The organism is Arthrobacter sp. K5 (assembly GCF_040448525.1).
Lineage (GTDB): Bacteria > Actinomycetota > Actinomycetes > Actinomycetales > Micrococcaceae > Arthrobacter > Arthrobacter globiformis.
The window spans coordinates 2,517,145-2,574,632 of the sequence record NZ_CP159279.1 but is presented as its reverse complement, the minus strand read 5'-3'; the positions used below and the strand labels follow the sequence as shown (position 1 = coordinate 2,574,632).

Below are 57,488 nucleotides of genomic sequence, written 5' to 3'. Positions count from 1 at the left end.
GGCCAGGCGGCGCACCATGACCGCAGTGACATCGTCCTCCGCGGTGTCGGCCGGGGCCAGTTGGAGCAGGGCGGCGCAGGCTTCCCTCGCGGTGGGCTGCCCATGCGTCGACCGGCGGACGGCGTCGGTGAACTCCTCGACGGAGCCAAACACGTCAAGGACGCCGTCGCTGACGACGACGAGCGAGTCACCGGGGGCAAGCGCCAGGTCCGCTTCGGTCCAGTCGGCGTCACCCCAGGCTCCGACGGGCGGGCCGCTGGACGGAAGCCGCTGCGCACCGCCGTCGGCCTGGAGGTGAAGCGCCAGGCCGTGGCCGGCGTCGACATAGCTGACTTTGCCGGAGCCGGCGTCCAGCCGGGCGTGGAAAAGCGTGACGAAGGACCCGGAGATGTCCAGGTCCGAGGCGATCGAACGGCTGGCCAGGCTGAAGGCATTTCCAAGGTCCGGGTCGTGCCGGACCGAGCGCATGACTGCCCGGGCGGTGGCCGCGATGAGGGCGGCGCCCATGCCCTTGCCCATGGCGTCGGCGAACGTCAGGTGGAGCCCGCCGGGGGTCTGGTACCAGTCGTAGAAGTCGCCGCCCACGCTGCGTGAGGGGCGGAAGACACCAGCCACCTCATAGCCATCCAGCCGGACTTCCTCGCGGGGGAGCAGGCTTTGCTGCACCTCGGCGGCGCGGCGGAGGTCGTTTTGGGCCGCTTCGTCCGCGGCTGGGGTGCGGGAACGGCGGAACAGCGCGTTGATCCGGGACTGGAACTCACGGGGGCTGAAGGGCTTGTTGATGTAGTCGTCCGCCCCGTTGTCCAGGCCGGTGAGCTTGTCCAGCTCATCCACCCTGGCCGTGAGCATGATGATGAACGCGTCTGAGAACTCACGCAGCCGCTTGCAGACCTCCAGCCCGTCCAGATCGGGAAGGTTGAGGTCCAGGGTGACCAGGTCGGCCCTGGTGTTCCGCACCGCCTCGATGCCCGGGAAACCGGCGCCGGCCTCGGTGACTTCGAAGCCCTGTTTGGTCAGGACCCGGACCAGCAGTCCGCGGATGTCCGGGTCATCCTCGATAACGACGGCGCGGCGCGGCTCAGGGGTTGCAGGCATGCCTCTATTAAGTCCGGTCTTTACAGACTTGTCACGCCGGACGCGCAGCGTGTCCAGCGTATTCGGCCGGAGTGAACCCGCTGTCAACGCTTCCTCAGCTTTTGCCGCCTTTTGACCGATCCTTCCTCACCTTTCGTCGGGTCCTGCCTGACGCTTCCTCAGCTTTCGTCGGGTCCTGCCTGACGCTTCCTCAGCTTTCGTCGGGTCCTGCCTGACGCTTCCGCAATCGGTGCGGAAGCGTTTGGGCTTGTCCTGCAGGACCTGAGGAAGGATCGGTGCATGGGGCGCAGGATCTGAGGAAGGGTTGCGGACGGAGGGGGTGGCTGGGGGCCTCGGCGGGCCAAGAATTGTCAAAGCTGGGAGAAGTAGGCTGTGCAAGCCGTGGCTATCCGCCGCGGCACCGTTCCGGCCGGAAGATAATCGGATATGCAGATCCTGGTGGTTGAAGACGACGAATCGGTGGCCGCCGGCGTGCTGGAGGGCCTGACCAGGGCCGGCTTCCAGGCCCGGCACGTCGCGGACGGGGCAGGGGCGCTCGCCGCGGTCCGGTCCTCCAGCCCTGACTTCGTGCTCCTGGACCTGGGGCTGCCGGACATGGACGGCACGGACGTCTGCCGGTCCATCCGGTCCCTGACCATGACGCCGATCATCGTTGTCAGTGCCCGCGACGAGGAGATCGACCGGGTGCTGGCCCTGGAGCTGGGCGCGGACGACTACCTGGTGAAGCCGTTCGGAATGCGGGAACTCATCGCGCGGATCCGGGCCGTGGCCCGCCGCACGGCCGACCCCCAGTCCGGGACCGCTCCGCCGGCTGACGGCACCCGTGTGATCGGCACGCTGAGCATCGACCAGCGCTCACGCAGGGTCCTGGTGGACGGCGCTGAAATCCACCTCACTGCCAAGGAGTTCGAGCTCCTCTATTACCTGGCCGAGGACCCCGGCGCCGTGTGCCAGCGCAGCGACATTCTGCGCGCGGTGTGGGACGGCACCTGGTACGGAACCACCAAGACGCTGGATGCGCATGTGGCCGCTATCCGGAAGAAGCTCGGCGACCCCCGCTGGATCGAGGCGGTGCGCGGCGTCGGGTTCAGGCTGGACGTGCCCGGGTGAGATGGCGGCTGATTGGAGCGTTCATGGCCATCACGCTCCTGGTGGTGCTGGTGCAGGACATTCCGCTGGGCAGCTACCTCGTCCGGGTGGAACGGGACCGCCTGGCCACCTCGCTCGAACGCGACGCCTTCCTGCTCAGCGGGCGGGCACGGCAGTTGCTTGAGACGGGAGGTCCCGCGCCCGGGACGGTGGCCACGGCCGTCCGCGATTACGGCCGCGCCAGCGGGGCACGAGTGGTGGTCGTGGACCGCGCCGGGACCGCGGTGGCGACGTCCGACGACGACCAGTCGGCTACCGGGGCCTCCTACCTTTCGCGCCCCGAAATTTCCGCCGCGCTCGCCGGTCAGATCACCTCCGGCCAGCGCCACTCGGACACCCTGGGCTTCGACCTGGTGTACGTCACGGTTCCCGTCCTCAGCGGCGAGAACATCACCGGTGCGGTGCGCCTGACGTACCCGGCATCGGTGGTGGAGGACCGCGTGTCCGGCCAGCTGAGGGTGATGTGGGCGGTGGCGGGCACCACCGTGCTGTTGGCCGGCCTGCTGGCCTACCTGATGGCCGGCGCCGTGACCGGGCGGATCAAACGGCTGCAGAAGGCCACCGAACTGCTCGCGGAAGGCAACCTCGCCACCCGCACCGAGGAGGAGCAGGGCCCGCCGGAGCTGCGCACCCTGGCACGGTCCTTCAACCAGATGGCGGACCGGCTGGAGCACCTGCTGCAGCAGCAGCGCGGATTTGCCAGCGACGCGTCCCACCAGCTGCGCACCCCGCTGACTGGACTGCGGCTGCGGCTGGAGAACGCCGTGGACGCTGTTGGCAACGATCCCGACGGCGCGCGCGTCATGGTGGCCGACTCGCTGGAGGAGACGTACCGGCTGCAGCGCATCATCGACGGCCTGCTCCTCCTGAGCCGGGCGGACAGCCGGCACGTTGACCGGGAGGACGTGGACCTCAGCGAGATCGCCCGGAACCGCGTGGAGCAGTGGGAGGCGCTGGCCGAGGAAAGCGGAGTGCGGACGGTACTGGACGCGGTTCCGGAGGCGAGGGTGCTGGCCATGCCCGGCGCGGCGGAACAGATCATCGACAACCTCATCGACAACGCCCTGGCCGTGGCGCCGCCGGACTCGGAGATCCGCCTCGTGGTCCGCCCGGACGGCGCCTCCGGAGCTTTCGAGCTGCACGTGCTCGACGACGGTCCCGGGCTTTCCGAGGAGGACCGGCACCGGGCCTTCAACCGCTTCTGGCGCGGCCAGTCGACGTCCGAGGGCAGCGGCCTGGGCCTGGCCATCGTCCAGCAGCTCGCCGAGGCGAGCGGCGCGGCGGCGTCCCTCGAAGCCAGGCCCGGCGCCCCGGGCCTGGACGCCCGCGTGACATTCAGGGCCGCCCCGCGCCCCTGACCGGACTTCGGCCATCGCCCGGACAGCAGATGCACCATCACGGGTTTCGCCATATTCTGGCCAAGTGGATACAAGCACCGTGAACTCCGGCGAACAGGTTGACAGGCAGGAACGCATTCTCGAAGCCGCGCTGGGCCTGCTGTCTCGCCACGGCATCTCAGGCGTGAACATGCGCGCTGTGGCCCGCGAGGCCGGGGTCGCACTGGGGCTCGTCAATTACTACTACGAAGACAAGTCGAGCCTGATCCGTGCGGCCTTGCACCGGATCGACGAACGCGATCTCAAGCTCGTGGCGCCCGATCCGGCATCGGCCCCGGACGAACAGCTCCAGAAAGCCCTCCGGCGCGTTGCCGACCCGGAATTGCTGACCACCCAACACCTGTCCCTGCGCCTCCACCTTTGGGCGCTCGCGCAGGCCCATGAGGACTTTGCGCTGATAAACGCTGCTGCATTTGAGCGGTATCTCGATGGGCTCGCGGCGCTGATAGGGAATGCCAAACCCGAGCTTTCCGGCGATGAATGCAGGGAGCGGGCGGCTGACATCGTCGTCGTGCAAAACGGGATGTGGCTGACGGCGCTCCTTGGCGTCGATGAGGCATCCATCCGCAGGAGCATCGCCCGCACGGAGCAAATCGCCTTCGCCGCGTAGCGGATCCAACCCCGAGTTAGAACAAGCGCAACCCGGGCTCGCCAAAACCGGCACAGCCCGGCCCTTCGGCAAACTGCACCCAAAAAATCTTGAACATCGGTTCAGTTTTAACCTTGAACACTTGTTCAAGGTGGACTACTCTGCATGTGTATGACCTACACCACACAAACGGGGTCCCGCCGAAATAAAGGCGTTTCATGCGCGACTCCCGGCTCGGCGGCCAAAGGTTTCGGACCGAGGGAAAACTCGACCCGCCGCAACTCCCAGACCATCCCGTCAACCCCCACGCGGGGGTAAAGACCAGCCAAGTACGTTTCCGGGGTTTCGCGATATCGCCAGCGTCCGGATGAAGGACAACCCGCCCTCAGCGGTTGATCTGCACCAGGTAGAAGGAGAATTTGCATGACACAGACCACTTACGACTACGTCATCGTCGGCGGCGGAAGCGCGGGTTCCGTGCTCGCCAACCGCCTGAGCGACGGAGGCCAGAGCAGCGTCCTGGTTCTTGAGGCCGGCCGGAGCGACTACCCCTGGGACCTTTTCATCCAGATGCCTGCCGCGCTGACCTTCCCCAGCGGCAACCCGTTCTACGACTGGCGTTACGAGTCCGATCCCGAGCCCCACATGGGCGGCCGTCGCGTGGCGCACGCCCGCGGCAAGGTCCTGGGCGGCTCGAGCTCCATCAACGGCATGATCTTCCAGCGCGGAAACCCGCTCGACTACGAGCGCTGGGGCGCCGACGCCGGCATGGAAACGTGGGACTTCGCGCACTGCCTCCCGTACTTCAACCGGATGGAAAACGCGCTGGCCGCCGACCCCGACGATGAACTGCGCGGACACTCCGGCCCGCTGGTGCTGGAGCGCGGCCCCGCCACCAACCCGCTGTTCCAGGCGTTCTTCGCCGCCGCCCAGGAAGCGGGCTACCCCCTGACCGACGACGTCAACGGCTACCGCCAGGAGGGCTTCGCGGCGTTCGACCGCAACGTCCACAAGGGCCAGCGGCTCTCCGCTTCCCGCGCCTACCTGCGGCCTGAATTCGGCCGGAAGAACCTGACCGTCCTGACCCGTGCGCTCGTCACCAAGGTCAACTTCAAGGGCAACGTGGCCACCGGCGTCACCTACCGCCGCAACGGCAAGACCCACCAGGTGACCGCGGGCGAAGTGATCCTGGCCGGCGGCGCCATCAACACCCCGCAGCTTCTGCAGCTCTCCGGCGTGGGCAACGCAGCCCACCTGAACTCGCTGGGCATCAACTCCGTGGTGAACCTGCCCGGCGTCGGCGAAAACCTCCAGGACCACCTCGAGGTCTACATCCAGCACGCCTGCACCCAGCCGGTCTCCATGCAGCCCGCCCTGGACCTGTGGCGCTACCCGCTGATCGGGCTGCAGTGGATGCTGGGACGGAAGGGTCCGGCCGCCACCAACCACTTCGAGGGCGGCGGCTTCGTCCGCTCCAACGAGGACGTGGCGTACCCCAACCTCATGTTCCACTTCCTCCCGGTTGCCGTCCGCTACGACGGACAGAAGGCGGACGCCAAGCATGGCTACCAGGTGCACATCGGCCCCATGTACTCCGACGCCCGCGGCAGCCTGAAGATCAAGTCCACCGATCCCACGGTGCACCCGTCGATGCTGTTCAACTACCTCTCCACCGACCAGGACCGCCGCGAATGGGTCGAGGCGATCCATGTTGCCCGCGACATCCTGGGCCAGTCGGCCATGGGACCCTTCAACGGCGGCGAGCTTTCCCCCGGCCGGAGCGTGCAGACCGACGCGGAGATCCTTGACTGGGTGGCCCGCGACGCCGAGACGGCGCTGCACCCGTCCTGCACCGCGAAGATGGGCCCGGACTCCGACCCCATGGCCGTGGTGAACCCGCTGGACATGACCGTGCACGGCACACGCGGCCTCCGCGTGGTGGACGCCTCGGCCATGCCGTACGTCACCAACGGCAACATCTACGCCCCGGTGATGATGCTCGCCGAAAAGGCCGCCGACCTGATCGCCGGCAAAGCGCCGCTCGCACCCCAGCACGCCGAGTTCTACCGGCACGGAGTGAGCCCGCTGGAACGCGGCGGATCCGTGCCGGCGGCAGCCGCTGCCGTGGCGGCGAAGGGTTAAGGGGCATGAGCGTGACGATCGATACCCAACTGGACCTTGCCCGCGGCCTGTACATCGACGGTGCCTGGCAGGAGGCGTCCGACGGCGGGACCACCACCGTGCGCTGCCCGGCGGACGGGCGCGAGGTGGCAGTCGTGGCCTCGTCGACAGTGCAGGACGCGGAGCGGGCGATCGCCAGTGCCCGGGCCGCGTTCGACGACGGCCCGTGGCGCCGGCTCACAGACATCGAGCGTGGTGCGGTCATGCTGCGCGTTGCTGACCTCCTTGAACGGGACAAGGCCGCCTATGCGCGGGCCGAGGCGCTCGACACGGGCAAACGGCTCGTGGAGGCCGAGTACGACATGGACGACATCGCCGCGTGCTTCCGGTACTACGGCAAGGTGGCCGGGCTCGACGCCGGCCGTGTCATCGACACCGGCCGGGCGGACGCGATCAGCCGTGTGGTGTACGAGCCGCTCGGGGTCTGCGCGCTCATTGCGCCGTGGAACTATCCGCTCCTCCAGGCGGCGTGGAAGGTGGCGCCTGCACTCGTGGCGGGGAACTCGTTCGTGCTCAAGCCCAGCGAGCTCACGCCGTCGACCTCGATCCTGCTCATGGAGACCCTCGCAGAGGCCGGCGTTCCGGCCGGCGTGGCGAACCTGATCACGGGATCCGGGTCCAAGGTGGGCGGCCCGCTCAGCTCCGATCCGCGCGTCGACCTCGTATCCCTGACTGGGAGCCTGGCCACCGGCCAAACGATCATGGCCGCCGCCGCCGAAACCGTGAAGCGCGTCGCCTTCGAGCTCGGCGGGAAGAACCCCAACGTCGTCTTCGCGGACGCGGACTGGGACGCCGCCGTCGACAACGCCCTCACCGCGGTCTTCCTGCATTCCGGGCAGGTCTGCTCGGCAGGGGCACGGCTCGTCGTCGAGGAGACCATCGCCGAACGCTTTGTGGCCGAGGTGGTCCGGCGGGCGAAGACGATCCGGATGGGCGGGCCCTTCGATTCCGACGCCGAAACCGGGCCGCTGATCTCCGCCAAGCACCGCGATCAGGTCCATGCCTACGTCCAGGCCGGCATCGCCGAGGGAGCAGAGCTGCTGTGCGGCGGCTACATCCCCGACGACGGGCCGCTCGCGGACGGCTTCTTCTACCCGCCCACCGTGCTCGGCAACTGCCGCTCGGGCATGAGCGTGCTGCGGGAGGAATCGTTCGGCCCGGTACTGACCGTGGAGACGTTCCGGACCGAGGCCGAGGCCGTCGCGATCGCAAACGACACCGAGTACGGCCTGGCCGGCGCGGTGTGGACCTCGGACGCGTCGAAGGCGCAGCGCATCGCGGGCGCCCTCCGGCACGGAACGGTGTGGATCAACGACTACCACCCGTACGTCCCCCAGGCGGAATGGGGTGGTTTCGGGAAGTCCGGGATCGGCCGTGAGCTCGGCCAGGCCGGCCTGGCCGAATACCGCGAAGCCAAGCACATCTGGCAGAACATCGCCCCCGCCCCGAGCGGATGGTTCGGCTCGGCTCCCGGGGAAACCCCCGGCGAAACGGGGGCCGGTGCGGCCGGCTAGGCATCAGCTTTGGGGGGAGACGGCCGGGCGCTGCAGCGCAGTGCCCGGCCGTCGGTTTCACCTGCACGCAGTATCAACTGCGTGTAGTGTTACCCGCGTCCAAAGGCGGCCGCGGGTCATTACCATCGTGCTTTTCTGACTTAGGAGTTCAGATGTTGGAACCCAGCAAGAGTACTGATTCAAGCGGCATGGACGAGTTCGGCTATGCCCAGACCCTGGACCGGAGCATCGGCAAGTTCGCCAGCTTCGCCGCAGGCGTCAGCTACATCTCCATCCTCACCGGTGTTTTTCAACTGTTCTACTTTGGTTTCTCCATGGCCGGCCCGGCGTACGCGTGGTCCTGGCCCATCGTTTTCGTCGGCCAGCTGATGGTAGCGCTGTGCTTTGCCGAACTGGCAGGCCGCTACCCCGTGGCAGGCTCGGTCTACAACTGGGCCAAGCGCCTCGCCTCCGGCACCTCGGCGTGGCTTGCCGGCTGGCTGCTGCTGCTGTCCTCCATCATGGCGCTGGGATCCGTGGCTCTTGCCCTGCAGATCACCCTGCCGCAGCTCTGGTCCGGATTCCAGATCGTCGGCGACGGCACCGGCACCTACGACTTTGCCCTTAACGGAGTTCTGCTCGCCACCATCATGATCACCATCTCCACGCTCATCAACGCATTCGGCGTGAAGCTCATGACCCGGATCAACAGCATCGGCGTGTTCGTTGAGCTGATCGCGGCCGTGCTGCTCATCCTCGCGCTGGGCTGGCACGTGGTGCGCGGACCCGAGGTCTTCTTCGACACCGCCGGGTTCGGCGAAGGCCACGACCTCGGCTTCTTTGGCGTGTTCCTCATCGGCGCGATGGCGTCCGGCTACGTCATGTACGGCTTCGACACCGCCAGCTCCCTCGGCGAGGAAACGAAGGACCCGAAGCGCACCGCCCCCAAGGCCATCCTGCGCGCCGTCACCGCCTCCTTCCTGCTGGGCGGGCTGATCCTGCTCTTCGGCATCCTGGCCGCTCCGGACCTTACCGACCCCAAGATCGGCGCAGCCGACGGCGGCCTGCAGCACATCGTGCTCTCCGTCCTGGGCGGCCCCTTCGGCAAGGCCTTCCTCGTGTGCATCGTGGTGGCCGTCGTGGTCTGCACCCTGGCCGTGCACGCCGCCGCCATCCGCATGATGTTCGCCATGGCGCGGGACAACAACCTGCCGTTCAGCCGCCAGCTCAGCAAGGTGGACCCGGTCCGCAAGACCCCCACCATTGCGGCCATCGTGATCGGCATCCTGGCCGTCATCCCGTTGCTGGTCAACGTCATGCAGCCCGCGATTTTCACGATTCTGTCCAGCATCAGCATCGTCCTGATCTACCTGTCCTACCTGCTGGTCACGGTCCCCATGCTGCGCAAGCGCCTCCTGAAAAAGTGGCCGGGCGCCGGCGACCACTCCGACGCCGGCTTCAGCATGGGCAAATGGGGGCTGCCCGTGAACATCCTCGCGGTTCTGTGGGGCGGGGCCATGACCCTGAACCTGATCTGGCCGCGCCCCGAAATCTACAACTCGGTTCCGCCGTTCGAGTGGTACCTGCAGTGGGGCGGGGTCCTCTTCGTCGCCGCCGTCACCGGCGGCGGGGCGCTACTCTACCGCCTGAAGATCAGGCACCAGACGGGCATTCTCGCGGAGCACGCCACAGTGCACGCCGCCCCATCCCCGGTGCCCGTGCAGGAGCCGCCCACCCGCATCGAGAGCAGCAGCACGGCAAGCGGGCTGTCCGGTCCTCGGGACGGGGATTTCGAACCGCAGCAAGTCGGTTAGATTTGGCTGAGGTGCCGTAGCCAAAGGGCCCCCCGGCTCAGGAAAGGAACGCGATTTCATGGTTCATAAAGTGAAGGCAGTTGTTGTCAGGGCGAAGGATGCTCCGGTGTCGGTGGAGACGATTTTGGTGCCGGATCCTGGGCCGGGGGAGGCGTTGGTGGATGTGCTGACGTGCGGGGTGTGTCATACGGATTTGCATTACAAGCTGGGCGGGATTGGGGATGAGTTCCCGTATTTGCTGGGTCATGAGGCGACGGGTGTGGTCTCGGCCGTGGGTGAGGGTGTGACCGAGGTTGCTGTTGGTGACCGGGTGATCCTGAATTGGCGTGCGGTGTGCGGGCAGTGCCGGGCGTGTGCGAAGGGCCAGGCCCAGTATTGTTTCAACACGGCGAACGCGTCGCAGAAGATGACCTTGGAGGACGGGACGGTGCTGTCTCCGGCGTTGGGGATCGGGGCGTTCGCGGAGAAGACCCTGGTCGCTGCGGGGCAGTGCACGAAGGTCGATGAGGACGCGGACGCGGCCGCGGTGGGTTTGTTGGGGTGCGGGGTGATGGCCGGGATTGGTGCGGCGATTAACACCGGTGAGGTTAAGCGGGGCGAGTCGGTGGCTGTGATCGGTTGCGGCGGGGTGGGGATCGCCGCGATCGCGGGGGCGAAGCTGGCCGGGGCGACGACGATCATCGCGGTGGACATTGATGAGAACAAGATTGGGATGGCGAAGTCGCTGGGAGCGACGCACGGGGTGAACTCCCGCGCCACGGACCCGGTCGAGGCGATCCGGGCGTTGACGGGCGGGAACGGCGCCGATGTGGTGATCGAGGCGGTCGGCCGCCCGGAAACGTATAAGCAGGCGTTCTACGCCCGGGACCTGGCCGGCCGGGTGGTCCTGGTCGGGGTCCCGACCCCGGAGATGGTCCTGGAGTTGCCGTTGCTGGATGTGTTTGGCCGGGGCGGGTCGTTGAAGTCTTCCTGGTACGGGGACTGCCTGCCGTCGCGGGACTTCCCGATGCTGGTCTCGCATTACCGGCAGGGGAACCTGGACCTGGACGCGTTCGTGTCCGAACGGATCACCATCGACCAGGTCGAGGAGGCCTTCGAGAAGATGCATGACGGGAAGGTCCTGCGCTCGGTCGTTGAAATCCGGCCCGCGGGATCCTCCACGGCAACCGCCACGGCTGCCGGGGCTGCGGGGGTGTCCGCATGAGCGTCAGGATCGAGAACCTGGTCACCTCGGGCACGTTCTCGCTGGACGGCGGGACCTGGGATGTGGATAACAACGTCTGGATCGTCGGTGACGAGGAGGAGTGCGTGATCATTGATTCCCCGCACGACGCCGCCGCGATCATCAGTGCGGTGCGGGGCCGGAAGGTGAGGGCGGTCCTGCTCACGCACGCGCACAACGACCACATCGGCGCCGCCCGCGAGGTCGCCCAGGCTGTCGGGGCTCCTATCTGGCTGAACCCGGAGGACCAGGTCCTCTGGGAACAGGTCTACCCCGGCACCACCCCCGATAAGGCCATCGCGGACGGGGACGAGTTCCAGGTGGCCGGGGCGGTGCTGAAGGCGATCCACACCCCGGGCCACTCACCCGGGTCCACCTGCTTCCACCTCGAGGCCGGGAACACCGTCTTCACCGGGGACACCCTGTTCAACGGCGGACCCGGCGCGACCGGCCGGTCCTACAGTGACTACCCCACCATACTGGCCTCCATCCGCGAACGCCTCCTCCCCCTCCCCGCGGACACGGTCGTTCGGACCGGACACGGGGACAACACCACCATCGCCGCCGAACGCGAAACCCTCGCCAAAGTGGCACAGTAAGAAGAAAGACAAGATCGCCACACGCAAGGCGCGCCGGGAATGCCTGGCGCGCCTTAGTGGCGATCAGAACAGGCACGAAAACAGCGGTTAGGAAGTTGGAACAATGAAGTTCGGGAAGCAGCCCGCCCCCGTCGCGGACATTAACGAGGACGAGCTCGAAGTCCATAAGCCGAAGACCGAAGCGGCCGGCGTCAAGGCCGTGATGGTGGCGCTGGAACGTGCGGTGGCGCAGGCCGGCGTGACCCGCACGGCGCAGTCGCTGCTGCGGCTCAACCAGCGCGGCGGTTTTGACTGCCCGGGTTGTGCGTGGCCGGAGTCGGACAAGAAGCGCAAGGCCGCCGAGTTCTGTGAGAACGGCGCCAAAGCTGTTGCCGAGGAGAACACCCTGCGGACCGTGGGGGCTGAGTTCTGGGCGAAGCATTCCATCGCCGAGCTGTCCGAAAAGACCGAGTACTGGCTGGGCAACCAGGGCAGGCTCAGCGAACCGGTGGTCATCCGGGAAGGGGAGACGCACTACTCGCCGATCTCCTGGGCGGATGCGTTCGAACTGATCGGCGAGCACATCCGCGCCAGCACGCCCGACCGCTGCGTCTTCTACACATCCGGGCGCACGGCCAACGAGACAGCGTTCATGTACCAGCTGTTCGCCCGCTCGCTGGGTACCAACAACCTGCCGGACTGCTCCAACATGTGCCACGAGTCCTCCGGTTCTGCGCTGAACCCGACCATCGGCATCGGCAAGGGCACAGTATCGCTGGATGACATCCACGATGCCGAGCTGATCTTCGTGGTGGGGCAGAACCCGGGCACGAACCACCCCCGCATGCTGTCCGCGCTGAAAGAGTGCAAGGACAAAGGCGGCAAGGTGGTGGCGGTGAACCCGCTGCCCGAGGCCGGCCTGTTCAACTTCCGCGACCCGCAGACGCTCTCGGGCGTGGTGGGCGGCGGCACGCCGCTGGCCGACGAATACCTGCAGATCAAGGTGGGCGGCGACCTCGCATTGTTCCAGGCCCTCGGCCACCTGCTGCTGCAGGCCGAAGAGCGAAACCCGGGGACCGTCGTCGACCGTTCCTTCATTGACGCGCAGACCGACGGCTTCGACGCGTACGTCGAAGCCCGCCGGGAACTGGACTGGGAGGAGACGGAGAAGGCCACGGGCCTGACCCGGCAGCAGATCGAGGATGTGGCCGGGATGCTGGTGGCATCCAAGGCCAGCATCTTCTGCTGGGCGCTCGGCGTTACCCAGCAGCCGCACTCGGTGGACACCATCAAGGAGATGGTCAACGTCCTGCTGCTGCAGGGCAACTTCGGAAAGCCCGGCGCCGGTGCGTGCCCGGTGCGCGGACACTCCAACGTCCAGGGTGACAGAACCATGGGCATCTGGGAGAAGCCGAAGGAATGGCTGCTCGAAGCGCTGGACAAGGAGTTCGGTATCCAGTCGCCGCGGCACCACGGTCACGACGCCGTGGAGTCCATGGAGGCGTTTGAACGCGACGAGGTGGACGTGTTCGTGTCCATGGGCGGAAACTTCTCGCTGGCGTGTTCGGACACGGAGACGCTGGAAGCCGGGATGCAGCGGATCGGGCTCACCGTCCATATCTCCACCAAACCCAACCGGTCCCACATTGTGCACGGCCGCACCTCGCTGATCCTTCCCACGCTGGGACGGACGGACAAGGACGACAAGCACCCCAAGGGTGCCCAGTTCCTGTCCGTGGAGGACTCCATGTCCGTTGTCCACTCCACCCAGGGCAGGCTTACCCCGGTCTCCGAGCACCTGCTCGCCGAGCCGGTGATCGTGGCACGGATGGCCGAGGCCACGTTCGGGCCGGATCATTCGGTGGACTGGAAGGCCATGGCCGAGGACTACGACGTGGTCCGCGACCACATCTCCCGGGTCCTGCCGGGCTTTGAGGACTTCAACGCCAGGGTCCGGACCAGGAACGGCTTCGTGCTGCCCAACCCGCCGCGGGACACCCGTTCGTTCGCGACGGACATCGGCCGGGGCCGCTTTACGGTCAGCCCGCTGGAGTACCTGACGCCGCCGGAGGGCCACCTGGTGCTGCAGACCATCCGCAGCCACGACCAGTACAACACCACCTTCTACGGCCTCGATGACCGCTACCGGGGCATCTCCGACGGCCGCCGCGTGATCCTGGTGCACCCGGAGGACCTGGCCGAGCAGGGCTTCAAGGACCGCGACCTTGTGGACGTGGTGAGCACCTTCCAGGGCACGGACCGGCGCGCCGAGAAGTTCCGCCTGGTGGCCTACCCGACGGCCAAGGGCTGCGCCGCGGCGTACTTCCCCGAAGCGAACGCCCTGGTCCACAAGGAAAACGTGGCCCGCGTGTCCAACACCCCCGGCTTCAAGGCCATGTTCGTCCGCTTCGAGCCGCACGCAGGCGGGGTCGCGACGACGGAGGCTGGTGCAGCAGCCGACCTTGACGCTGCAGTGGCTCGCTAACAGTCCCAAACGGAACGGCCCCGCTTCCTTTCGGAAGCGGGGCCGTTCTGGGTCAGGGCCTCAAGCCCTGTATGTGTCAGATTGGGTTCTTAGACCTACTCGCTCTCGTGTCGGAAAAGATTGAACTGGACCCTATTCTTGTGGATTTGATCACTTTATGGCGGCGTTCTTTGATCGCTTGATGTCCTACGCGTGGTCGATGTCGCGCATGCGGACGGCTACCACGACGCCGGAGACTGCGGTGAGTGCGGCGACGGCGGCGATGGCGGTGGGAATGCCGTAGAGGTCAGCGAGGACGCCGGAGAGGACCGCGCCGACGGCGAATCCGCCGTCGCGCCACAATCGATAGACCCCCACGGATCGCGCCCGCCAGGCAGGGTGGGCTACGTCGCCGATGGCGGCCAGCAGGGTTGGGTAGACCATGGCCGTACCCAGGCCCAGGACGATGGCGGCTCCGAGCCAGTGCCCGAAACTGTGGGCTGAAGCGGTGACTGCCAGGGCGGCGGCCTGGACCAGCATGCCGGCTGTGATGAACCATTTGCGACCCCACCGGTCGGAGGCGCCGCCGGTAACCAGTTGGCCGGCGCCCCAGGCTGCGGGGTAGACGGCGGTCAGGATGCCGATCTGGCCTACATTCAGCCCGGCACTGGCGAACAAGACGGGAAAGAGACCCCAAGCCAAGCCGTCGTTAAGGTTGTTGACGAGGCCGGCCTGGCTGGCCGCTGAGAGGGACCGGTCCTTGAAGCTGGTGAGGGTGAACACCTGACCGGTCGTGAGTCCTGCATGGGCGCTGCTCTGGGCCTCTACATGCTGTCTGGCTTCAGTCTTGGCGTGGTGGTGGGTTTCCCTAACGGCAAGGACTGTCAGTCCGAGGCCCAGGGCGATGTAGGCGGCTCCGAGCAGGAAGGGGGCAGGGCGGAGGCCGTAGGTTGTGGCCAGGTAGCCGGTAACCAGTGCGGTCACGGCGACGCCCAGGTAGCCGGCCGCCTCGTTGAAGCCCATGGCCAGGCCGCGTTGCTTCGGGCCCACGAGATCCATTTTCATGATGACCGCGGTGGACCAGGTGAGGCCCTGACTGATTCCCAGCAGCACGTTGGCCGCCACGATCCAGGCCCAGGACGGGCCGAGGATGAGCATGAGCGGAACCGGTACAGCGGCCATCCAGCCAGCGACGAGAACAGGTTTGCGGCCATACCTGTCGGAAAGCGTTCCGGCGAAGTAGTTCATCGCGGCCTTGGACAGGCCGAACGCCAAGATGTACGTCAACGCGCCTGTGTACAGGTCGAGGTGGAACGTTTGGGAGGCGAGCAGGGGCAGGACGGTGCGTTCCTGGCCAAGGGTGCCGCCGACCAGGGCGTTGATGGCTACCAGCAGCATGAACTGTGCCATGTTCTGCCGCATACCCAGCACGGGACCGGCTGAACCGTAGGCGTTAGGAAGTGTTTTGCCCTGCATCGGTTTGTTCCGTCCTGGTGGGGTTACATAAAGGTGGCCCGGGCGCGTGGGGAACGCGCCCGGGCCGGAAGCCCGGGCAGGAGGGGGGTCCTGCCCGGGCGGCATTGGGCTTGGTGAGGGTTCTAGGCCGAGGCGTCGGCGTTGTGCCGTGTCCGCTGGAAGGCGTCCCAGGCGGCGTAGCTGCCGTCGAGTTCGACGACGTCGTATCCGGCGCGGCGCAGCGCGCTGGCCGCGACGGAGTTCCGGACCCCGGACTGGCAGTAAGTCACGATGGTGCCGTCAGCAGGGACTTCGTCCAGGTGCCACATGAGGCGGCCGCCGCTGAGCTGGTGGGAGCCGGGGATGTGCCCGGCGGTGTGCTCGGTGCGGTTGCGGACATCCAGCACCATGACGGGCTCGAACCCGTCCAGGTCCTCGGGCTGGATCAGCTTCGGGGTGAAGGTAGGAAGCCCTTCGATGCCGGTGACGTAGCCGGCAACGTTATCGATGCCGACCCGGACCAGGTGGTCCCACAAGTCCATGGCCTGATCCTGGTCCTGTGCCAGCAGCACCACCGGGTTCTTGTCCGTTTCCGGGTTCACAACCCAGGCACCGTAGCTGGCCACGGATTTGCCTCCCGGCACGTTCAAAGAACGCACCACCGTGGCTTCGTGGACTTCGCTGTTGGGGCGGGTGTCGATAAAGGTCAGCGTGTCCGCTGCCAGGCCTGCTGCGACGATTTCTTGTGCGAGTTCGGGCAGCGGGGTGCGTTCGCCCATGACGGCCGGGCCTTCACGGTTTTCCCGCTTCATCCGGCCGAAGTAGGCATGCGCGTCGGGCTGGCCGTCGAGGAGCTCCTCAATAAAGCCCTGCTCATCGTTCGCAGCGAGGTAGGGGCCCCACCAGGCGTAGAGCCGCTCGTAGCCAACCGTCGATGAGGGGATGGCGCCGAGGGCCTTGCCGCAGGCGCTGCCGGCGCCGTGCGCGGGGTGGACCTGGACATAATCGGGGAGGGTGAGGAACTTGTCCCGCAGGCTGGCGAAGAGCTGCTTGGCACCTTCAAAGCGGGTGTCCACGCCGCCGGCTGCCTCGTCCAGCAGGTCCGGACGGCCCAGGTCCCCGGAGAAGACAAAGTCACCGGAGAGCAGGTAGCCGGGCTGGTCCGAAAACGCGCCGTCAGTGACCAGGAAGGACAGGTGCTCCGGGGTGTGTCCGGGGGTGTGGACAGCCTGGATGCTGATGTTGCCGACGGTGATCTTGTCACCGTCGTAGAGGCGTTCGCCGTCGAATCCGTACTGCCAGTCCGGCCCGCCCTCACCGGAAACATAGATTTTCGCACCGGTCGCTGCGGCCAGTTCGCGGGTGCCGGAGAGGTAGTCGGCGTGGATGTGGGTCTCGGTCACGGCCACGATCTTCATGCCGTTCTTTTCGGCAAGTTCCTGGTAGACAGCGATGTCGCGGCGGCCGTCGACAACAACGGCGGTGCCGTTGGCCTGGCAGCCGATCAAATAGCTGGCCTGGGCAAGGTCTTCATCGTAAATGCGCTCGATAAGCATCTGGTGCTCTCCTTCATGAAGGGGGTCTCTGATAACAAGTGTAGATACCCGGGGGGGTATTATGCAAGGGGTCTGCCGCCAAGGTCATTTGGGGCGGCGGACGGGGCCGGTCAGGCGTGCTGGTGGCCGGCCTCGGCGCGGAGTTCGTCCATGTCCAGGTTTTTGACGGCCTGGATGACTTCCTCCAGGCCCGTAGCGTTCAGGGCGCCGGGCTGGGAGAAGACCAGGGTCTTGTCCTTGAAGGCCATCAGGGTGGGGATGGACGTGATGTTGGCTGCGGCAGCGAGGGCCTGCTCGGCTTCGGTGTCCACCTTGGCGAAGGTGATGTCCGGGTGGCGCTCTGCTGCGGTGCCGTAAGTGGGGGCGAACATGCGGCAGGGCCCGCACCAGGATGCCCAGAAGTCAACAAAGACGATGTCGTTCGCCTCCAGGGTCTGGGCGAAGGACTGGTCGGTGATGTCGATGGTTGCCATGATCTGTCGTGTCCTTTCGGGCGGGTTGTGGTTGCCCTGCGGCGGGGGCTAGGTGGTGGGGAGGCCGGCGCGGGTCCAGGCGGTCATGCCGCCGGCCATGGTGTCTGCTTTGTAGCCGGCGCCGTTGAGTGCGTCGGCGACGGCGGCGCTGCGGTTGCCGCTGCGGCATACGGCGATCACGGGGACGGCCGGGTCCAGCTCGCCCAGGCGCGCCTGCAGCTGGCCCATCGGGATGTGCAGGGCGCCGGGGATCATGCCGTCGGCGACTTCGAAGTCCTCCCGGACGTCGAGGATCCGGGCGGTGGAGCGGCGCTGTTCGGCTTCGTTGATGGTGATTTCAGCCATGATGGTTCTCCTCGAAGTGGTTTTCGGCTGGTGGGGAGCTACTTGTCCAGGCGTAAGGGCGGTTGCCTAGCGGACGGGTTCGCCGGCCTGGCGCCAGGCGGTCATGCCGCCGCGCACGGAGTAGGCGTCGTACCCCTTGGCGGCGAGGAGCCGGGCTGCAGATGCCGAACGTACGCCGGAGGCGCAGACGGCGATCACCGGGCGGGTTCTCTGGATGCCGGCGGTGCTTGTCCGCAGCCGATCCAGGGGGACATGCTTGGCCTGCGGCGCACGGCCGGTCCGCCATTCCTGGGCAGACCTGACGTCGATGAGCGTGGCCCCGGAGCCCAGGAGTTCCTTGGCCTGCGCCACGGATATGGTCTTGTAGGACTTGCTGAAGGCCTTCTTGAGGGAACCGATCAGTCCCATGGTGTTCTCCTTCGGTAACTGGGTGGGTGGGTCAGGCGGTGACGGTGCCGGCGGTGACCCACGCCGCGACGGCGAAGATCAGTACCGCGAACGAGATGCGGATGTGCTTGTCCTTGAGCCGGCGGGCCAGCCGGGCGGCAATGACCGATCCCGCGATGGCGGGGACCGCGAATGCCAGGGTGGTGGCCCAGTCGATGGCGTAGCCAGCGGCGTGGGCACTGAAGCCGGCGGCTGAATTGATCACGATGATCGCCAGGGACGTGCCGACGGCCTGTTTCATCCGCAGGCCCAGGAAGATGGTCAGCGCGGGGGTGATCAGAAAGCCGCCGCCCACACCGAGCAGCCCGGTGAGGAACCCGACGAGCAGTCCCACCCCCACGGCCTTCGGGGCGCAGGACCGGAAGGCCCGGTCCGGGCCGACGCTGCAGGAGCCTTCAGTTTCGCGGGTCTTCATCAGCATCCGGGTGCCCGCGGCCACCATGATCACCGCGAATGTCAGCATCAGGATCCTGGGATCCAGCAGCTTGCCTACGGCAGCACCGGCCCAGGCCGCCGGGATGCCGGCACCTCCCACCAGTGCTATCACTGGCCAGTTCAGTCCCTCGCGGATCCTGGGGATCAGGGCTGCCAGCGAGGAGATGCCCACCACCAGCAGTGAGGTGGGGATGGCCTGGGCAGGGCTCATCCCGACGCCGTAGACCAGGGCTGGAACGGCGATGATGGACCCGCCGCCGCCCACGACGCCCAGAACGATGCCGACGACGAGCCCCAGTCCCAGGGCCGGAATCATGCCGCAGCGCCCGCTTCAGCCGGCTGCACGGGCAGGGCCAGGATGGCGCTTTCGCGGGTGGGTTCCTTGGCGGCCTTGTTCCACGGCATCGCCGACAGGGCCTTGCCCATGGCGCAGGTGTTGGTCGCCGCGGAGAACGTCAGGCCCGTGCCGATGGCGCCGGCCAGCATGCGGACCTTGGGCGAGACGAACTTGCCCCCAATCAAGCCCAGTATCACCAGGGAGCCGGCGGCCATGCGGACCTGGCGCTCCAGGTCCCAGCGGACTTTGCCCTTGACCACGTCGCCGCCGGCAGCAGCGAAGCCAGGAACGCCGCCGGTGAGCACGTAGGCGGTGTCGAGGCCCGCGGTGGCCATGCGCTGGCGGGCCTGCTCGGCGCGCACGCCGGACTGGCAGACCAGGACCACGCGCGAGCCCAGCCGGGCGGCGAGCTCATCGATGTGCTCGGAGAGCAGCGGAAGCGGCACGCTGTAGGAGCCGCGGATGTGCAGGGATTCGAATTCGGCAGCGGAACGCACATCAATCACCATCAGGTCCTGGTGCTCTTTTAACCAAGACTGCAGGGTCTCGGGGGCGAGTGCGGTCAAGGCTGGTGCCTTGGAAGAAGGGGACGTCATGGGTGGCCTCTCGGAAGGGGTTGGGGGATACCCCACCGAGTATTACAGATACCCCCGGGGGTAGTCAAGACACCCGTGGGGGTATATTGTTGAGGGCAGCACCCGATCGATGGAGAACCGTTATGGAACTGAACCCAACCGAACTCACGCCCGTGATCAACCGCCTCAAGCGCGCCCAGGGCCAGCTCGCCGCTGTCACCCGGATGCTCGAGGAAGGCCGGGACTGCAAAGACGTCGTCACCCAGCTGGCGGCCGTGTCCAAAGCCCTTGACCGAGCCGGCTTCGCCATCATCGCTACAGGCCTTGAGCAGTGCATCGTCCAAAAGGACGCCACCATGGACAAGAAGGACCTGGAGAAGCTCTTCCTCTCCCTCGCCTGACCAGACCCGCTGTTTGAGCCACCCAAAGGAGAACCATGACGTACACACTCAGCACGACCATCGATCTTCCATGGGACGAAGCCGTGGAGCGCACCCGGGAGGCCTTGGCAGCCCAGGGCTTCGGGATCCTCACCGAAATCAACGTCCGGTCCACGTTCGAAGCCAAACTGGGTGCCGAAGCCGCTGACGCGGTCGGTGACTACGTCATCCTCGGTGCCTGCAACCCCGCCCTAGCCAGCCGCGCCCTTGCCGCCGAACCCGAGATTGGAGCACTCCTGCCCTGTAACGTCGTCGTACGCCGCGGCCAGGATGCAGGAGTCACCACCATCGAGGCCATCGACCCACGGACCATGGTCCAGCTCAGCGCTGCTCCTGCCGTCAAGGAAATCGCCGAGGACGCCGGTACCCGCCTCCGGAACACCCTCGCAGCACTAAACAGCTGACCGGGATAACTATGACCGCCAACCAGGGCTCTCCCATGTCATCACTGGGACCGAATGATCCGGGCCTGCTCCTCCACGCAGCAGGTCCACTTGATGCGGAATCACTGGCCGGCGTGCTGCGCAGTTCAGCAAACGCCCGAGCGGCACTAAAGCACGGCCCGGCGATGGAAGTGGTCGTTCAAGGCGCAGGCGTCCGGCTGCTCACCGGAGACTCGCCAATCAAAGAGGCGATCACCAATGTCCGGCAACTCGGCGTGGAAATTCTTGCCTGTGCAAACAGCCTGCGCTCAGCAGGACTGGAAGCAGCCGACCTTGCCGCTGGCATCGGCACTGTTCCAGCAGCAGTTGCGCACCTGGCGGAACGCCAGTGGCAGGGCTGGGCCTACGTCAGGCCCTGAGCACCCTCCCACCCACCTGCGCCCGGAGACACCACCTGCGCGCACCCTACAAATGCTGTCTTGAAAAGTAAAAGCTCTTCAAGACACTGTTCGGGGCGTCGGGAGGAGCCAACGGCGGACTGAGAAAACCGGGCTGGCTGATGTCCCGGAAACACGTCTCACCGTAAGTCGTCTCAGTGCAGGCCCGTTATGGACTTTTTGAGTCAGAATGGCCTGATGAGGCAATTGGGCTACACGCGGGTGAGTACCTCAAACCAGGATGCCCAGCTGCAGCTCGACGCACTGCTCTCCGTCGGCGTGCAAAGCGCGACGTTTTCGCCGACGTAACCTCGGGAAGTAAAACGGCGATCGAACGGCCCGGGATGAAGAGGCTCCTCGAGTACGCCGAAGAGGGCGACACCGTCGTTGTGTGGCGGGTCGATCGGTTGGGCCGGTCACTGATCGACGTGCTGAACACCGTGAACCTGCTGCGCGAACGCGGCGTCCAGGTCCGATCCATCTCAGACGGCATTGACCCGGCGACCTCGACGGGTCGGTTGATGCTGAACATGCTCGCCACCTTGGCCGAATATGAGCGCGAGCTGATCGTTGAGCGGGTCAATGCCGGCATCGCCGCCGCCAGGCAGAACGGAACGCGCTTTGGCCGCCCGCTGACGGATCCGGTTGTCATTGCGGACAAGCTGGCGATCGCGCAGGACGCCCGGGCGAAGGGACGCACCGCCGAAGACGCCGCCCGTCTCGTTGGATGGAGCCGTGCCACTCTCTACCGCCACCAGCAAGCCCTCGCCGCCCGCGAGAGCGCCGGAACGTAGGTAATCCTGAACGGCGGTGAGCGCAAGTCCTTCGACTCTACGTTGAGGACCAGATCCCGCGTGCCGCCCTCGCCCGCGAAACCGGAATCAGCACCCGCACTCTTCAACGCTGGCTCCGGCTCTACCGAACTGGTGGCGGGAGTGCTCTTGACCTGCATCCACGCGCCGATGCCGGCATACGTCGTACAGATCCAGGAATGGTTAGGTTTATCGAGGGACTCGCGCTGACCAGATCGCGCCCGAGTATCGCAACGTTGCACCGACTTGTGGTGGCGGAAGCGGGCAGACGAGGCGCCCAGGCGCCGAGTTACTCCGTCGTCCGCAAGATCGTCCAGGCACTGGACCCCGCCCTGGTGACCCTGGCTATTGAAGGTCCCGCGTCCTACCGGAACCGGCATGGACTTGTCCTTCGCCGCCGCGCCGACCGCCCAAACCAAATCTGGCAAGCGGACCACACCCAACTCGACATCCTCATCAACGGCGCCAACGGCAAACCCGACCGGCCCTGGCTGACGACAGTGATGGACGATTACTCCCGGGCGCTCTGCGGCTACACCGTCTTCACCGGCGCGCCCTCAGCGCTCAACACAGCTCTCGCCCTCCGGCAGGCCGTCTGGCGCAAGAGTGATCCCAGCTGGGCAATGTGCGGACTGCCCGACATCCTGCACGTGGACTACGGCTTCGACTGCACGAGCCACCACCTTGAACGCACTGCCATCGAGCTGCACGTCCGCATCATCCACTCGACCATCGCCCGGCCCCAGGGCCGAGGAAAAATCGAGCGGTTCTTCGGGACCATCAACACCGAAGTTCTTCCCACCCTCCCCGGACATCTGGGCCGGGGAACAGGAAACCCCAGCCCACACTGGACCTCCCCGGACTGGATCGTGCCATCGGAGGCTTCGTCGCCGCCTACAACGACCGGCCCCACAGCGAGCTAGGTGTCTCACCACGGGATGCTTGGGTCGCCGACGGCTGGCTTCCCCGGATGCCCGAAAGTCTGGAAAACCTCGACGGACTCCTCCTGACAGTTCCAAAGAACCGAACCGTGCAACGCGACGGCATCCACTTTCAAGGCCAGCGCTACCTCTCACCCACGTTGGCGCCCTTCGTGGGGCAAACCGTCACCATCCGCTATGACCCGCGGGACATATCCGAGATCCGCGTCTACGACCACGACACCTTCGTTTGCGTCGCCGTCGATGAAGACCACCCCAACCTTCGCCTGAGTCTGCGGGACATCGAGGCTGCACGCAGAGCGCGCCGAAGAGAACTGCGCCGCACCATCAACGACCGCATTTCAACAATCACCAGCCGTGAAGAACCGCACATCACTGAACCAGTACGGCGCCGGCGCCGACTTCGCACCACGACGAGGACGAATGATGAACACCACCTTCATCGTCACCAAGGAACACCGACGCTTCAACGAGTTCGCCAACTCAGGTCGAAAAGAACGAACAATAGGGATCGGCCACGGGGACGCCGGGGTGGGTAAAACACTCTCCGCGCGTCGCTACGCCAACTGGGATGACCTTGAGCCTTACATCACCGAGTGGGGACCACGCGGCGACCAGGATGAAAAGCACTACACCCTCGCCAACCGCTCCCGGACAGTCTTCTACACCCCAGACGTACTCGGCCGTCCTAAAAACCTCATGGACGACATACACCGATACCAGGTGAGAATCGGCTCGTGCATCGACGAACACCTGCACAAACTCGATGCCGCACCACGCTCAATGAACAGAGTCACCGAGCTAGTGGAGCTGCTCATCATCGACGAAGCCGAACGCCTCAACGCGACAGCCCTTGAACTTCTCCGTGACAACCACGATCGAACCCACCTGCCGATGATCCTCATCGGCATGCCCGGCATAGATCAACGCTTTCGGCACTATCCTCAGCTTTACAGCCGTCTTGGCTTCTCCCACCGATACCGCGCCCTCGGCAGAGACGAGCTCCTTTTTGTTCTGGACCGACATTGGAAACGCCTCGGCCGGACCCTCGACCCGGACGACTTCACCGATGCCCAGGCAATTGCCGCAGTGGAACGCATCACCCGAGGCAACTTCCGGCTCCTCGAGCGGCTATTCCCGCAGATCACCCGCGTCCTCAAGATCAACCAACTCGAAACCGTCACCGACGATGTGGTGGAAGCAGCGGCCAGCATCCTTGTCATCGGGAACTAGCGACACAGAGTGAAAACAGAACGCCGCCACCTAACGGACAAGTCCGCAAACTGGACCCTATTCTGACGGTCTTTTCAATGTTTTCCTGACGTCAGGTTGGGGTGTGCCCTAACGGGACGCGCGAGCGAGCACATGTCGCAGCCAGTCATGTGATGTGCAGCTGCGATACTCGCCGCGGCCCAGCGAATGGCTTCCGCGGAGGAGTGCAGCCCATCTTGGTGAGGAGCATCTCACATTCCCAGGTTTCGAGACGTGGCGGGTCCTATTGGTAAGTTGCGCCACGCGTCGCTACGTGAGGATTTTGTGGATGATGGTTCCGTCGCCGTGAAAGATGAGGATTCTGCTTTGGCCGTCGATCCGGACCCAAAAGTAGGAGGCGTCTACGGCAATGTCATTGACGGTGCCGTGTTCGGGTGGGAAGCCGGCCCGTTTGACGATCACTTTGTCGTCCGGGTTGAGGCGGATCCAGTTGTGATGGTCCAGCAGGCGGGTTTGGGATCCGGGGAGTGTGTCCGTCACTGGCCAAGTGGCTGCTCCATTCATGGTGTTCCTTCAGGTGGATCTGGCGTCTTCTTCTAGCAGGGCTGGGTATATAAGGACGGGCGGGGGTGCATGGTGCACGCCCCGCCCTTGACTCCTTTATTACTCCCAGATCAGTTTTGCGGTTCTACCGCGTGCCTGGGTACCAACTTTTCCTCGGCCGGGTCGTTGTTCATCTCTGCTGCGATCAGTTTCTTCTGCACCCTCTTTGCCCATGCTGAGGTGACGATGGGGCAGAGCACTGCGGAAACGACGACCGAGGCTGCGACCAGAACGGTGGCGTGTTCTGCGGCGGGGGCGTAGACGGGGTTGGCTGTGGCGATGATGGCGGGAACGAGCGCGGCGTTGCCGGCTGTGGTTGCTGCTGCGAGGCCGGCAACGCCGTCGCCGCCGGTGAGTTTGTCGGCGAGGAGCAGTACTGCGCCGCCGACGAAGACCACGAACAGGCCAAGGGCGATGCCGAGCAGTCCGGCTTGGACGACGGCGTTGAGGTTGATGGTCAGGCCGAGGGCCAGGCCGAGGAACGGCACCATCGCGGGCACCAGCGGGGCCAGGAGGTGACGCATGTTCTTGTCGAGGTTTCCCAGGAGCATGCCCAGTGCCAGTGGGAGGATGGCGCCGACGAGTGCCTGCCAGGGGAATGCGGCGAGACCGGCGATTCCTAGTGTGACCATGGTCAGGAAGGGGCCGGATTCGAGTGACAGGATGGAGTAAGCACCCGCATCGCGCTTACGCCCGAACTGTCCCATCAGGGAGATGTAGAGCCCGCCGTTGGTGTCGTTCAAGGCTGCGACGAGTGCCAGCGTCGACAGGCCGGCCAGTATCCCGGAGTCGATGGGGGCCTCGCCGAGGAAGCGGCCGGCGATGACGCCGATGAGGACGGCGAAGAGAATTTTGGAGCCGAGGAGCACGCCGCCCTTTTTGAGGATGTAGGGCGTTGATTTGACCTCGAGTGTTGCGCCGAGGCAGACAAAGAACACGGCCAGCAGCGGCGCCAGGCCGGTGAAGAAGGCCCCGGTGAAGGAACCGAAAAACTTGCCGGCGTCCGGGGCCAGGGTGTGGATGACGGCGCCGATGCCAAGTGGCACCAGCATCATCCCGCCGGGGACTCTTTCAAGGGCTTTCTTGATGGGAATCGTCATTGATTTCTCCTGTGAATAGCTGGGTGGTTGGAAGCTGCGCGGTTTGGACCGTCAGTTCTGTTGTTTTTTGGGGTTAGCCGAGGCCTGGGATGAGCAGGACTTTGCAGGCGTCTCCGGTGAGCAGCTCTACGGCTTCGTCGATCTCACTGAGCTTCTTGCGGTGGGTGATCAGCCAGTCGAGATCCAGCTTTCCGGAATCGAGGAGCAGCAGGCTTTGTTCCCAGGTTTCCCAGAGCCGGCGGCCGAAGATGCCGCGAAGGGTGATGCCTTTTTTGTTGATGTAGGCGGCGATATCGACCTCGGCCGGGCGGCTGGGGTGTCCGACGGTGATGACGGTCGCTTCCCGGCGCACGGCTTCGAAGAGTGTGGCCAGGGTACCGGGGGCGCCGGAGCATTCGAACGCGACGTCGAACCCGCCGCGCCGGCCGGTCAATTCGCGGCAGCGCTCGACGATGCCGTCGTTCGGGTGCAGGGCAGTCGCACCGAGCTTTTCGGCTTGGGCCCTCCGGTAGGGGTTGGGGTCGACGGCGATGACGTGGGAGGCACCCATGAGCAGTGCCAGGTTCACAACGACGAGGCCGACCGGGCCTGCGCCGCTGACGAGCACGGCCCGGCCCGCGACGGAATAGTTGGCGCGCTGGATCGCGTGGACGGCGACGCCGGCCGCCTCGAGCAGGGCACCGGATTCGAGTGACAGGCCGGTGGGGAGCTTGACGCAGATGTCCTGGGGGACGGCGGCGTATTCGGCGAAGACGCCGTCGATGTGCATGCCCAGGATGCCGGTTCGTTCGCAGGTGTGTGCGTCCCCGGTGCGGCAGGGGAAGCACTGGCCGCAGGTCAGGTGGCTTTCGAGGGCGACCTGGTCGCCCACGTTCAGTCCCGTGACGCCGGGGCCGACCTCGACGATGGTGCCTGCGCCTTCGTGGCCGAGGATGACCGGGAGGTTGAGGTTGAACGCCTGGGCGGAGGGGGTCCATTCGTAGAGTTCCCGGTCTGTGCCGCACAGGGAGGCAGCGCCCACTTCGATGACGACCGAGCCTTCTGTGGCCTTGGGATCGCCGGCGTCGGTGACGTAAGTGACGCCTCGTTCGGCTGCGTTTTTGACTACTGCCCGCATGGGGGCCGCCTTTCGTTGGTTCGGGTGATGCTTGGAGGAATTGTCTGGAGTGCTAGCTGGGGAGCTGCCCGGCGAAGCGGGCCAGAATGTCGGTTGGGCCAACCTGTCCGCCCTTAAGCAGCAGCCGGGATCCGCCGACGGCGGAGCCGCTGTCGGCCCGCAGAATGGGGCCTGCGGTGACGAACTGGTCGGACACCCGGAGTTGGCGCACGCCCATGGCGATGAGTGCGTGGCTTGAGGTATCGCCCCCACATACGGCGATATCTCGGGTACGCCCGGCGTCGGCCATCCGGGCAGCAATGCCGCCGATCAAGGTGCCGACGTAGCCGGCGTCCACTGGTGTGCTCGCACCGTAGCGGGGGTCCGCCGCGCCCCGGGTGGTGTGAACGACCACGTTGCGCCCTGCCCGAAGGGCGGCAGAAACGCGCTCATCGAGGGCGGCAACCAGTGCGGCGTCATCGCGCTGCAGCAACTCGGCAGGAACCGGGACGTCCTCCCAGCCATTCGAGATGGCGTCGTTGATCTGTTCCGCTGTGGTGCTCGAGGCCGAGGCGCTAACGGCCAGCACCGGTCCCGACGGCTTCTGCGGGCCGGGTGTGCGTGCGGCCTGGTCCGAGATGGACCTGGCCAGCGCGGCCATGATGCCGCCTGAGCCGACCACGATCGAGGGACCATGACCGTGCTCTTCCCGGGTGAGTGCTTCTGCGACGGCGTCCATCTGGTGTTCGTCCACAGCGTCGACCACGAAGGCCTGCGTCCCGAGGTCCCGCCTCCGGTCCGCCCAGGCGTCCTTGAACGTGCCGTCGTCGTAGGCGGGCAGATGGATGGCCCCGGGTACCTCGGCGCCGCCGAGCTGTTCGGCCAGAACCTGACGCAGGTCCGCTTCAGACATGGGCGTGGAAGGATGACGGGACATGACCGGGTGACGGTCCAGCCGGTAAGTCTGGCCGGCATAGGTTGCGTAGTGGTTGCTGAAGGCGGTATATCGGCCAAAAGCGGGTTGGGCCGGGACTACCGGGATGGGTCCGTGCAGCGGGAACTGCTCGTGGAGCAGCTGGATCCCGCGGCCGATGCTCCCGATAGTCGTGGAACTGTCGAACGTGGAGCAGACCTTATAGAGCAGCACCTCCAGGTTCAGCGCTGCGATGCCTGCGAGGTCACGGGTGACCAGGCTGTCGAAGGCCGTGCCGGCCAGGGAACGGGCGGGCCCGGCGAACCCGACGACGTCGGTGTCAGTGGGCAGTGGGGCGTCCCCGATGACCAGCGCAGCTTCCAGCCCGTAGCGGTGGGCCTGGGCGAGGACGTCGGCGGCTCCGGTGAGGTCGTCGGCGACGAAACCGAAAGCGGCCATGTCAGGCACCTTTCCCGAATGTCTGGACTGCGTGCAGGAGAGCCTCGTCCCCCGTTGAGGCGAGCTTGTCCGCTGCGCTCTGCACCGGCACTCCGTCCACGGCTGCTTCCCAGGCCTGGCGGAGGCTCCGCACTCCGGCTCCGGGCCCGTCCGGGTGGGCAGCGACGCCCCCTCCGGCCAGCATCATCAGGTCGGTGGAACCCACAGCCTCGAATGTCGGGCCCGGGGTGGTGACGTTCTGCCCGGACGACAACACAGGAAGTGGTGCAATGGTGTGTCCGAGAGGTGCAAGCAGGCTGCGGATGTTCGCGGCGACCTCTTCATCGAGTTCGTAGAACTTGCTGCCCAGCCCGCTGGCGTGCAGGTGATCGGCGCCGGCGAGGCGGGCCATCTGCTGCCAGACCCGGTAATCCATGCCCAGGGCCTTGGACCGCATCGAGGCCGCGAGACCGGCACGATGCCCGTGGATAGGAACCTCGGCGAAGCTGCGCAGCAAGGCCAGGGCCGGGAGCCCCATCACCGGGACGTTCAGCATCACACAGCGGCCACCGGCTTCAACAACCAGATCGTGGCGCTTTCGCAGACCAGCGAGGTCACCGGTGATGTTGAAGGCATACATGGTGGAGTGGCCCGTGACCTGCTCAGCGGCGCGGATCTCTTCGGTAGCGACCGCGACCCGGCGTTCCAACGGCAGATAGGCCGGATCAGTCATGAGCTCATCGTCCTTGATCAGGTCAATGGAGGCCATCGCCAGATCCCGGACCACCAGCCGGAACTCCTCTTCGGAAAGCCCGACATTGGGCTTGACGATGGTGCCGACCATCACGCCCTGAACGTCACTGATGAGCTTGCGCGTCCCCTCGATACCGAAGGCGGGCCCGGGGTGGGCGGCGACGAAGTCCTCAGGCAGCTGAATGTCCTGAAGCCGACAGGCATACAAATCGCCCAGCTCGAAAAGATTGCCTGCGATGGCAGTCTGCAGGGTCGCCAGGTCGGTGCCCACGTTCTCCATCGGGAAGTCAACGGTCACCAATGCAGCACGGACTTTTTCCGGGTTCGCCCGTGACGGCAGGGAAGGCCGGCAAAAGCCAAGCTCCTGAACATCCGAGATCCGGGCCGCGTGCCGCTCCCGGATCCGGGCGGATTCGCCCGGCACCGGCAGGAAGGTCCCGCTGGACTGTTCGCCGGCCATGATGGCTGCGGCCTTCTCCGGGTCAATTTCGGATTCTAGGTAGTAGGTGCAACGCACCGAGCGCGGGTCGCGCATGGACTCTCCAATTCGGGGGGGATTTGAACTTACGTATCCGACTGTCATGTGCAGGTACGTTCACTTCGCTCAGGCGCCGACGCGGGCTCAAGCAGGTGACTCGCGCTTCGGGTCTGCGGCATCTTCTGTGATTCCCGGATTCCCAAAGTTGTACGTACCTTTGATACGTACAATAATAGGTGGCGCGGATCACGTCAAGACGGGCGATTCCTGTCCAAGGGCCATTGCTTCGGCGTGAGGGCTAAGATTTGCACAGCGGCAGAGGAGTTATCGTGAGTTTGGAACCAGCAGAAACAGCGTCGGAGCCTGCGGGACGCAGCAGTGGATTGAACCGGGAAGCCGGCGGCCCTCTCCATGCCCAAATTCGGGACATCCTGCACAGGCAGATCGTGGACCTTGCACTGTCCCCGGGGTCCTCTCTGCCCACGGAAGAGGAACTGCAAAGGCAGTTCGGGGTCTCCCGCAGCGTTGTGCGCCAGGCCCTGTCAGGTCTCGCTGACCTCGGCCTGATCCGACGTCAGCGCGGCCGCGGCAGCGTCGTCGCCGCAACACCGGTCCTCCGCCGGCACGTGCAGCGCGCGGGTGGCCTGGATGAACAGGCGGCCGCGCACGGCCAGCGCCTGCGCACGCATGTCCTCAGCGTGGAACCTTCCGAGCCGCCCCAGGCAGGCATCGAGGCCCTTAACACCACCAACACGTGGAAAATCGAACGGGTCCGCTATCTCGATGACCTTCCCGTGGCCTTCATGCGGACTTGGGTCCCGCGCGACTTCTTCCCCCACTTCACCGCGGAGCTGCTCGAAAACGCCTCACTCCTCAGCCTGATGCGCGACCATGGCTACCACCCCGCCGGCGGACCCCGCCAGGTGCAGGCCGTCTCCGCAGATCCTGACCTGGCACGGAAACTGAACATCAACACCCGGGAACCCCTGCTCCTGCTCCAAGGCGTAACTCGGGACGCCCTCGGCCACGGCCTCGAATGGTTCAACGTCTGGCACAGCCCCAACACCGTCTTCGACGTTGATGCACAAGTCACCAGCCAGCCAGGGCGCGTCTCCCAAGAACACATCCGCCGCCTACGGAACCTGACCCAGCAACTTGAATCAGAACTGGCCGACCTCGAACGAGGCGCACACTAAAGCGGGCCCACGGACGACTCGTCCGATTGCGTGTGCCCTATACAGGGGAGCCTGGTCCAGTTCCAGCGTCGATGTGGTTTGACCGGCTTGCGGGAAGACTCTTGACGGCCCGTCACGACGTTTAGTCTCTAAAGGCTGGCCGGCTGAATGATTCGCTGAGCCGTTCAGAGTCTTCTTCCTGAGGAGTTGCGGAATATCTGTGTTGTCGTCATGCGGTAATTGAGGTCGCCGCTGAGTTCCTGCGGTGTGACCCACACCTGATGACCTTGGGCGGCTTCAAACAACTGACGAGGATGTACGGCGTCGGCTGCGAGCCAGAGGGCGGAGGAGTCGGGCATTGCGTCTTCCACGAACCCTGTTCGGATGACGTTGTCCTGGTGGCGGATTTCCACCAGCGCGTTGATCAGGAGGCTCCATTCGACATGCTTGCGTGGCGTGGCGCGGTTCAATGCCATTAGTTGGTTCTTTCTTGGCAGGCAGGAGTGGCAGCAGTCCCGCCGGGACTGCTGCCACTCCTGCGGGCGCTTTTAGGAGGCGACGGCTTCTTTAATGCGAGTCCGTATGCTGCGTTCGATGTCCTCCTGGCCGGGCAGGGCCTGGAGCGTTTCGATGAGCTCGGCCTGGGGGATGACGACGATGCCGTCGGCGTCGCCGATGACGACGTCACCGGGGTTGCAGACGACGTTGCCGCAGGCGACGGGCTTGCCGACATAACCGGGGCCGTTCTTGGACGGGCCTGCCGGTACGGTGCCGCGGGCAAACACGGCCAGGCCCATGTCGTTCATTTCTTCGATGTCGCGGACGGCACCGTCGATGATGACTCCGGTGACGCCTTTGCGGAGGCATATTTCGGCGAGGATGCCGCCGAAGACGGACCGGTTGGTGACGCCGTTGCCGGAGATGACGAGCACGTCGCCGGGTTTGGCTTCATCGAGGCCGCGGTGGATGGCGAGGTTGTCTCCTTCCCAGACCTGGATGGGCAGGACGCTGCCGGCCAAGCGGGTGCCGGGGGTGAGGCAGCGGATGTCGGCGGACATCATGTCCATGCGTTTGCGTACGTCACCGATCAGTGCTGGGGGGTAGGTGGCCAGTGATTGGAGCAGGTCGCGGGACGGGCGGGGCCATTCGGGGTAGACGGTGATGTTCTCTGCCGGGGCGTTGATGTACACGTTTGGTTCCTTGGATTCTGGAGGCCGGATTAGGCGGGGACTTTGCGCAGGTCGTTGGCGTTGACCGGGAAGGCAGGGGGTTCGCCTGCCAGCACGGCCTGCACGTCTGACCAGGAACGGACGCCGGCTTCCTGGAATGCTTCCTGGGTCTGGCCGGCGATATGGGGGGTGACAAGCAGAGTGGGCACTTCGTGCAGGGGCACCCTGTTCTTGGAAAGCGGGTCCTTCATGTCGATGGTTTCGGACTCGAGGACATCCAGGGCCGCCCCGGCCAGGGTGCCGTTTGTCAGGGCGGCAACCAGGGCGTCCTCATCGATCAGGCCACCGCGGGAGGTGTTGATGATGACTGCGCCAGGCTTCATGAGGGCCAGTTCACGGGTGGAGATCATGTGGCGGGTGCTGGGCAGCAGTGGCGCGTGCAGCGTGATGATGTCCGCCCCGTCGTACAGGGTGTCCAGCTCGACAAGGTCGGCGCCCGCAGTTGCGGCGTCCGCTGCGGTTGCGGCCGGGTCGGAGGCCAAAACCCGCATGCCGAATCCTTTGGCCATCGCCGCGACGCGCTTGCCGATGGCCCCGAAGCCCACGATGCCGAGGGTGCGGCCGGAGAGTTCGTGGCCGATCAGGTCGCCGCGGCCCTCGGCCCAGGTTCCGGCCAGGACCCGGTTCGCGGCCGGCACGACCCGGCGGGTCAGGGAGAGCAGGAGAGCGAAGACGTGCTCGGCGACGGCGTTGCTGTTCGAGCCCGGGGTGCTGGTGACCCAGACGCCTTTCTCTGATGCTGCCGGGATGTCGACGTTGTCGGTGCCGACCCCGTGCCGGGCAATGATTTTGAGGCGGGGGGAGGCTTCGATCATTTCGCGGGTGAAGGTTTCTGCCCGCAGGATGACGGCGTCAATGTTCTCGCTAATGTCGAGGTAATTGACCTTGCCGGGGCCGTAGCCGACGTGCACGAGGGCGTTCTTGAGGATGTCGGCCATGACGTCCCCGTGGATGGCGTCGGAAATGTAGATCTCGGTCACGGTGCGGGGCCTAACGGTAGAGATGGGAGGAAAGATCGGTGTTGGCCCTGACCGTTAGACCGACAACCAGGAGTCCGAGGGCGCCTGCGCCGACCAGGATGAACGCTGGCACGAAGGTGTTTCCGGTCAGGTCGATGAGGTAGGTGGCCAGGTAGGGGCCGGCGCCACCGCCGATGACGGCTCCGACGCTGTGGCCGAATGCGACACCTGTGTGCCGGACCCTGGTGGGGTAGAACTCAAGCATCGCGCCGTAGGTGCCGGCCTGGCAGAGGGCGTAAGGGATGATGCCAAGGCCAAGGCCCAGGAGCGCCAGGACAAAGGAGCCCTGGTTCATCATGGCGAAGGACGGGATGGTGATGGCGACGTAGGCGACGTAAGCCCAGAGCAGGACCTTCTTGCTGCCGATGCGGCTGCCGAGCTGGCCGGCCATGGGAATCAGGAGTGCCGCGAAGAGGACCGCCAGGAGAACGATGGTCGATGCTTCGCCCTTGGTGAAGCCGAGGACTTCACTGAAGTAGACGGCGACGAAGACGGTGCCGATGTAGGTGCCAAGGTTCTGCACGAGGGAGATGGTGGTGACCTTGGCCAGCGCCTTGGGGTACTTGGTCAGGACCTCCTTGAAGGGAGCCTTGGAGGTGCCTTCAGTGGTTTTGTTGATGGCCTGGAACTCCGGGCTGTCTTCAACCTTCAGACGCATGACCAGGCACAGGATGCCCAGGGGAAGGGCGAGGAGGAACGGGATACGCCAGCCCCACGCTGCCAGGTCGGAGGCGGGCATCATTGCCGCTGCGAGGGCGGCGAGACCGGCGGCCAGGCCCTTGCCGAGTTGGGCGACGGACGGGATCAGGGAGACGAAGAGGGAACGCCGGTTCGGTGCAGCCCATTCATGTATATAGGCGGCGGCGCCGCCGATCTCACCACCTGTGGAGAAACCCTGAAGCATGCGCAGCAGCACCAGCAGGATCGGCGCCAGAACGCCGATCTGCGCGTAGCCCGGCAGCAGGCCGGTCAGGGTGGCAGCGACGCCCATGCAGGTGATGCTCGCGATCAGGCTCGTCCGGCGGCCCTTGCGGTCACCGAGGCGGCCGAAGAACACCGCGCCGAGCGGGCGGACGATGAACGCTGAACCGAACACCAACAGGGTGTTCAGCAGGCCGATGACCGGATCATCACCGGGGAAGAACACGATCGCCAGCGTAGCGGCAACGTAGCCATAGACGCTGAAGTCGTAGTACTCGATGAAGGTACCGAAGGCTGCTACGCCGGTCGCTTTCTTGGCTTTGGTACGCCGGGCAGCGTCCGGGACCGCCAATGTGGGTATGGTCATCCGAAGACCTCTCTGTCTTTTGGTTTAGAAAAGTGGGACAGTGTCTCACTTGGGGGATTGATTCAAGAATGCCTGTGTTCCATGCCACTGTCAAGCGGCGGCGGGGAAGCCGGGTTCATGCAGGGAGGAGGGCGGAATGCCGTGGGATACTGCAAATATGGAGCAACTGGACCAGTCGGCACAGCGGGACGGCTCTAAAGAGGTCGTTGCCGTCCTCGAGGCTGTAATCGGCCGCGCCGGCTATGGATGGGGCGTTCGGGAGTTGGCCGAGGAGCTTGGCGCGAGCCGAAGCACTGTCAATCGGATCCTCAGCCGTCTCGTTGAGGAACGCCTGGTGTCCAGGGACGTCAGTGGCGCCTATATCGTCGGCCCACGGCTGAAGGTCCTGTCTGCTGCGCTTCAGGACGGCCATCCTCTCTTTGCCGAGGGGACGAAAATTTTGGCGCGCTTGAGCCGGGCGTCCGGGGCAACAGCTCTGATGGCCGTCGAAACCGGCAATCCGGAGCAGTGCTTCGTCCTGGCCTCCGTGGAACCTGACGCACCTGTCCGGTACACGCTTCCACCTGGTACCAACCTGCCAACCCATGCCGGTGCGCTCGGGCTCGCTATTCTCACCCGCCGGGGAACAGCAGGACTGCCCGAGGAACTCAAGAAGTACACGGAAGCCTCGATGGACAGCCGGACACGCATTGCGAATGCTCTGCAGAGCTATGCCACCGTGGGTGCGGTTGTCAGCATCGGCCAGCACATTCCCGACGCCGCAGGCATCGGCGTGCCGTTCACCGTCAACGACCGGCTGTTTGGGTCCCTGTCACTGTCCCGGCCGCGGAACGAATTCAAGGAATCAGACATCGAGGCCGGCGCAGAACTGCTCAATGAAGCCGCCCGGGAACTCGAATCCCTGCTCACCGACAGCAGCAGGAACAAGGGGCACGACGTCTGTGAAGCCGAATCGTCGGCACTTATTCAACGGATCGCGGCCATTATCACGGCATTCTGTTCCGAACCGTTGGCCCAACTATCGCTGCAAGGCCTTTCGAGCTTGTGGGGAACCCGGTCCGTGGCTACCCGCCGGCTCGCTGAATCCACCCGCGACGTGGGATTGATGACCACGCTGGACAACGGAGCCTGGACGGCTGGCCCGACGCTGCTGCGCTGGTCATCCTCGCTCGGCTCCGGCCATGATTTTTCGCAACTGGTGGACGAGGATCTGCGCGAACTTAGCGGAAAAACGGGGGAAACCACCACCCTTGCCCTTTACGATGCAGATAGCCACGTGGCCCACATCGGACGAACGATCGCCGGTGCCCGGAATGTCCGCTACGTTCTGGAAGAAGGTGAGGAAATTCCGCTGATTGCCGGTGCTGCGGGCAAAGCGATCCTCGCCCACTTGCCCGAACACGTTCGCACCCGAATAACAGATGAGGCGGGAGTATCCGCTGCGGAGCTTGGCATCATCCGCTCCCAGGGCTGGGCTGCCACCGACAGTGAACGAGTCCCTGACGCCCATGGCATCGCCGCACCATTCTTCGTCAACGGCATCATTCGAGGGTCGGTCGCTGTCACGGTCCCGAACCACCGTGTAGCTGGAACCCCGCCAACGGAGCTCACCAGCGCCGTAGTCGCCACGGCCCAGCGGCTCTCACACCTGCTCACCTTCAAAAGTGCGAGGGTCCCTGCCGCCCATGAAGGCAACCCCGGAGAGCTGGAATCTGAACGCGGCGTCGTCTTCGCTGCCGGGCAGTAAGCACCAGCGGCCTTCTGGTATCCGATTGAACGGCACCGCCGCTACAGCGGCGACGGCACTTGGGACCAGATCCTGGCCGGGCTGCTCAGGGAGCCCGACGCCCGGGGCGAAGTCAACGGTCAGTCTCGGTCGACTCGACGGTGAACCGCGTCCACCAGCATCGTGGCGGTCATCCCGCAACCATCCGATCAGATCGGTCACCGAAAACGACGCGGCTCCACCGGCGGCAGCCCGCCGGCCTTCGACAAAGAGGACTACAAAGGCCGCAACGTCGTCGAACGCAACTTCAACATCTTCAAGCAGTGGCGCGCGTTGGCAACGCGCTACGACAAACTCGCACTCACCTACCGCGGCGGAGCTGTTCTCCGGGCAGTTAGCATCTGGCTGACAGCTTTAGGAGACACATCCTAGGCGTCGATCACCAAGTCGGTTCGCGCGGTGGAGCAGCACGGCAGGAACTTGCCTGCATCGATCTCCCGTTTCCGGATTCCGCCCTGGTGGTTCATCTCGATCTCGCCGGAAAGCTTGACGACCTTGCAGGAGCCGCACATGCCTTCCTTGCAGTTCGCGCCGATCCTGACGCCGGCACGCTGGGCCGCCCCGAGGATGTGTTCGTCGGGGTCGATCCGCACGTTGAGGCCGGTGCGCGTGAAGGAAAGGGTGAGGCTTCCTGTTCCGACGGTGTCGAAGCTCGAGGCGTCGGAGGTCCCGGCATCCGGCCCGACGTCCGGACTGCCGTCGGGGCGGGGGGCGTCCGGGTCGACGGTTTCCAGCGGCAGTCCCGTGGCCTTCAGGGTTCCATCGGCGTCGTAGCCAGGTTCGTAGAGCCCGAACGCGGTGGGCTGGCTTTCATAGAAGTCCTCGGCGGAATCGGCGATTTCCTCGGCGATTTCCTCTGCAATGTCCGCTGCAAGCGCGAGCTCTGCCTGGTATTCAAGGAGCGTTTGGCGGTCTCCCGTGAAGAATTCCATGTAGATGGAGGTGTCGTCGACGCCGACCTTCTTGAGGAGCTCGGTGGCGGTGTTCAGGTAGCCCTCGGGACCGCAGGCATAGACCTGGCGGCCGTTGGCATCGGGGGCAACCTCATCGAGCATGGCCGCCGTCAGCCTTCCGCTGAGCCATTCCCACCCTTCAGGCTTGCTCCGGTCACCCAGGGAGTAGAAGACCTTGACGCGCGGGTCCACGGAGGCGATGTAGGCCAGCTCCTGGTGGAAGGCATATCCTCCGGCCTCGGCTCCGTGGTAGAGCACAACGACATCGGCCTGTCCGGGCAGGGAGTGGATGGTCCGCACCATCGACATGATGGGGGTGATGCCTGCGCCGGCGGCCAGCAAGAGGTACCGTGCCCGGCGGTCCGCGTCGGGGAGGTGGAATGCCCCGACCGGTCCGAGCATCTCGAGGACGGTGCCGGGTTTGACGTTTTCGTGCACCCAGGGTGAGACGAGTCCAGTGGAGTCGCGTTTGACTGTGATGTTGAAGGTCCACGGCTGGGTGGGCGAACTGGACAGCGAGTAGCTGCGGTCCACCGGATCCTGGTCCTCGCCGTTCACGGGAAAGGCGACGTTCACGTACTGGCCCGCACGGAACGCCAGCGGCGCACCGTCGGAGCGACGGAACACGAAGGTCATCATGCCGCCTGCCTCGGGAACGGTCTCGACGCATTCGGCCATGAACTCCTGCGGATGCCAGGGGCCCAATGCGTGGGCGGCGCGGGCGGGTCCCTCGGTGCCGCCCATCACCCTGTTCCACGGCATCTCAAGACCGCGAATGCGCTGTGGCTCCTGGATTGCCGTGTCGTTGCGGAGTTCAATCATGCCAAGTGCTCCTGCACTCGCTGCACGTACCAGTTGATGAATGCCTCGACCTGGTATTCGCTCTTCATGTAGGGGCCGGGCTGGTAGGCGGGGCTGCCGGCGCCCTTCTGGCACAGCTCCACGAACTCCTTGTCCTGCAGATTGGTCTGCTTCCAGGTGTAGGTGAGTTTGTCCAGATCGTAGTCCACGCCTTCCTCGGCGTCGTCAGCTACCAGCCAGGTGGTGCGTACGAGGGTCTGGTGTTCGTTGATGGGAAAGACGCCGAAGGTGATGACGTGGTCCCCCAGGAAGTGGAACCAGCTGTTGGGCTGCAGGTGCATGGAGCAGCGGCCAAGGCGGAAGTCCCGCAAGTCACCGAGCAGTTTCTTGGAAAGCCTGCGTCCGTCGGGAGAGAACGATTCGCCTTCACCGTCGAGCGATTCCCGTGAGATCCGGATTCCCGCGATGCGCGTGTCCAGCTCTTCGACGACCTCGTAGGGAAGTCCATAGCGGCGGCAACGCTCCTCGAGCGAGGACTGTGCTTCCTTGTTGCGGTTCCACACGTCCTCGAGATGGGCCGGGATCAGGCCCTCGGTCAGGCCCCAGGTGGGGAAGAGGGAGCAGGCGAGCTCAGGGTGGCCGTCGCAGTGATAGCACTCACGGTTATTCTCCATGACGAGCTTCCAGTTGCCCTCTTCGATGATGTTCTGCTGGTAGGCGATTTTCGTCTTCGCCAGATCGTGGGGCGCGAGGTAGGGCTCAAAGATCTTTGAGGTTTCGTCGAAGTCCGTCGGCGGCTCATTGGCAATGCAAACGAAGATGAGTCCGGCGACCTCGCGGCCGTGGGCACGCTTGAGGCCGAAGCAACTCTTGTCGAACTTCGTTTCTCCGGGTGCCGAGGCGTGGATCAAGTCACCGCTGGGTGAGTAAGTCCAGGAGTGGTAGCCGCATACCAGGTTTCCGGTTGACCCTGCGGATTCAGTCAGGACGCGGGCGCCGCGGTGGCGGCATACGTTGTGCAGGACGTTCACGCCGCCGTCGTCGTTGCGCAGGACGATCAGGGAGTAGGGCCCGTAGTCGACCGTGACGTAGTCACCCGGCTCCGGCAGCTCAGCGGTGCTGGCGGCAAAGATCCAGTGCTGGCCAAAAATGGCCTCCATGTCGATTTTGAAAATCGACGGGTCCGTGTAGAAGGGGGCGTCGAGGGAATATCCCGTGCGCCGGGACGCAAACAACTCAGTGATCTCTGCCAGCTGCTCTGCAGGCAATGATGAAGCGAGTTTTCCGCGCGAATTGAGGGGCACGTTCACTGAAGTAGTCATGTGTTTCCTCCCGGTAGGGCTGGGTAGTGTGCAAATCGTGGAGATCACGGTTTAGTGGGGCAACCGGCGTTGTCGAGAATGTTGTAGTCATGCGATTAGAGGATCGAGGTGCAATAAAGACGCACGATCTAGGGAAAAGCCATGGATAGCGGTAACGACTCCAATACTTCAGTCTTCCAAGTGCTTCCTACGCAACAGCAATCAGGATACGCAACAGGGTGACTCACGCCACGCCTGTTGTCAAGCTCCCAAGGATTCCGGCGCAACACGACAGAACAACGCAGGTCATCGAGGCTGCCAAGACCCATCCGGGACCTGTCGCGCCAAGGTTTTCGGATGTAGAACGTCATCCATCAGAAACATGGGCGCAACCTGTGGCCTCTAACCTGCAATTGTGGGGCGGTCAGCGCCTGCGGGAGGAATATAAAGGAGGCCGCACGGCGGAAGTGGCCACGGACATCGTGCGGCACCTGAGGGACACTCGGCGTACCTAAGACAAGAAGTTTGCAATGAACCTTCGGCCGCAGATGCGGTGGGGCAGGAAGCCGCTCAACGCGCAGCAGCTCAGCCAGGAACGCCCGAGCCCATGCGACCTGCGTGCCTGTATTGGCGGGCCAGACGGGAGCTCGATTACGTAACCGACGTTGGGCTAACGCCCGGTCGTGGCCGGAGTCCTGCCGGCCCTGATGGTCGACGGATTAGTCGAGAATGTAGATTTCGTAGGGGTCGGTCTTCATAATGAGCTGGCGGCCATGCACACCATCAAATTGAAGCCACATCATTGACGAGTCGCTGGATACCGCTTCCACCACTCCGTTTCGTAGTCGGTGGCCGTCACGACGCAGCTCGACTGTGCATCCGACGAGATTCTTCCATTCATCGCTCACTAACGTACGGCTCTCTTCCGTCTTCAATTCGCGTCTCCTTTTCTTGACGAAGGGGCCATCTGGCATTGGCCGCTTTCGGGGAGCCTCTTTGGGGGAGCGGCGGTGCTTTGGCGGATCAGGAGTTGGGTGGGGACGAGGGTGACGCCGGGTTGGGTGGTGTTGGTGCGGATCTGCTGCAGGACGTTGTCGACGCACCGGTTGCCGACGTCGGCGAAGTTCTGGTGGACGGTGGTGAGCGGGGGAGCGTAGGAGGAGGCTTCGGGGACGTCGTCGAAGCCGACCAGGCTGATGTCCCCGGGGACGGACAGGCCCTTTTCGCGGAAGGCGCGGAGCAGGCCGAGGGCCATGTGGTCGTTGGCGGCGAAGACGGCGGTGCAGCCGGGTTCGTCGGCGAGCCGGAGTCCGGCGGCGTAGCCGGAGTCGGCTGACCAGTCGCCGCGGAGCACGGGCGGGACGGGCTTGCCGGCGGCGGTGAGGGTGGTGCGCCAGGCGGCGGCGCGGCGTTCGCTGGCGAAAGACTCTTCGGGGCCGGCGACGTGCCAGACGGTGTCGTGGCCGAGGTCCAGGAGGTGTTGGACGGCTTTTTGGGTGCCGTCGGCCTGGTCGGTGTCCACCACGCTGTACTGCTCGCCGGCGTCGGAATCGACGACGACGACCTTGACTCCCGGAGGCAGCGTCACTGTCGCTGCATCGAGGAGGTGGACCTCCATGATGGCGATCACGGCGTCAACGGCGAGTTCGCCCATCCGGGAGAATGCGCCCTGGATTCCGGCCTGGGTGGGGGCCGTGACCGGGATCAGCGTGATGGCGAAGTCCTGCCGGGCTGCATGCAGTGCGATGGCCTCCAGTGTGCGCATGTTCCCCAGCGAGGACAGCGAGAACGTGATCACCCCGATGGTCCGGAAGCTGCCCCGCCTCAGTGCCCGTGCCGCACTGTTGGGCCGGTATCCCAGCTCGTTCATCGCCGCAATCACGTGCCGCCTGGTGGTGGCGCGCACGTCAGCGCTCCCGTTCGCGACCCGGGACACAGTCTGGGTCGAGACTCCCGCCAGCGCCGCTACATCCACCATCGATACACGATCCAGTCGACCTCGCTGCAGGAGTCGGTTCCCGTCAAGATCCGAGCACATCTGTCCTACCTAGTTTGCCGCGAGGCGATTGATGGCACTCGCGAGAGAAATGTTGACTGAGTTAGCGATAAATCAGCACCCTTACTATGCGGCTGGCCGTGAGCTGCCGCACTGTGTCCCCTTATTTTGCGCGGTATCTCGCGGAAATTCCAGCCCAAGATAGAAATTCAATGGATTTTGCTCCACCTCTTGATAGTGCGCTAACTCAGAGTGTAAGTTGGCTCACGTAGCCCCAAGATGGGGTGGTCACGAACACGAGGGAGTGTTGTTCATGCAGAGAACTACAACTGGAATTCGTCGGAACAAAAGACTTGGCAGGGCGGCTCTGTGCGCCTCTGTGCTGACGGTCGCCATGCTTGGGCTGGCGGGCTGTAAGGGCGGCGCTGCCGCGGACGATGCTGGGGAGAAGGCAAGCGGCAAAGGGCTGGTCATCGGCTGGAGCCAGCGCGGCATCAGCGGCAGTGACTGGTGGAAGACGCTCGTTGAGGGCGGCCAGGCCGAGGCGAGCAAGATCGGGGCGCGCCTCGAGTTGCTGGATGCCAATGGTGACACCGTGCGGCAGAACGCTGACGTGCAGACCCTCATCACGAAGGGCGTGGACGTCGTGGTCATGAACCCGAACGACCCACTTGGCGTCGGACCCTCGGTTCAGGCGCTGAAGGATGCGGGCATACCAGTCGTCACCGTCAACTCAAGCCTGGACAAGTCCCTGGTCCCGGACATGTTCTGCTACGTTGCGGAGGATCAGGTGCACACGGGCTCACTCGCGGGCGAAACCGCTGCTCAGAAGGCACTCGAGAAGTACGGCGACAAGGGCCAGATTAAGCTTGTCGGCATCGGCGGCTTCCCGGGAGACGTGCTAAGCGACCTCCGATTCAACGGTTTCATGACGGGGTGGAACCGCGTCATGGAAAAGCACCCGGGCGTCACCACCGTGAAGCTCGATACGAAGTACGGGGAGTGGAAGCCCGATAAGGCGCTCGCCCCGATCCGTGACGTCGCGACCGCCAACCCGGACCTCAAGGTCATCTACAGCATGAGCGACGTCATGCACGGCGGCATTGTCCAGGGCCTGCAGCAGGCCGGTCTTTGGGGTGATGGGATCATCATGGCCAGCTATGACGGCGGCATGGGTGCCATCAAGGAAATGGTGGACGACCCGAAGGGCCCGTTGCAGGCCGACGCATCCAACCAGCCATGGGACCAGGGAGTCGCCGCAGTGCGGATGGCACTTGCCGCCTTCAACGGCGACCAGTCCCAGTGCCCGGACAAGACGAACTACATCGACACGACGGTGATTACGCCCGCCGAAGCGCCCGAATACTACGTCCCCACGGACACCTACGTCCGCGCTAAAGACTGAGCCCCTGCCCGGCGCTGCCCCGTGGTCGGCCGTTCCACCCAGAGCCCTATATAAGGAGCATGATGCTCGCCCATAACCCGGTCTCGCCTTCCACCGCAGCGGTGGAGACGGCACGAGACACCCACGACGGCGCTGCGGAGCTGCGGCTCGACGGCGTCACCAAGTCCTATCCTGGCGTTCAGGCCCTGAAGGGCGTCAGCTTCAGCGTCAGCCGCGGATCCATTCACGCACTCGCCGGGCAGAACGGCGCGGGCAAGTCGACGCTCGTGAAGATCCTCTCCGGCGCGGAATCCCCGGACGGCGGAACCATCCGCCTCGGTGGCGAGCTTCAGCGGTTCCGTGACCCGATGGATGCCCAGCGCGCCGGGATCCACACGATTTACCAGGAGCTGTCGCTCGTGCCGTCACTCTCGGTGGCCGAGAACATCTTCCTCGGCCAGTTGCCCCGGCGGGCGGGGGCCTCTGTCGACTGGCAGCGCATGCAGGCCGAGGCCCGGACCGCGCTCGACCGCGTCGGCTTCCATCTGGATGTCCGCCGTCCCGTAGCAAGTTACTCCACAGCGGAGCAACAGGCCGTGGAGCTGGCCAAGGCCTTGCACAAGGACGCCCGGGTCCTGCTCCTGGACGAACCCACGTCCACGTTGCCCCTGCCCGATGTTGAGCGGCTGTTCACCGTCCTCCGGTCGCTGTCCGAACAGGGCGTGACGCTGCTGTACATCTCACACCGCATGGACGAGCTCTTCTCGCTTTGCGACGCCGTGACCGTGCTGCGCGATGGCGTGAACGCCGCGGATCTGAAGACGGCAGACTCCAAGGCCGCCGACGTCGTCACGGCAATGGTCGGGAAAAGCCTCGAAGGGTCCATTGCCGACGCAGCCCTCCGCGGGGAACGCTCGCCCAGCCTCGGCGCCGGCCCCCGGGAGAGCGTCATCCTCTCCGCCCGCGACCTCTCCGAGCAGGGGTGCGTGGACAAGGTGTCATTCGAACTGCATGAAGGCGAGGTCCTCGGTATCTCGGGGCTCATCGGCAGCGGCCAGTCAGAACTGGCTGGCCTCATCGCGGGTGCGCGGCGGCGGACCTCGGGCGAGATCCGCGTCGACGGGAAAGCAGTGGACTTCCGTGCCCCCCGCGACGCGATCCGGCGCGGGATCGGGCTGCTGCCGCAGGACCGCAAAGCCGCGGGCTTCATCCCGGACATGGGCGTCGCCGGCAACATCACTTTGGCCAGCCTGCCGCAATTCAGCCGGCTGAGCGTGATCCAGTCCCGGCGGGAGCGCGGCGTGGCCGGGGATATGGTGGCCCGGCTCGGCATGAAGGTCTCCGGGGTGAACCAGCCGCTCAAGACGCTGAGCGGCGGAACCCAGCAGAAGGCCATCCTGGCACGCTGGCTTGTCCGCCAGTCACGCATCCTCGTGTGCGACGAACCAACCCGCGGCGTGGACGTCGGGGCGAAGGAAGACATGTACGAGCTCATCCGCGAGTTCGCACAGGCCGGAGGAACCGTCGTAGTGGCGAGCTCGGAGATCACCGAGGCGATGATGTGCGACCGCGTCCTCGTAATGGCGCGCGGCCAAGTCGTCGCCGAACTCGACCATGACGACATCGACCCCGCCGGCAACGCCATCCTTGAGCGCTTCGCCTGAGGGCACCCTCGATCAGTTTCTATTCAGGAGAACAACCATGTCCCGGACCCTGTCGCCCCTGCCTCCAACAAGTGGCACCCCCTCCCCAACCCCATCCGCCAGCGTCGGCTCCCGCCTGCGGGGCAGCGCCCTCCGCGCCCTGCCAAAGAGCTACCTTATCTTCGTGCTCCTCGCAATCATCGCGGTGGGCTATTACGTCTCCGACGACTTCCTGACGTTCCGCAACGCTGAAAACGTGATCACGGCCGCGTCGATCGTCGTCGTGCTGGCGATCGGCCAATACTTCGTCATCCTGACGGGCGGCATCGACCTCTCCGTAGGATCGATCCTGGCCATGTCGACGGTACTTACGGCACTGACCTTGCAGGCCGGAATGCCCGCCGGCGCGTCCGTCATGTTCGTGCTGGCCTGTTGCGCTCTCGCCGGACTGATCAACGGTATCCTCGTCGTCTGGTTGAACATCCCCCCGTTCATCGCCACGCTCGCCATGATGAGCGCTGTTAAGGGCTTCAGCTACATCACCCAGTCAACAAGCCTGATCGAGATCCGCGACCAGGGGCTCATTCAGGCCTTCTCCCGCGGCAGCTTCCTCGGCATCCGCAACCCCGTCCTGATCTTCATCATCGTTGCGGTCGTCGCGGCACTCGTGGCCAAGTACACGACGTTCGGCCGCTCCCTCTACGCGATCGGCGGCAACCCCGAAGCCTCGAGGCTTTCGGGCCTGCCGGTCGCCCGGAACCTGATCATCACCTACACCATCTCCGGCGTGCTCGCGGGCCTGGCAGGCCTTGTCGCCGCGGCCCAGCTACGGCAGGGAAGCTCGCTCATCGGCGTAGGTTACGAACTCGACGCCATCGCAGCCGTCGTCGTGGGCGGTGCCTCCCTCATGGGCGGCAAGGGCGATCCCCTGAACGCGGTAATCGGAGTGTTCATCCTGACGACCATCATCAACATCATGAACCTCGTCGGGATCTCCTCCGAACCGCAGCTGGTCATCAAGGGAGCAGTAATCATCCTCGCCGTCTTCCTCTCCAGCGCAGGCGGCGTCCAGAGGATCTCTGGATTCTTCTCCAAACATTTCCGGCGAACCCAGGCTGCTTAGAACCCAGACCGCCTGACCGCCCACCCATCATCAACTCATTCAGCTTCAGAAAGCAGGAATACATGTCTATTCGTCCCTTTGGCCGCACCGATCTGACTGTCTCCGATATCTGTGTCGGCACGAGCGCGCTCGGCAGCTTTCCCGCCCAGTACGGTTATGAAGTCGATGAAGACACAGCCGTCGCCACCATCCACCGCGTCTTCGACGGGCCCTTCACCTTCATCGACACCTCCAACGAGTACGGCGGAGGGGCCAGTGAAGAGCGGATTGGCCGGGCGATCGCCGAGCGCGGAGGCATCCCCGAGGGATACGTCGTCGCGACGAAGGTCGACCCGGTTCCCGGCAGCACCGACTTCTCCGGAGACCGCGTCCGCCGGTCCGTCGAGGAAAGCCTCGAGCGCCTCGGCCTCGACAAGCTCCAGCTCGTTTACCTGCACGACCCGGAGAAGATCTCGTTCGAGGAGGGAGTAGCCAAGGGAGGCCCCCTCGAAGCCCTCATCGATCTCCGGGACCAGGGTGTTATCCAGTACCTGGGCGTCGCCGGAGGCCCGATCGACTTGGAGCTGCAGTACCTCGCCACAGACGCGTTCGACGCCGTCATCAGCCACAACCGCTACACCCTCGTCGAACAGACCGCCGAGCCGCTCCTGGAAGACGCAGCCCGCCGCGGAGTCGCATTCGTCAACGCCGCCCCCTTCGGCGGCGGGATGCTCGTCAAGGGACCGCGGGCCGTCCCGCGATACTGCTACGCACCTGTCGACCAGGCGACGATCGACCGGGTCCTGCGCATGGAAGCGCTGTGCGGGCAGCACGGCGTCCCACTCGCCGCAGCTGCCCTGCAATTCTCCGTGCGCGACGAGCGCGTGGCATCCACCATCGTTGGAATGTCCCGCCCGACCCGCGTCGAGGAGACCCTCGGCCTGCTCAACCACGACATCCCCCAGGAACTCTGGGACCAGCTCCTGCCCCTTGCAAGCGCCGGCCGGAACGGCATTGAAACCGTGACGGTCTGACCGCCGGGGCGCGAAGCAGGATTTTACGAAAGGAAACCAAAATTATGACCAGGAAGAAGCAGCCTGAGCCGGTGGATGTCGTCATCGTCGGCGCAGGCGCCGGCGGGGCCACCGCGGCAAAGGTGCTGTCCGAGGCTGGCCTGAAGGTGGTGGGCCTGGAGCGGGGGCCATGGCTGAAGCCCGAGCACGCCTCGGGAGACGAGCTGAAGTTCCTCAACCGGAATTTCATCTGGCAGGACCCGAAGGTCAAGCCGCGGACCTACCGCCCCAACGACAAGGTCGAGGCGGAAATCACCAACTTCTCCGCCACGCCGCAGGTGGTGGGCGGAGGCACCACCCACTGGGGTGGCATGGTTCCGCGCATGGCCGAGAGCGATTTCAAGCTGCGCAGCCTGCACGGCGATGTTCCGGGCGCGAGCCTGGTCGACTGGCCTATCTCCTATGACGAGCTGGAGCCGTACTACACGCGCGTCGAGTGGGAGTTCGGCACGTCGGGCCTGGCGGGGGCGAACAAGTGGGAAGCGTGGCGCAGCCGCGGCTACCCGACCAAGCCGTCACCGCTGAGCCAGATCGGGCGAACCTTCGCCACCGCGATGTCCAAGCTCGGCCACGGCACGTTCCCCATGCCGCAGGGCATGGTGACCGAACCCTACCGGGGGCGGCAGCCCTTCAGTGAAAACGGCTTCTGGCAGCAGTACCCCGATCCGGGCAGCGGCAAGTCATCGACGCTGATCAGCTTCATCCCGGACGCGGTTGCGACTGGGCGCTACGACCTCCGCCCCGACTCCTACGTCAGCGAGATACTCGTCGGCAAGGACGGCCGCGCCACCGGTGTCCGCTACCAGGACGAGGACGGCGACGAATTCGTCCAGCATGCGAAGGCCGTGATCGTCTGTGGCGGCGGCATCGAGACCCCGCGCCTGCTGCTCATGTCGAAGTCAGGGCTCTTCCCGGACGGCCTCGGCAACGGCAACGGCATGGTCGGAAAGAACGCGACCTTCCACCAGTACTCCTTCTCGGTCGGCTTGTTCGACCGTGAGGTCAGCGATCCCCTGTACGGGTGGGCGGGCCACTACATGAGCCTGTGTTCCTTCGACTTCTACGAAACAGACGAGAGCCGGGGCCACATTCTGGGGTCGCTGATCTTCCCGTCAATGATCGGCCACCCGGTGAACTGGAGCTTCCCCGGCAGGCCGACCTGGGGCCAGGCGGCGAAGGACGCTGACCGCGACTTCTTCAACCACAGCATGAAGATCGGTGTCCTGCTGCATGATTTGCCGGTTGAGGACAACCGCGTCGACCTTGACCCGAACGTCAAGGACGCGTGGGGTCTGCCGGTGGCCCGCATTACCCATACGCCCCACTCCAACGACTTTGCCCAGGAGCGCTGGCAGGTCGCCAAGAACGGGGAAATCCTCGAGGCCGCCGGGGCTAAGAAGGTCATTCCGGTCAACATGGAGCGGATCACGGGCAACACCTCGCACGAACTGGGCACCGCCCGCATGGGCAACGACCCGGCAACGTCCGTCGTCGACCGCTGGTGCCGCTCGCACGAGGTACCAAACCTCTACGTTTTCGACGCGAGCTTCTTCCCGACCGCGACCGGTATCAACCCGGCCCTGACGATCATGGCGAACGCCTGGCGGTGCTCTGACCGCATCCTCCAGGTCGACCGCCACGGCTGGTCCGAAAACTGATTCGCACCTCACACACGAAAGGACAGATCTCACATGGGACAGGCGGAATGGGCTACGGTACCCATCTCAACCCGGGACGTCGACGGGCCGGTGTTCTTCACCGAGCACGAGTGGAATACGATCGAGGCCGCAACGGCCCGGGTCATCCCCACCGACCACCACCCGGGCGCGCGTGAGGCCAAGGTCGTGCGCTTCATTGACCGGATGCTAGCGGGAACGCAGTTCATCTTCCCGGCCGCGGACGGCAACGGGTTCCTCCGGATGGAGGGCCGCGACGAGGCCGCGTGGCAGGAGCGCATCAAGCAGCGCCGGGAGTTTTACCGCGAGGGCGTTGTGGAGTTGGACCGGCTGGCGAAAGAGCGTGCCGACGTCGAGTTCCTCGAACTTCCGGCAGAGGACCAGGACGCGGTGCTCGAGGCACTTTCGGGCGCAGCGAAGCCACATGCTTTTTCATTGGAGCACTCCGAGGTTGGTCTTGGGGGCGCACCGGCTGGAAACCAGCCGGTCAACGAGGACTTCCTGGAGTTCTTCCCGCTGCTGGTGCTAAATACCCGTCAGGGGTTTTACGGCGACCCGGTGTACGGAGGCAACGAGAACCGCGTCGGCTGGGGTGTTATCGGCTTCGACGGACCTCCGTCGCTCGCCTCAACCATGGACGGCAGCTACACCACCCGCAAGTACATGGTGGAGGGGGCCGAGTGGCCGTACGACCAGCATCCCGAAGTCCTGCGGTACCGGCGTCCGTGACAGCTGGCGCGCCGACCACCGGCGCGTTCCGGGGCTCCTCAAGGGTAGCCGGGGATAATGGAGTGGTGTCCACGAGTCCCGCGCCTTCAGATGCCCGAAACACCAATGGGCGCGGGGAGCGGCTGGCCTCCAGGTCAAAGGCTCCCCGGATGTCCGACGTTGCCCGGCTCGCCGGGGTGTCCCAGCAGACGGTGTCACGGGTTGTCAGGGGAGCGACCAATGTGGATCCGGACATCCGCCAACGCGTGGAGCACGCAATAGCGCAACTCCGGTACCGCCGAAATCCCGCAGCCGCGGCGCTCGCCAGCAACCGGACCATGACAATCGGTGTTGTCAGCTTCGAACTGTCGGTCCTGGGCCCAACGGTGGCCCTGTACGGTATTTCGGAAGAAGCCCGGCAGCATGGCTACGCTACGCGTTTAGTCACGTTGGCCAGTCTCGAACGGCGGGACATCCGGGCAGCCTTCGAATCCATCAATTCGGATACGGTTGACGGCGTCATCGTGCTCGCGCCCTTGTTGGATGCGATCACGGTGCTCGAGGACCTCGACATCGGTGTCCCCGTGGTGACCTTCCAGCAGGGATCGCAGCCGAGCCCCACAAGCGTTTCCGTTGACGAAGTGCGGGGGGCCCGGATGGTGGTGCGCCACTTGCTGGACCTCGGGCACGAAACGGTGTGGCATGTTCAAGGCCCTCCGGGTTGGATGGCAACATCCGCCCGGGTCCAGGGATGGGCGGCGGAACTGGGCGCGGCCGGACGCGTCGTTCCGACGCCGCTCGCAACGACCGATTGGTCGGCCGCTGAGGGATACCGCGTGGGACGTGAACTCGCCGCAAGGAAGGATGTCACGGCGGTCTTTGCCGCCAACGACCCCTTCGCGCTCGGCGTGATTAAGGCCATGGACGACGCCGGGCGCAACGTGCCGGGCGACGTCAGCGTTGTGGGATTCGACGACGTCAAGGAAGCACCGTTCTTCCGGCCGGCACTGACCACGGTGAAGTTGGACTTCGAGGCCATTGGTCACATCGCCGTAGGCCGCATCCTCGCCATGATCAAAGAGGAGACGGAGGGGGACATCCCCCTGCTGGAACCGCTCCTCATGCTCCGCGACACCACAGCGCCGCCGCGAAGCCGGAGCTGACACCAGCCGCGCCTGCCTGCACCCATACCCAGGGCTGAACTCCCGGCTCTGGGACCACTAGGGCTCCTGCCCTATTTCTGAAAAGCAGTGACCCCAAGTCTTGCAATTCCCTACCTAACCGGAATACCGTGAGTTAGCGCTAACTCAGGTACTCGAAGAAGAGAAAAGAGAGAAAAACAATGGTCGATCCATTTGTCGTCGTGGCAGTCTCGCCGCGGACAATCAATGTGAAGAATCCCGGCGACGGCGTTGCCAACGTCAAGCGCATCAATGAATTCATCGACACGGCAGTCATGGTCGGGGCCTGGGAGGGCTCTCCGGTCAAGCTGGTGGTCCTGCCCGAAATGGCAATCCAGGGCATGATCGCCAACACGCCAGGCAACCGCGAAAAGGAGCGTCACTTTGCCGTGACAATTCCCGGGCCGGAGACGGACGAGCTGGCAAAGAAGGCCGTGGAACTCAACACCTACATCTCTGCCGAACTGTACATGGTGAAGGATGAGGACTTCCCGGACCGCCACTTCAATGTCGCCTTTATCATCGATCCGCAGGGCGAAATTATCTACAAGCGCTACAAGGCCACCAGTGATGCCTACGAGGGCGGCATGCTTGGCAACATGAACCCGCACGACGTGTGGGACGAGTGGATTGAAAAGAAGGGCAATGGCAATGCAATGGACGCCATTTTCCCTGTGGCTAAGACCGAGATCGGCAACATCGGGTACGCCATCTGCCACGAGGGTGTCTATCCTGAGGTGGCGCGTGGGCTCGCGATGAACGGCGCCGAGATCATTATCCGGGGCACCCTGATCGAGCCGGCCGTGCAGAACGGCATGTGGGAACTGCAGAACCGGGCACACGCCATGTTCAACTCGGCGTACGTCGTCGCTCCGAACCTGGGGCCCGAGGTCCGTGACGACGGGAGCATGCAGGACCTGTTCGGCGGCCAGTCCATGATCGTCGGACCGCGGGGCCAGATCCTCACCAAGCAGCAGGGCTGGACGTCGGGTGACTCGTTCGTCTGCACCACGATCGACATCGAAGCGCTCCGCCGGGCTCGGGTGTCGAACGGCCTGTACAACCAGTTCAAGGACCTGCGCACCGAGCAGTACCGGGTTATTTACGACAACCCGATCTACCCGAAGAACCAGTACCTCGACGCACCTCCCGGTGAGGACTGGCTGGCCCGGGAAGACTCAACCCGAGCCGCCAATATCGAGAAACTCATCGAGCGCGGTGTTCTCACGCCGCCGTCCGGCTACAAGGCCTAACGTGGGGGAATTGGCCGGGGATCACGTGTCTCGTGGGCCCCGGCCAATTCTGCCCGAACGCTCAGCTGTAGCAGGCCCCTCGCCGGAGGCTTTGGCGCCAATCATCCCGGACAGATTACTCAACTGTGCTCACCATCCGACCGAAGAGGATGCTCAATGATCCGCCAGCCAGCGCTGACCGGCGAAGACGACAAATCAGATCCGAAAGAAGTAAGAGGAAGCGACAAGCCTTCACTGCGAGCCGCCATTATCGGCTTCGGAATATCCGGCCGTGTCTTCCACGCCCCGCTCATTCAGGCAAACGATTCTTATGTTCTGGAAGCCATCGTCACTTCGGACCCAGGAAGGACTGATGCTGCCCGGGCAACTTATCCGCATGCCCGGATCATTCCCACCCCTGAGCAACTCTTTACCCGGGTTGATGAAGGGGAGCTGGCCCTGGATGTGGTCGTCATCGGCACACCTCCCCTCAACCACAAACAACTTGCCAAGGCAGCCCTCGAACGCGGTCTGCACGTCGTTGTCGACAAACCGTTCGTCCCGTGCTCGGAAGACGGTGAAGAGCTTATTGCCGCGGCGACTGACGCAGGCCGGTGCCTGACCGTGTTCCAGAACCGCCGATGGGATGGTGATTTCCTTACCCTCAAGCAGCTGATACGCGAAGGAAAGCTTGGCGAAGTCCGCACATTTGAATCCCGCTTCGAATGGTGGATGCCGGAGGGGTTCCGGAACTGGCGCGACACAGCCCTGCTAGCTGAGGGCGGAGGGATACTTCACGACCTCGGCGCCCACTTAGTCGACCAGGCCATCCAATTGTTTGGTCCGATCGCGGAAGTCTACGGGGAAACCGCCCGTCACGGCGATCCCGATCAGTCCGATGCAGACCAGGATGCCTTCCTCTCGCTACTGCACCGGTCCGGAACGCGGTCCCGCCTGTGGATGAATGGACACGCTGCCCGGCTAGGTCCCCGCTTCCACGTCCTGGGCTCCCAGGCCGCCTACACGAAATGGGGACTTGACGGACAGGAAAAGGCGCTGAGGGAGGGCATGCTCCCCACCGATCCTGAATACGGCATTGAACCTGCGGAAAGTTGGGGGAAAGTAGGTGTGGCCGGATCTTTTCGGGATGAGCCGACCCGCCGGGGTGACTATCCCCGGTTCTATGCGCAGCTGGCGCATGCCTTACAAACCGGGGGTGCACCGCCTGTTGATCCCAGCGACGCTGTTGCAGTCCTCAAAATAATCGAGCAAGCTCGCCGATAACCGTGATTCCGACAAGCCTGCCGGGCTGGCCATGTCATCGACGGATCCCACCGACAATGGTTAACCTCCCGTCATTGTCAGAAGAACCGCCACGTCCGGGCGCATATTCTGAGAAGGAGCCGCACCCCCAATCCTGAAGGAAGCCCATGCCCGACGCCACACGTCCTTTGCGCAGACTTGGATTCCTCACCATTGGCCTGTTCGATCCGGCGAATCCGGCTGCGGGACACCAATCCACTTTGCAGATCATGGAACTTGGCGAGCGGCTCGGTTTCGACAGCGCGTGGCTGCGCCACCGCCATCTGCAGTTCGGAATCTCCTCCCCGATTGCGATGATGGCCGCCGCGAGCCAGCGCACCTCCCGGATCGAGCTTGGAACCGCTGTGACCCCGTTGGGCTGGGAAAACCCATTGCGCCTGGCCGAGGATCTGGCCACCGTGGATCTCCTCGCCGGGGGACGAATCAATCCGGGGCTGAGCGTGGGGGAACCGATGCACTACGACACCGTGAAGCACGAGCTGTACCCGGATTCCGCCGAGCTGGAGGACTTCAGCTACGCCCGCGTGGATCGGCTTGCCCGCCTGATCGCAGGGGAAACGGTGCGGGAGTTTTCTGGCAGGCAAGGTGTGGTGGAGGAATTCTCCAACCGCGTCGAGCCGCACTCTCCCGGGCTTCGGGCTCGCCTTTGGTATGGAGCGGCCAGCAGGAAGTCCGCCGTCTGGGCCGGGGCAAACAATTTCAACTTGCTCTCCAGCAGCGTCGTGTTCCCCGAAAAGGATCAGGAACCGGACTTTGCCCAGATTCAGCAATCGCAGATTCGTGCCTTCCGTGAGGCCGCCGCAACGGCACAAGCCCGTGGACCAGCCCGGGTATCGCAGGGCCTGGTGGTGATCCCGACCGACTCGGCATCGCCCAGCCAGCGGGAGAAGTACCAGCGGTACGTCGATGAACGCACTCCCCGCACACGGGCGCCCCAAGGGCCAAAGGGCATGCTGTTCGCCCCGGACCTCATCGGTACCTGCGAAGAAATCGCCGAGCAACTGTACGCACATGCAGGATTCCAGGAAGTTGACGAAGCGGTGTTCGCACTGCCCTTCAGCTTTGACCACGAGGATTACGTCCAGATCCTTACCGACATCGCAGGCAAATTGGGTCCCGTCCTGGGCTGGACTCCGGCCGAAAATGGGCACGACCGGCAACGAGCGGCACGGCCTACGCCCTAGAAGCTGGTGGGAGAGCGCTGCTCCGGACCTCTGCCCCGAAGCCCCAGCCCGCCGTCGTAGCCCATGGAAACACGGCGCAATGTTTCGGCCCCGGCCGTAATCTGGTCACATGCCTCGTTTCGCGCTTGATATTGAGTCCGTTCCCCGCCCTGTTCGCGCCCAAGCACTGCTGGATGCAGTGAACCACCGGGTCGTCATTGCCGATGGTGCGATGGGAACCATGCTGCAGGGGCGGGACCTCTCGCTCGAGAAGGACTTCCTGGGCCTGGAAGGCTGCAACGAGATCCTCAACGACACGCGCCCGGACGTCCTCGCGGACATCCACGACGCGTACTTCGCTACAGGCATCGACGCGGTCGAAACCAACACCTTCGGCGCCAACTGGTCCAACCTCTCGGACTATGGCATCGACGACCGGATTGAAGAGCTCGCCCGCAAGGGTGCGGAGATCGCCCGTGAGCGCGCAGAGGCGGCAGAAAAAACAGACGGACGGATTCGGTGGGTCCTGGGGTCGATGGGGCCGGGCACCAAGCTCCCCAGCCTCGGGCACACCAGCTACGACTACCTCAAGCAGACCTTCGCCCTGCAAGCCGAGGGCCTCATCGACGGCGGAGCGGACGCCTTCCTGATTGAGACCAGCCAGGACCTCCTGCAGACCAAAGCCGCGGTCAACGGCTGCAAGCAGGCGATCGTATCCCGCGGCGTCCGGCTCCCCATCTTCGTCGAGGTGACCGTCGAGACCACCGGTACCATGCTGATGGGATCCGAAATCGGCGCGGCGCTGACCGCACTCGAGCCGCTCGGCGTCGACGCCATCGGCCTGAACTGCGCCACCGGGCCGGACGAGATGAGCGAGCACCTGCGCCACCTTTCCAAGCAGTCCTCCGTGGCCATCGCCTGCATGCCCAACGCCGGCCTCCCGGTGCTTGGCGCCAACGGCGCGCACTATCCGCTGTCACCCAGCGAACTCGCCACCGCGCACGAGCAGTTCGTGCGGGAATTCGGCCTGGGTCTCGTGGGCGGATGCTGCGGCACGACGCCGGAGCACATGGCCGCCGTCGTCGAACGCCTTGCGCCCTTCCGCACGAGCGCCGCCGTCACCGGCGGCGGGAGGGGCACCGACGGCGCCCGCGTCCCCACCGAAAGCGAAGCGGGCATCGCCTCCCTTTACCACCACGTGCCGTTCGACCAGGAGTCCTCGTACCTCGCTATTGGTGAGCGCACCAACGCGAACGGTTCGAAGGCGTTCCGCCAGGCGATGCTCGAAGAGCGTTGGGACGACTGCGTCGATATTGCACGCGAGCAGGTCCGTGTCGGCGCGCACCTGCTCGACGTCTGCATTGACTACGTGGGGCGCGACGGCGTAGCTGACATCAAGGAGGTCGTCTCGCGTTTCGCGTCGGCCTCCACCCTCCCGCTCGTCATCGACTCCACCGAACCGCCCGTGCTGCAGGCCGGTCTCGAACACATCGGCGGGCGCCCGGTGGTCAACTCCGTCAACTATGAGGACGGCGACGGCCCGGACAGCCGTTTCGCGCGCATCATGCCGCTCGTGAAAGAACACGGCACCGCCGTGATCGCCCTGACCATCGACGAGCACGGCCAGGCGCGCACCACCGAAGGCAAGGTGGCGATCGCATCCCGCCTTATCGACTCCCTGGTGGGCGAATGGGGAATGCGCGTGGAAGACATCATCGTCGACGCACTGACCTTCCCCATCGCCACCGGCCAGGAGGAGACCCGGCGCGACGCCATCGAAACGATCGAGGCCATCCGCCAGATCACCGCGAAGTACCCCGGCATCCACACCACCCTCGGCGTCTCGAACGTCTCCTTCGGCCTGAACCCGGCAGCGCGCATCGTCCTGAATTCGGTGTTCCTGCACGAGGCCGTGCAGGCGGGCCTGTCCAGCGGCATCATCGACGCCGCCAAGATCGTGCCCCTCGCTTCCCTGCCGGAGGAGCAGCGCCAGGTGGCGCTGGACCTCGTCTGGGACCGCCGCGAATATGACGCCGACGGCAACGTCACCTACGACCCCCTGGCACGCATCCTGGACCTCTTCGCCGGCGTCGACTCGGCAGCGCTCAAGGACCAGCGCGCGGCGGAACTCGCGGCGCTTCCCACCGGCGAACGCCTGCAGCGGCGCATCATCGACGGCGAGGGCAAGGGCCTCGAAGAGGACCTCGACCTTGCGCGCAGCGAAGGCATGACCCCGCTCGGCATTATCAACGACCAGCTGCTCGAGGGCATGAAGGTTGTTGGTGAGCGCTTCGGCGCCGGCGAGATGCAGCTGCCGTTCGTGCTGCAGTCGGCCGAGGTGATGAAGAACGCGGTGGCGCTGCTCGAGCCGCACATGGAGAAGTCGGACGCCTCGGGCAAGGGCACCATGGTGATCGCCACCGTGCGCGGCGATGTGCACGACATCGGCAAGAACCTGGTGGACATCATCCTCACCAACAACGGCTACAAGGTGATCAACATCGGCATCAAGCAGCCGATCGCCGACATCATCGCCGCGGCCGAAGAGCACGACGCCGACGTGATCGGCATGTCCGGCCTGCTCGTGAAATCCACCGTGGTGATGAAGGAGAACCTCGCGGAACTGCAGTCCCGTGGGCTCGCGAAGAAGTGGCCCATCATCCTCGGCGGCGCAGCCCTGACCCGCGCCTACGTGGAGCAGGACCTGGCGGAACAGTTTGAGGGAACCGTCAGGTACGCCAAGGACGCCTTCGAGGGCCTGGCACTCATGGAACCGCTGGTGCAGGTGGCCCGCGGCGCCGCGCCGGACGCCGTCGGCCTTCCGCCGCTGAAGAAGCGGATCCATAAAGGCGGCGCGAAGCTCACGGTGACCGAACCGGAGGCCATGCCCGGCCGCTCCGACGTGGCCGCCGACAACCCTGTGCCCTCGCCGCCGTTCTGGGGCACGCGCATTGTGCGCGGCGTGGCACTCCACGACTACGCGGCGTTGCTCGACGAGCGCGCCACCTTCATGGGGCAGTGGGGACTCAAGCCCGGCCGCGGCGATGACGGCGACTCCTACGAGGAACTGGTGGAACGCGAGGGCCGGCCGCGGCTGCGGTACTGGCTGGACCGCATCCTCGCCGAGGGAATGCTTGATGCGTCCGTCGCGTACGGCTATTTCCCGGTGGTCTCCGAGGGGGAACAGGTGGTGGTGCTGCACCACGGGGAGGATCACGACGGCGTCCTTGGCACCGCGGGGCTGCTCGCCCCCGACGGCGGCTCAGGCGGCCCGATCGGCACCGATCGGTTGCGTTTCGACTTCCCGCGCCAGCGCCGGGACCGGCACCTCTGCCTCGCCGACTTCGTGCGCTCGCGCGAATCGGGGCAGATCGACGTCCTGCCGATCCAGCTGGTCACCGCCGGCTCGAAAATCGAAGAGGTGACTTCCGAGCTGTTCGCCGGGAACCACTACCGCGACTACTACGAGCTCAACGGCCTGGTCATGCAGCTCACCGAGGCGCTGGCGGAATTCTGGCACGCGCGCATCCGCTCCGAGCTGGGCTTCGCGGCCGAGGAGCCGAAGGACAAGGCAGGGTACTTCAAGCTCGATTACCGCGGTGCGCGGTTCTCGCTCGGATACCCCGCGTGCCCTGACATGGAGGACCGCCGCAAGGTGACGGAGCTGCTGCGTCCCGAGCGGATGGGCGTGATCCTCAGTGATGAGCTGATGCTGCACCCCGAACAGTCCACCGACGCGTTCGTGTTCCACCACCCGGAGGCGAAGTACTTCAAGGTGTGAGTTGGTGCCGTTCCCTGTCCTGAATGGGCTGAGCCCGGGCGGCGTGTCCGCCCGGGCTGGAGACCGGCTTGACCCGCCGGAGGGCGGCGAGAATGGCCCGCCCCACCACGGCGATTCCGATGATCGTGGTGACGGCCCGCAAAGTGTCCCAGCCCGCCGTCGACGTCAACAGCGAGTAGAGCAGGAAGCTGGAGAGATTGGTGCCCAGCGGCGCGCCGGCCACGTAGGAGATGCCGGTGCCGGCACCGACAGCGAAGGGCCAGAACCACAGGTTGGTCAGCAGGCCGAACAGGTAGGACGCGACAACGCCGTAGCCGCACAGCATCCACAGTTCGGCCCGGCCCTGCACCCGGCGGGGGAGCAGGCCGGCCCCCGCGCCCACCCACGCACAGGCAAATATTTGGAACGGTGTCCAAGGCCCGATGCCGCTCCACAAGGCGCTGGAGACGGCGATGGTGGCGGC

The 57,488-nt window shown here is 65.0% G+C and carries 50 protein-coding genes and 3 pseudogenes (2 of these 53 only partly in view); 31 read left to right on the top strand and 22 right to left on the bottom strand.

Annotated elements, in window-relative coordinates:
- On the bottom strand, window positions 1-1,095 hold the 5' portion of the coding sequence (locus tag ABRP34_RS11680; RefSeq protein WP_353710319.1) for a fused response regulator/phosphatase. 27 nt of this gene lie to the left of the window's left edge; 1,095 of the gene's 1,122 nt are visible here — the first part of the coding sequence; its start codon is at window positions 1,093-1,095; its stop codon lies off the left edge, out of view.
- 426 nt (window positions 1,096-1,521) lie between these two features.
- On the opposite strand from ABRP34_RS11680, the gene ABRP34_RS11675 reads away from it, so the two are divergent.
- The 9 genes from ABRP34_RS11675 (at window position 1,522) to ABRP34_RS11635 (ending at window position 14,003) form a co-directional block, all read left to right on the top strand.
- Complete coding sequence (locus tag ABRP34_RS11675) at window positions 1,522-2,205, top strand: response regulator transcription factor (protein ID WP_003803012.1); 684 nt, start codon at window positions 1,522-1,524, stop codon at window positions 2,203-2,205.
- Between the two features lie 23 nt (window positions 2,206-2,228).
- Window positions 2,229-3,602: an ATP-binding protein gene (locus ABRP34_RS11670; RefSeq protein WP_353710318.1), complete on the top strand. Its 1,374-nt coding sequence runs from the start codon at window positions 2,229-2,231 to the stop codon at window positions 3,600-3,602.
- A gap of 64 nt (window positions 3,603-3,666) precedes the next feature.
- The gene (locus tag ABRP34_RS11665; protein WP_353710317.1) at window positions 3,667-4,251 is read left to right on the top strand and encodes a TetR/AcrR family transcriptional regulator; all 585 of its coding nucleotides are present in this window, start codon (window positions 3,667-3,669) and stop codon (window positions 4,249-4,251) included.
- 402 nt (window positions 4,252-4,653) lie between these two features.
- Window positions 4,654-6,372, top strand: coding sequence for a choline dehydrogenase (gene betA, locus ABRP34_RS11660; protein WP_353710316.1), 1,719 nt, complete (start codon window positions 4,654-4,656; stop codon window positions 6,370-6,372).
- A 5-nt stretch (window positions 6,373-6,377) separates the two neighbouring features.
- Window positions 6,378-7,925 carry an aldehyde dehydrogenase family protein gene (locus ABRP34_RS11655; protein ID WP_353710315.1) on the top strand — a complete coding sequence of 516 codons (1,548 nt, stop codon included), beginning with the start codon at window positions 6,378-6,380 and terminating at the stop codon, window positions 7,923-7,925.
- A gap of 152 nt (window positions 7,926-8,077) precedes the next feature.
- The gene (locus ABRP34_RS11650; RefSeq protein ID WP_353710314.1) at window positions 8,078-9,718 is read left to right on the top strand and encodes an APC family permease; all 1,641 of its coding nucleotides are present in this window, start codon (window positions 8,078-8,080) and stop codon (window positions 9,716-9,718) included.
- A gap of 58 nt (window positions 9,719-9,776) precedes the next feature.
- Window positions 9,777-10,922 (top strand): S-(hydroxymethyl)mycothiol dehydrogenase, encoded by a 1,146-nt coding sequence (locus ABRP34_RS11645; RefSeq protein WP_353710313.1) that lies wholly within the window; start codon window positions 9,777-9,779, stop codon window positions 10,920-10,922.
- Window positions 10,919-11,539: an MBL fold metallo-hydrolase gene (locus tag ABRP34_RS11640; RefSeq protein WP_353710312.1), complete on the top strand. Its 621-nt coding sequence runs from the start codon at window positions 10,919-10,921 to the stop codon at window positions 11,537-11,539. Before ABRP34_RS11645 ends, ABRP34_RS11640 begins: the two co-directional genes overlap by 4 nt.
- Window positions 11,540-11,642: 103 nt before the next feature.
- On the top strand, window positions 11,643-14,003 hold the full coding sequence (locus ABRP34_RS11635) for an FdhF/YdeP family oxidoreductase (protein WP_353710311.1): 2,361 nt from the start codon (window positions 11,643-11,645) through the stop codon (window positions 14,001-14,003).
- Between the two features lie 186 nt (window positions 14,004-14,189).
- Here ABRP34_RS11635 and ABRP34_RS11630 read toward each other — a convergent pair whose 3' ends face one another.
- The 7 genes from ABRP34_RS11630 to ABRP34_RS11600 all read right to left on the bottom strand — a co-directional run bounded on the left by ABRP34_RS11630 (window position 14,190) and on the right by ABRP34_RS11600 (window position 19,626).
- Window positions 14,190-15,458, bottom strand: coding sequence for an MFS transporter (locus tag ABRP34_RS11630; RefSeq protein WP_353710310.1), 1,269 nt, complete (start codon window positions 15,456-15,458; stop codon window positions 14,190-14,192).
- A gap of 122 nt (window positions 15,459-15,580) precedes the next feature.
- The gene (locus ABRP34_RS11625) at window positions 15,581-16,993 is read right to left on the bottom strand and encodes an MBL fold metallo-hydrolase (RefSeq protein ID WP_353710309.1); all 1,413 of its coding nucleotides are present in this window, start codon (window positions 16,991-16,993) and stop codon (window positions 15,581-15,583) included.
- Window positions 16,994-17,103: 110 nt separating this feature from the next.
- Window positions 17,104-17,466: a thioredoxin gene (trxA, locus tag ABRP34_RS11620; protein ID WP_353710308.1), complete on the bottom strand. Its 363-nt coding sequence runs from the start codon at window positions 17,464-17,466 to the stop codon at window positions 17,104-17,106.
- 48 nt (window positions 17,467-17,514) lie between these two features.
- Window positions 17,515-17,811: a rhodanese-like domain-containing protein gene (locus tag ABRP34_RS11615; RefSeq protein WP_353710307.1), complete on the bottom strand. Its 297-nt coding sequence runs from the start codon at window positions 17,809-17,811 to the stop codon at window positions 17,515-17,517.
- 66 nt (window positions 17,812-17,877) lie between these two features.
- Entirely contained in the window at window positions 17,878-18,219 is a 342-nt protein-coding gene (locus tag ABRP34_RS11610; RefSeq protein ID WP_353710306.1) for a rhodanese-like domain-containing protein, read from the bottom strand.
- Window positions 18,220-18,250: 31 nt separating this feature from the next.
- A complete protein-coding gene (locus ABRP34_RS11605) occupies window positions 18,251-19,009 on the bottom strand; it encodes a sulfite exporter TauE/SafE family protein (protein WP_353710305.1) in 759 nt (252 codons plus the stop codon).
- A complete protein-coding gene (locus ABRP34_RS11600; protein ID WP_353710304.1) occupies window positions 19,006-19,626 on the bottom strand; it encodes a rhodanese-like domain-containing protein in 621 nt (206 codons plus the stop codon). Before ABRP34_RS11600 ends, ABRP34_RS11605 begins: the two co-directional genes overlap by 4 nt.
- Before the next feature lie 122 nt (window positions 19,627-19,748).
- Here ABRP34_RS11600 and ABRP34_RS11595 point away from each other — a divergent pair, with 122 nt between their 5' ends.
- The 8 genes and pseudogenes from ABRP34_RS11595 (at window position 19,749) to ABRP34_RS11560 (ending at window position 23,851) form a co-directional block, all read left to right on the top strand.
- The gene (locus ABRP34_RS11595; protein ID WP_062071535.1) at window positions 19,749-20,006 is read left to right on the top strand and encodes a metal-sensitive transcriptional regulator; all 258 of its coding nucleotides are present in this window, start codon (window positions 19,749-19,751) and stop codon (window positions 20,004-20,006) included.
- A 35-nt stretch (window positions 20,007-20,041) separates the two neighbouring features.
- Complete coding sequence (locus tag ABRP34_RS11590) at window positions 20,042-20,449, top strand: DUF302 domain-containing protein (RefSeq protein WP_353710303.1); 408 nt, start codon at window positions 20,042-20,044, stop codon at window positions 20,447-20,449.
- Between the two features lie 35 nt (window positions 20,450-20,484).
- Entirely contained in the window at window positions 20,485-20,847 is a 363-nt protein-coding gene (locus ABRP34_RS11585) for a DsrE family protein (RefSeq protein WP_353710302.1), read from the top strand.
- A gap of 216 nt (window positions 20,848-21,063) precedes the next feature.
- Window positions 21,064-21,659, top strand: a pseudogene (locus tag ABRP34_RS11580) (recombinase family protein).
- 53 nt (window positions 21,660-21,712) lie between these two features.
- Window positions 21,713-21,799 (top strand): annotated as a pseudogene (locus ABRP34_RS11575) (helix-turn-helix domain-containing protein); the annotation flags it as partial.
- A 114-nt stretch (window positions 21,800-21,913) separates the two neighbouring features.
- Complete coding sequence (locus ABRP34_RS11570) at window positions 21,914-22,600, top strand: DDE-type integrase/transposase/recombinase (RefSeq protein ID WP_353710301.1); 687 nt, start codon at window positions 21,914-21,916, stop codon at window positions 22,598-22,600.
- 47 nt (window positions 22,601-22,647) lie between these two features.
- Window positions 22,648-23,157 (top strand): Mu transposase C-terminal domain-containing protein, encoded by a 510-nt coding sequence (locus ABRP34_RS11565; protein ID WP_353710300.1) that lies wholly within the window; start codon window positions 22,648-22,650, stop codon window positions 23,155-23,157.
- Window positions 23,045-23,851 (top strand): AAA family ATPase, encoded by an 807-nt coding sequence (locus tag ABRP34_RS11560; protein WP_353713352.1) that lies wholly within the window; start codon window positions 23,045-23,047, stop codon window positions 23,849-23,851. Before ABRP34_RS11565 ends, ABRP34_RS11560 begins: the two co-directional genes overlap by 113 nt.
- Window positions 23,852-24,139: 288 nt before the next feature.
- Here ABRP34_RS11560 and ABRP34_RS11555 read toward each other — a convergent pair whose 3' ends face one another.
- The 5 genes from ABRP34_RS11555 to ABRP34_RS11535 form a co-directional block, all read right to left on the bottom strand.
- Entirely contained in the window at window positions 24,140-24,370 is a 231-nt protein-coding gene (locus tag ABRP34_RS11555; protein WP_353710299.1) for a hypothetical protein, read from the bottom strand.
- 134 nt (window positions 24,371-24,504) lie between these two features.
- Window positions 24,505-25,533 (bottom strand): 2-keto-3-deoxygluconate permease, encoded by a 1,029-nt coding sequence (locus tag ABRP34_RS11550; protein ID WP_353710298.1) that lies wholly within the window; start codon window positions 25,531-25,533, stop codon window positions 24,505-24,507.
- Window positions 25,534-25,606: 73 nt separating this feature from the next.
- Window positions 25,607-26,650, bottom strand: coding sequence for an alcohol dehydrogenase catalytic domain-containing protein (locus ABRP34_RS11545; protein WP_003805975.1), 1,044 nt, complete (start codon window positions 26,648-26,650; stop codon window positions 25,607-25,609).
- A gap of 52 nt (window positions 26,651-26,702) precedes the next feature.
- Window positions 26,703-28,001: a four-carbon acid sugar kinase family protein gene (locus tag ABRP34_RS11540; protein ID WP_353710297.1), complete on the bottom strand. Its 1,299-nt coding sequence runs from the start codon at window positions 27,999-28,001 to the stop codon at window positions 26,703-26,705.
- A 1-nt stretch (window position 28,002) separates the two neighbouring features.
- A complete protein-coding gene (locus tag ABRP34_RS11535; protein ID WP_353710296.1) occupies window positions 28,003-29,268 on the bottom strand; it encodes a RuBisCO large subunit C-terminal-like domain-containing protein in 1,266 nt (421 codons plus the stop codon).
- A gap of 272 nt (window positions 29,269-29,540) precedes the next feature.
- On the opposite strand from ABRP34_RS11535, the gene ABRP34_RS11530 reads away from it, so the two are divergent.
- The gene (locus ABRP34_RS11530) at window positions 29,541-30,407 is read left to right on the top strand and encodes a GntR family transcriptional regulator (RefSeq protein WP_175305037.1); all 867 of its coding nucleotides are present in this window, start codon (window positions 29,541-29,543) and stop codon (window positions 30,405-30,407) included.
- 164 nt (window positions 30,408-30,571) lie between these two features.
- Here ABRP34_RS11530 and ABRP34_RS11525 read toward each other — a convergent pair whose 3' ends face one another.
- The 4 genes from ABRP34_RS11525 to ABRP34_RS11510 form a co-directional block, all read right to left on the bottom strand.
- Window positions 30,572-30,862 carry a hypothetical protein gene (locus tag ABRP34_RS11525; protein ID WP_353710295.1) on the bottom strand — a complete coding sequence of 97 codons (291 nt, stop codon included), beginning with the start codon at window positions 30,860-30,862 and terminating at the stop codon, window positions 30,572-30,574.
- 72 nt (window positions 30,863-30,934) lie between these two features.
- The gene (locus tag ABRP34_RS11520) at window positions 30,935-31,576 is read right to left on the bottom strand and encodes an RraA family protein (protein ID WP_353710294.1); all 642 of its coding nucleotides are present in this window, start codon (window positions 31,574-31,576) and stop codon (window positions 30,935-30,937) included.
- Window positions 31,577-31,605: 29 nt separating this feature from the next.
- Window positions 31,606-32,595 carry a hydroxyacid dehydrogenase gene (locus ABRP34_RS11515; RefSeq protein WP_353710293.1) on the bottom strand — a complete coding sequence of 330 codons (990 nt, stop codon included), beginning with the start codon at window positions 32,593-32,595 and terminating at the stop codon, window positions 31,606-31,608.
- 10 nt (window positions 32,596-32,605) lie between these two features.
- Complete coding sequence (locus tag ABRP34_RS11510) at window positions 32,606-33,922, bottom strand: MFS transporter (RefSeq protein ID WP_353710292.1); 1,317 nt, start codon at window positions 33,920-33,922, stop codon at window positions 32,606-32,608.
- A gap of 136 nt (window positions 33,923-34,058) precedes the next feature.
- On the opposite strand from ABRP34_RS11510, the gene ABRP34_RS11505 reads away from it, so the two are divergent.
- Together ABRP34_RS11505 and ABRP34_RS11500 are read left to right on the top strand one after the other, a co-directional pair.
- Window positions 34,059-35,669 carry an IclR family transcriptional regulator C-terminal domain-containing protein gene (locus ABRP34_RS11505; protein WP_353710291.1) on the top strand — a complete coding sequence of 537 codons (1,611 nt, stop codon included), beginning with the start codon at window positions 34,059-34,061 and terminating at the stop codon, window positions 35,667-35,669.
- Window positions 35,670-35,840: 171 nt separating this feature from the next.
- A pseudogene (locus tag ABRP34_RS11500) lies at window positions 35,841-36,080 on the top strand (transposase); the annotation flags it as partial.
- On the opposite strand, the gene ABRP34_RS11495 reads toward ABRP34_RS11500, so the two are convergent.
- The 4 genes from ABRP34_RS11495 to ABRP34_RS11480 form a co-directional block, all read right to left on the bottom strand.
- Window positions 36,077-37,483, bottom strand: coding sequence for a ferredoxin reductase (locus ABRP34_RS11495; RefSeq protein ID WP_353710290.1), 1,407 nt, complete (start codon window positions 37,481-37,483; stop codon window positions 36,077-36,079). The pseudogene ABRP34_RS11500 and the gene ABRP34_RS11495 sit on opposite strands and share 4 nt — an antisense overlap.
- Entirely contained in the window at window positions 37,480-38,784 is a 1,305-nt protein-coding gene (locus ABRP34_RS11490) for an aromatic ring-hydroxylating dioxygenase subunit alpha (protein ID WP_003801060.1), read from the bottom strand. The genes ABRP34_RS11495 and ABRP34_RS11490 overlap by 4 nt, the downstream gene beginning before the upstream one ends.
- Before the next feature lie 698 nt (window positions 38,785-39,482).
- Window positions 39,483-39,698: a hypothetical protein gene (locus ABRP34_RS11485; protein ID WP_139023297.1), complete on the bottom strand. Its 216-nt coding sequence runs from the start codon at window positions 39,696-39,698 to the stop codon at window positions 39,483-39,485.
- Window positions 39,695-40,741, bottom strand: coding sequence for a LacI family DNA-binding transcriptional regulator (locus ABRP34_RS11480; RefSeq protein WP_353710289.1), 1,047 nt, complete (start codon window positions 40,739-40,741; stop codon window positions 39,695-39,697). The genes ABRP34_RS11485 and ABRP34_RS11480 overlap by 4 nt, the downstream gene beginning before the upstream one ends.
- A 412-nt stretch (window positions 40,742-41,153) precedes the next feature.
- Here ABRP34_RS11480 and ABRP34_RS11475 point away from each other — a divergent pair, with 412 nt between their 5' ends.
- From ABRP34_RS11475 to metH, 11 genes are all read left to right on the top strand, one after another.
- Window positions 41,154-42,164, top strand: coding sequence for a sugar ABC transporter substrate-binding protein (locus ABRP34_RS11475; RefSeq protein ID WP_353710288.1), 1,011 nt, complete (start codon window positions 41,154-41,156; stop codon window positions 42,162-42,164).
- 59 nt (window positions 42,165-42,223) lie between these two features.
- A complete protein-coding gene (locus ABRP34_RS11470; protein ID WP_353710287.1) occupies window positions 42,224-43,807 on the top strand; it encodes a sugar ABC transporter ATP-binding protein in 1,584 nt (527 codons plus the stop codon).
- A gap of 37 nt (window positions 43,808-43,844) precedes the next feature.
- The gene (locus ABRP34_RS11465; protein ID WP_353710286.1) at window positions 43,845-44,909 is read left to right on the top strand and encodes an ABC transporter permease; all 1,065 of its coding nucleotides are present in this window, start codon (window positions 43,845-43,847) and stop codon (window positions 44,907-44,909) included.
- A 62-nt stretch (window positions 44,910-44,971) separates the two neighbouring features.
- Window positions 44,972-45,922, top strand: a complete 951-nt coding sequence (locus ABRP34_RS11460; protein ID WP_353710285.1) for an aldo/keto reductase — start codon at window positions 44,972-44,974, stop codon at window positions 45,920-45,922.
- A 44-nt stretch (window positions 45,923-45,966) separates the two neighbouring features.
- On the top strand, window positions 45,967-47,619 hold the full coding sequence (locus tag ABRP34_RS11455) for a GMC family oxidoreductase (protein ID WP_003798247.1): 1,653 nt from the start codon (window positions 45,967-45,969) through the stop codon (window positions 47,617-47,619).
- Between the two features lie 33 nt (window positions 47,620-47,652).
- Window positions 47,653-48,366, top strand: coding sequence for a gluconate 2-dehydrogenase subunit 3 family protein (locus tag ABRP34_RS11450; protein ID WP_353710284.1), 714 nt, complete (start codon window positions 47,653-47,655; stop codon window positions 48,364-48,366).
- A gap of 149 nt (window positions 48,367-48,515) precedes the next feature.
- Window positions 48,516-49,508 carry a substrate-binding domain-containing protein gene (locus ABRP34_RS11445; protein WP_353710283.1) on the top strand — a complete coding sequence of 331 codons (993 nt, stop codon included), beginning with the start codon at window positions 48,516-48,518 and terminating at the stop codon, window positions 49,506-49,508.
- A gap of 179 nt (window positions 49,509-49,687) precedes the next feature.
- Entirely contained in the window at window positions 49,688-50,779 is a 1,092-nt protein-coding gene (locus ABRP34_RS11440) for a nitrilase-related carbon-nitrogen hydrolase (RefSeq protein ID WP_353710282.1), read from the top strand.
- 156 nt (window positions 50,780-50,935) lie between these two features.
- A complete protein-coding gene (locus tag ABRP34_RS11435; RefSeq protein ID WP_353710281.1) occupies window positions 50,936-52,042 on the top strand; it encodes a Gfo/Idh/MocA family oxidoreductase in 1,107 nt (368 codons plus the stop codon).
- A 146-nt stretch (window positions 52,043-52,188) separates the two neighbouring features.
- Entirely contained in the window at window positions 52,189-53,265 is a 1,077-nt protein-coding gene (locus ABRP34_RS11430; protein ID WP_353710280.1) for an LLM class flavin-dependent oxidoreductase, read from the top strand.
- Between the two features lie 109 nt (window positions 53,266-53,374).
- Window positions 53,375-57,025, top strand: a complete 3,651-nt coding sequence (metH, locus tag ABRP34_RS11425) for a methionine synthase (protein ID WP_353710279.1) — start codon at window positions 53,375-53,377, stop codon at window positions 57,023-57,025.
- Here metH and ABRP34_RS11420 read toward each other — a convergent pair.
- Window positions 57,015-57,488: the end of an ATP-binding cassette domain-containing protein gene (locus ABRP34_RS11420; RefSeq protein WP_353710278.1), read on the bottom strand. Its footprint extends 2,409 nt past the window's final position; the window shows 474 of its 2,883 coding nt (coding positions 2,410-2,883); its start codon lies off the right edge, out of view; it ends in the stop codon at window positions 57,015-57,017. The two genes, metH and ABRP34_RS11420, sit on opposite strands and share 11 nt — an antisense overlap.

Bases quoted from the DNA above. Each gene is read 5' to 3' on its own strand.
- ABRP34_RS11675 (WP_003803012.1), top strand. From the start codon at position 1,522: ATGCAGATCCTGGTGGTTGAAGACGACGAATCGGTGGCCGCCGGCGTG.
- ABRP34_RS11670 (WP_353710318.1), top strand. From the start codon at position 2,229: ATGGCCATCACGCTCCTGGTGGTGCTGGTGCAGGACATTCCGCTGGGC.
- betA (WP_353710316.1), top strand. From the start codon at position 4,654: ATGACACAGACCACTTACGACTACGTCATCGTCGGCGGCGGAAGCGCG.
- ABRP34_RS11655 (WP_353710315.1), top strand. From the start codon at position 6,378: ATGAGCGTGACGATCGATACCCAACTGGACCTTGCCCGCGGCCTGTAC.
- ABRP34_RS11650 (WP_353710314.1), top strand. From the start codon at position 8,078: ATGTTGGAACCCAGCAAGAGTACTGATTCAAGCGGCATGGACGAGTTC.
- ABRP34_RS11645 (WP_353710313.1), top strand. From the start codon at position 9,777: ATGGTTCATAAAGTGAAGGCAGTTGTTGTCAGGGCGAAGGATGCTCCG.
- ABRP34_RS11640 (WP_353710312.1), top strand. From the start codon at position 10,919: ATGAGCGTCAGGATCGAGAACCTGGTCACCTCGGGCACGTTCTCGCTG.
- ABRP34_RS11635 (WP_353710311.1), top strand. From the start codon at position 11,643: ATGAAGTTCGGGAAGCAGCCCGCCCCCGTCGCGGACATTAACGAGGAC.
- ABRP34_RS11630 (WP_353710310.1), bottom strand. From the start codon at position 15,458: ATGCAGGGCAAAACACTTCCTAACGCCTACGGTTCAGCCGGTCCCGTG.
- ABRP34_RS11625 (WP_353710309.1), bottom strand. From the start codon at position 16,993: ATGCTTATCGAGCGCATTTACGATGAAGACCTTGCCCAGGCCAGCTAT.
- trxA (WP_353710308.1), bottom strand. From the start codon at position 17,466: ATGGCAACCATCGACATCACCGACCAGTCCTTCGCCCAGACCCTGGAG.
- ABRP34_RS11615 (WP_353710307.1), bottom strand. From the start codon at position 17,811: ATGGCTGAAATCACCATCAACGAAGCCGAACAGCGCCGCTCCACCGCC.
- ABRP34_RS11610 (WP_353710306.1), bottom strand. From the start codon at position 18,219: ATGGGACTGATCGGTTCCCTCAAGAAGGCCTTCAGCAAGTCCTACAAG.
- ABRP34_RS11605 (WP_353710305.1), bottom strand. From the start codon at position 19,009: ATGATTCCGGCCCTGGGACTGGGGCTCGTCGTCGGCATCGTTCTGGGC.
- ABRP34_RS11600 (WP_353710304.1), bottom strand. From the start codon at position 19,626: ATGACGTCCCCTTCTTCCAAGGCACCAGCCTTGACCGCACTCGCCCCC.
- ABRP34_RS11595 (WP_062071535.1), top strand. From the start codon at position 19,749: ATGGAACTGAACCCAACCGAACTCACGCCCGTGATCAACCGCCTCAAG.
- ABRP34_RS11590 (WP_353710303.1), top strand. From the start codon at position 20,042: ATGACGTACACACTCAGCACGACCATCGATCTTCCATGGGACGAAGCC.
- ABRP34_RS11585 (WP_353710302.1), top strand. From the start codon at position 20,485: ATGTCATCACTGGGACCGAATGATCCGGGCCTGCTCCTCCACGCAGCA.
- ABRP34_RS11565 (WP_353710300.1), top strand. From the start codon at position 22,648: ATGCCCGAAAGTCTGGAAAACCTCGACGGACTCCTCCTGACAGTTCCA.
- ABRP34_RS11560 (WP_353713352.1), top strand. From the start codon at position 23,045: ATGAACACCACCTTCATCGTCACCAAGGAACACCGACGCTTCAACGAG.
- ABRP34_RS11550 (WP_353710298.1), bottom strand. From the start codon at position 25,533: ATGACGATTCCCATCAAGAAAGCCCTTGAAAGAGTCCCCGGCGGGATG.
- ABRP34_RS11545 (WP_003805975.1), bottom strand. From the start codon at position 26,650: ATGCGGGCAGTAGTCAAAAACGCAGCCGAACGAGGCGTCACTTACGTC.
- ABRP34_RS11540 (WP_353710297.1), bottom strand. From the start codon at position 28,001: ATGGCCGCTTTCGGTTTCGTCGCCGACGACCTCACCGGAGCCGCCGAC.
- ABRP34_RS11535 (WP_353710296.1), bottom strand. From the start codon at position 29,268: ATGCGCGACCCGCGCTCGGTGCGTTGCACCTACTACCTAGAATCCGAA.
- ABRP34_RS11525 (WP_353710295.1), bottom strand. From the start codon at position 30,862: ATGGCATTGAACCGCGCCACGCCACGCAAGCATGTCGAATGGAGCCTC.
- ABRP34_RS11510 (WP_353710292.1), bottom strand. From the start codon at position 33,922: ATGACCATACCCACATTGGCGGTCCCGGACGCTGCCCGGCGTACCAAA.
- ABRP34_RS11505 (WP_353710291.1), top strand. From the start codon at position 34,059: ATGCCGTGGGATACTGCAAATATGGAGCAACTGGACCAGTCGGCACAG.
- ABRP34_RS11495 (WP_353710290.1), bottom strand. From the start codon at position 37,483: ATGATTGAACTCCGCAACGACACGGCAATCCAGGAGCCACAGCGCATT.
- ABRP34_RS11490 (WP_003801060.1), bottom strand. From the start codon at position 38,784: ATGACTACTTCAGTGAACGTGCCCCTCAATTCGCGCGGAAAACTCGCT.
- ABRP34_RS11480 (WP_353710289.1), bottom strand. From the start codon at position 40,741: ATGGTGGATGTAGCGGCGCTGGCGGGAGTCTCGACCCAGACTGTGTCC.
- ABRP34_RS11475 (WP_353710288.1), top strand. From the start codon at position 41,154: ATGCTTGGGCTGGCGGGCTGTAAGGGCGGCGCTGCCGCGGACGATGCT.
- ABRP34_RS11470 (WP_353710287.1), top strand. From the start codon at position 42,224: ATGATGCTCGCCCATAACCCGGTCTCGCCTTCCACCGCAGCGGTGGAG.
- ABRP34_RS11465 (WP_353710286.1), top strand. From the start codon at position 43,845: ATGTCCCGGACCCTGTCGCCCCTGCCTCCAACAAGTGGCACCCCCTCC.
- ABRP34_RS11460 (WP_353710285.1), top strand. From the start codon at position 44,972: ATGTCTATTCGTCCCTTTGGCCGCACCGATCTGACTGTCTCCGATATC.
- ABRP34_RS11455 (WP_003798247.1), top strand. From the start codon at position 45,967: ATGACCAGGAAGAAGCAGCCTGAGCCGGTGGATGTCGTCATCGTCGGC.
- ABRP34_RS11450 (WP_353710284.1), top strand. From the start codon at position 47,653: ATGGGACAGGCGGAATGGGCTACGGTACCCATCTCAACCCGGGACGTC.
- ABRP34_RS11445 (WP_353710283.1), top strand. From the start codon at position 48,516: ATGTCCGACGTTGCCCGGCTCGCCGGGGTGTCCCAGCAGACGGTGTCA.
- ABRP34_RS11440 (WP_353710282.1), top strand. From the start codon at position 49,688: ATGGTCGATCCATTTGTCGTCGTGGCAGTCTCGCCGCGGACAATCAAT.
- ABRP34_RS11435 (WP_353710281.1), top strand. From the start codon at position 50,936: ATGATCCGCCAGCCAGCGCTGACCGGCGAAGACGACAAATCAGATCCG.
- ABRP34_RS11430 (WP_353710280.1), top strand. From the start codon at position 52,189: ATGCCCGACGCCACACGTCCTTTGCGCAGACTTGGATTCCTCACCATT.
- metH (WP_353710279.1), top strand. From the start codon at position 53,375: ATGCCTCGTTTCGCGCTTGATATTGAGTCCGTTCCCCGCCCTGTTCGC.